This is a genomic window from Flavobacterium chungangensis, from assembly GCF_042654045.1.
GTDB lineage: Bacteria > Bacteroidota > Bacteroidia > Flavobacteriales > Flavobacteriaceae > Flavobacterium > Flavobacterium chungangensis.
The window spans coordinates 1-57,671 of the sequence record NZ_JBHSFY010000010.1 but is presented as its reverse complement, the minus strand read 5'-3'; the positions used below and the strand labels follow the sequence as shown (position 1 = coordinate 57,671).

Here is a 57,671-nt window from a genome sequence, read left to right as displayed (position 1 = left end):
TTTGAATCTAAAGTTATAGAAACAATTGTTCTTCCATTTTCTATTTTCAAATTGGCTACAGTCGAAGTTTGATCTGTCACAGGATTATACCATTGTGGAACTTTCCCAGCTATTCTAAAAGAAGCATCAAATACTCTTTTTTCATTCTTTTGATTCGAAAGGAAATATAAATCTTCACTTTCTGATTTTCGATGCGCCCAAGCCAATGTTTCTGAATCAGCTCGATTTAAATTTGGAAAATAAACATCTTGAGTAATTCCAATAGAAGCAAAATCATTTCCTAAATATGGCAATTTTACAACCGTACCTTTTCCAATTTTCCATGTTGATGAATTGGCATTATTCCAGATTTCATCAATTACATTCTGCCATTTCTTTTGATCGGCTTCTGATTGAATTCCTGGCTGAAGATTCGGTTTTTCATCTACAAAAATCGTTGCTCCATCTTTTATTAATTGGAGGATTTTTTCGGCGGAAGCCAAAGAAAGCATTTTATTTGGTGCCATTTTATGACTTCCCGGAAAGAATAAAGCGCCGTATTCAATTCCACCTTCAAATGTCACTTTTCCTTTTACCACTTTCGCACGGTTAATCAAAACATCGGCATTAAATGAATCATATTGATAACCATTTAACGGATTAATCCACTGTGATAAATCGTTGATATTTTTAGAATAAGTAACTTCTTTTGGCATTTTAGCCGTTGGCTGACCTTCATTTTCTAAACGGATTTTCTCTTTTTCCAATCTTTCATTTCCGAAAACATTCGGAATAAAAGGCACCAAACGATCCGGCACAAAAGAACGGGAAGGAAAATCTTCGCCAATAAAAACCGCCAAGTCAATTACTGGTTTTCCTTTTTGCAACTGAAACTGTACTCTTTGACAATAATCAAACCACGCTTTTCCGGGTTTCCACCAAGTTTGGTCTCGTTGGAAAAAAGTTCCAATATCGTCTAAAGTCATTCCCGGTTTTCTGTCCGTCCACGGATTATGTACAAAAACGTGATAGAATAAACGGTTGATTCCTAAAGCGTAATTGCGATCTGCCGTTGTTTTTAAGTTTCCGGGATGCTCGTCCCAATCCATTCGTAAAGCGGTGAAAGATTCTGCTTGAATAATATCTTTTCCGTAAATATGACCGCCCGAAATGGCATCGACCATATCAAAAGGTTTGTCGTGTGTTGGGCTTTTCAGCCAAAATTCACCACCTGGATAATCGACATATTTATAATGCAGCAAAGCATCACTCATCATGGTTGGCGCGACATTTTCTGAACTTAACTTAACGTTATATTCTTTTGCAATTTGAGCGACAGTTCCGTAGAAATTATCGGCTACTAAATCGGCAATTGTTTTTCGAACATCGTATAAAACTTTCTCTGAAAAATCGGCATTTTCTATCGGAATTCCAGCCATTACAGGCAGATATTCTACAATATCATAACCACGTCTCTTTTTAAACTCAGCCTGAAAAACCGAAGACCAGTTTTGGCTTCCACATTCCCAGCTGTCAAAATGAAGAATCTCCAGAACTTTTGAAGCCAATTCTGGCCCAGCCGAACGAACAGCTTCTCCAAACCAATGATCCAACTGAAAACGAATTAATTCTGGATTAAATTTGTCTACTTCCAGTCCTTTTCCTGCTCCGCCTGTTGCATTTTCATGTCCTGTAGAAGTGTGCCCCATTCGGATAATTTTCCATTTCCCTTTTGGCGCTTTCCACTTTAAGTTTCCATCGGCATCAACAAAATTAGAGATATTGATAATTTCGGATTTTTTGAATGTATCAGAGTTTGGAATTTCTTTGTCGGTAGTCTGCGGAGTCAAACGCCAAATTGCGCCTGATTTTCCCTCGTAATTATTAATTAAGGACTGATTTGAAAGTGTAATTTTACTCACTTTTAGATTCTGTTTCCATTTGGCAAAATCCAAATCTTCAGCTCCGGGTTCTGTTCCTTTTGGATCATACACAAATCTGAAATATTTTGCCATAACGGGCGTAATGGTGTGTGTATTTGGAAAATCCATATCCTGCCAACCGTGACGTGGTGCGATCATTCTTTCGTGGAGTCTAAAATGAATTCCATCATCACTCACTTCCACAATCAGACGCTGTGCCTGAAAATCTCTTCCTTTGGTTTCTATTACAATAGATTTGCAGGTAAAAGGTTGGGCAAATTCGTATTGAATCCAACCTGCATCGGCAAACTTGAAGTTTTCATCTTTTTTAGGATCAGCCAAAAACGATGCATCGGTGTTGTTTGATGTAGTTACTATTGGCAGTTGTATCTGCGAAGTAATTTGATATTCTTTTATCGGAATCGCAAAAGTGGCAATGTCTCTATAATAATCTTTATAGTGTTCTGGAATTGGCAATTTCGACGCAACTTTTTTTCCACCTAAAATTTCAGTCGTTGACCAGACTACTTTCTGCATCGACATTTCTGGGGTAATCCACGGCCCGCCTGCAACGGCAAATCCGTCTGCTCCATGAAAAGCCAATTTCAAATCTAAACGATCTGCTTCTTTAAAAGCCCAATGAATCATATCCCAAAATTCAGGAGTCAACTGTAAAACCGGTGGATCTAGCAACGGCGGATTTGCTGGTCCTTTTATCGTCATTAAATAAGCTCCCGCAATTCCGGCTTGTTTCATGGCTTCTAAATCGGCTGTGATTCCGACTTTAGAATACGCCGATTTCATCCAATACCAATATACCCAAGGTCTTGAGGATTCCAATGTTGGCTGAAAAGATTCTTTTTTATGGACTTCTTGTGCAGACACGAAGCTCGCCAAAAGAAGGACAAAAAAGAGGTGTTTTTTTGGAAACATTATTCTTTGTTTTTTGATGATCTGCTTTATCTGCAAAATCTGCGGGAAAAATTTACTCTCGCAGATTTAGCTGATTTGGCAGATTTTTTATTTTTTTTAATCTCACATATTTTTGTCATTTCGACTGAAAGGAGAAATCACATTAGAAATTCCACAACGTATTTTTCCAATCTTTGTCGACATACGCATGTGATTTCTCCCTTCAGTCGAAATGACAAACTGTACTTAAAATATACTTCATCTATAATACAAAATACCTAACAGGTTTTGGAAACCTGTTAGGATAAATCGTAATCTAATATTTAAACTTCTTTAAACTACTTTCCAACTGATTTTTTGAACCGCTGAAAGGAGTCAAATAAAAACTGTACTCATAATCTCCAGATCTAATTTGATACTGTTCTAAAGGCTGCGCAACAATCGTCCAACTATCATTTCCTCCTACTCCCATTTGGATTAAATCGATGTTTACAGTCAAGAATCCAGGATCTTTTAAATCGTATGTATGACCAGATGAACTCAAGTTTTCCTGTGTATACGGCCATGCGCTCATGCTTAAAACTTTGGTATCGTTTACCACTAAAAATCCATTGTTTTTCTGTGGAGTGCTTAATGCCATCCATCTTACATCGCATCGGTTTCCGTTTTCTTGTGGTTTTGGATAATGTTCGATAAAATCATTAATTGGAAGTGAATATTTCCCAACGAACGAACCAAAACTTCTGTCGCTATAATTTTCTAACTCTCCTTTTCCATACCATGAAATCTGGTCGAATTTTCTTTGAACACCCATCTGCATTCCGATTTTTGGAATGTTCGGTAATTTATTTGATGCTTTTAAACTGTAATCTACTTTTATTAATCCGTTTGGTAAAATATTATAGATTACTTTTACGCTCGCACTATCTTTTATAACTTCATAATCACTTGTTATTTTAATTTCCGAAGCCGATTTGTCAATTGAAATGTTAACCAATTTTGGTTTTGCTTTGTACCATTGTTTCAACAGCTTTTGCGATTTCCAACCACGTTTATCATTGTCTGTAAGCGGTCTTACAAAGTTTGGAAGCAATGGTGCAAAAACTTGTTCTTCTCCGTTAAAAACATACGAACTCAAAGCTCCGTTTGTTTTTCCAATTGTAATATCAAAAGTTTTTCCTTTGATTTTGAAATCTGAGTCAGACTCAGAAACGTTCAGCGTTTCTTTTTTAGATTCTAGCGAAACCGCTTCTTTCTTTTTCAATATAAACTGATCTTCCGCTACAGCGTAACCTTTTGATGCCCAAAGTTCCTCTTTTGAAAGTTGGAATTCTATATTCAAAATATATTCCGCATCAGCTTTCATTTTTGGAAGATAAGAACTGATATCTAAAGTTGTTGATTGTCCTGCTTCTACTTTTAATGGTTTTAAAATCTGAGTTTTAATCACGTTTCCGTTTTCCAACACTTTTAAAACCGGAATATAACTTTCTAAAGATTTAACGGCCTGACGATTTTTGATTTCCAATTGATTTCCGTTTAAAGTTGAAATCGCTGGCTGATATACCCATTTATTCTCAAAAATCGATCCTTTTGGTTTTCCATTAGAATCTACAATTCCTTTTGTATTGAAGTTTCCGTCGTGGTATTTCTCGCCAAAATCTCCTCCGTGCGCAAAATAATTCTGACCTGATCTTGAATCAAATTTCACGATTCCCTGATCTTTAAATTCCCAGATACAGCCTCCGATAACTCTTGGAAGCGAACGGAATTCATCCCATAATTCTTTTAAATTTCCAACTGAGTTCCCCATCGCATGAGAGTATTCAACGAAAATAATCGGACGTGTATCTTTCTTTTGATCTACTAAAAACTTAGGTGTAAAAACGCCTGGATAAAAACGGCTCACCATATCGACATACGAATCATCCTGCGGATTTTCGAATCGATAAGCGTGATCGATTGTTTTTGGATATCCTGGATCAAGCGGATCGATATATCCGTCTAATTTGGCATTTCCTTGCGCTGGTTCATAATGAACTGGACGTGTAATATCGAAATCGTGAACCCAACCCGACATTGCCGAATGATTTGGCCCTTTTCCGCCTTCGTTTCCTAAACTCCACATCACGACCGATGGATGGTTTTTATCTCTTTCGACCATTCGGATTATTCTTTCCATATAAGCGTTTGTCCAAAGCGGATCGTTGCTTAATTTTCCGCCAATTCCGTGCGTTTCCTGATTGGCTTCGTCCATCACCATAATTCCGTATTGATCGCATAATTCGTAGAAATAAGGATCGTTTGGATAATGGCTTGTACGTATAAAGTTGAAATTGAACTTTTTAATCGTGGTAATATCTTGCTTGATGTCTTCTCTCGTAACCGCTTTTCCTCTTGTTGCATGATGATCGTGACGGTTTACGCCATAAACATAAGTTTCTTTTCCGTTGATGAGCATTTTTCCATTTTCTTTTGAGAATTCAATCGAACGGAAACCCACTTTACAGCTTTTGGCTTCGGTAACATTTCCGTTTTTATCTTTTATCGAAATGACCATCGTATACAAATTCGGTTCTTCTGAACTCCATTTCTTAGGATTTTTGATAGTTTCTTGGAAGAATCCGAAGCGAACATTATCCAAACGCGGATAACTTTCGTTAATCAAATCGATTACAGGTCTTTGAAGCGGTTCTTTGAACATTGCCGTATTATTGGCATCGTACAACTGAACATTCATTGTATAATCTTTAATTTTTACTCCTGTCAAATTCTCTACTTTTGGACGTAATTTGAAAATCGCATCTGTATATTGTTTGTCTAATTTGGTTTGAACAAAGAAATCCTGAATACGCAATTTCGGCTCGGCCATAATAAAAACTTCACGCTGGATTCCGCTCATGCGCCAGTGATCCTGATCTTCTAAATAAGAACCATCTGTCCAACGAATTACACGAACAGAAACTACATTTTCTCCCGCTTTTAAATAAGGTGTAATATCAAATTCTGATGGCAGAAAACTGTCTTCGCCATAACCTAAAAATTCCCCGTTTAGCCAAACTTCAAAACCTGAACTTACGGCTCCGAAATGTAAAGTCACGGTCATGTCTTTCCAATTTTCAGGAACGGTAAAACTGCGTTGGTAAGAACCAACTCCATTATAATCTTTAGGAATATAAGGCGGATTTATTGGTCGAAACGGATAAACGGCACTTTTGTAAATTGGATTGTCATATCCTTTCATTTCCCAATTTGATGGTACTTCGATTTTATCCCAGCCTGAAACGGTATTTTTATAAAAATCTTTCGAAGCTTCTTTCTGATTTACAGCATATTTAAAATCCCAATCGCCATTTAGCATTTGGATTCGGCTTTTGGTTCTGTCGCCTTTTAAAGCGTCTTCAACACTTGCATATGAATAAGCAGTTGCTCTTGACGGTTGTCTGTTGATGCTTGTTATTGTTGGATCTTCCCACGGAGCAAATTCGTATTTTTTATGCAACTCGGGGATTCCTGCTGGCTCTCCTGTAACGGATTGGGCTTGCGTGTAAGTTGTAAATAGTAAAATGTAAAATGTGAATACTGATTTTAGTATCGAAAATCGAAACCTTGAAAAGTTATTATTTTGAATTGGTTGAAACATTCTTTTATTTTTAGTTTTTTTTGTCATTTCGAGGAACGAGAAATTCCGCAATTATGATCGACAATCTTTGTGGTTACGAGTGTGATTTCTCCTTTCAGTCGAAATGACAAACTAGGTCTTAATACTTAATTCTCTATACTTAATTCTTCTTTGTCTTTTTCTCAGGCGGTGCTACAAAATTCAATTTGCTTTTTCCTAAATCTTTAGAAGTTGCAATGGCGATTCCTCTTTGTTCTGCTTTGTTTACGGCACAATAAAAGTGATAAACTACTCCGTCATGTTTTACCACAAATGATTTATGCGCAAACATATCATCGTAAGGTTCAGATGATTTAACTAAATCGTCACCTTTCCAGTCCGTCCAGTTTACTAAATCATTCGAAACTGCAAAACGGTTAAATGCACCTTGATTCCAACCCGTCCAAAAAGCTCCAAAATAGAACATCACCCAATTATCATTGATACGTTGAATATAAGCATCTCCTGAAATTCCTTTATGATGGTTGATTAAAGGTTTATCGCCATAACGCTTCCATGTTTTCATGTCGTTAGATACTGCCATTGCAATACGTTCAGCACCTTTTGCAGGATTGATACTATCACCACGGGCATTGTAATACATGATAAAATTGTGTCCTGTAACTTTATCTTTATCACGAATTACACTGTTTTTGTACATCGTGCTATTATCCCACCATCTGGCATCTTTGTCTTTTGGAGTCAAAACCGGATTTTCTAATCTTTGGAATTCATGTGGTTTTGTAGGTGCTTCTTTGGTATATGCCATTCCGATTGACAAAACGCCTGCTTCGTAACCTTTGCTGTCTCCACCAAAATAACTCATCCAGTATTTGTCATCGTATTTTTCCCATTCGTAACTTCCTCCCCAAGTTAGATCCTGTAACGAAATATATCCTGCTTTTTGGTTGACGTCCCAATGTTTTTCATTTTCTGAAAAAGACATTACTTTTCCTAGATGTTTCCAATCTAAAAGATTGTCGCTTTCCGCAAGCCAGGTTTCGTAACCTCTTCCATCGTAAATTAAATACGTCATATACCATTTTCCGTCTTTCCTAAATACACTAGGACAATCCATTTTATATGAGTTGTCAGTTGGAACCATCACCAAACCGTATTTATAAGGCGTTTTGATTTCTTCGTAAATCTCCTGCATTACGCTGTCGGTAATTTCTCTTTTCTTGTATTTTGTTGCACAGCTGGTTATGGCAAGTGCTGAAATGGTTAGGATTAGATATTTAATTTTCATTTTTATGTTTTTTTTGCCTTTTAGGCGCTATCCCGATAGCTATCGGGACTAAGTTTTTTTTGTTTTCGAAAGATTTAATCTCGCAAAGTCGCAGAGTCGCAAAGTTCTATTTTCTATACTCTATTTTCTATTTTCTATTTTCTAAAATCTTGCTTCTTGCATCTTTCTTCTTCCCCACTCTCTTCTATTTCTTCAACTCTTTTAATTTAGATTCCATTACGTCTTTATTCAGTTTTACTTTTACCATCCCTGTTGGATGAAATCTTCTTTTCAAATCGATTGCATTATACACTATTGTGTAAACGTCATTTCCTTCTGGGATTAAACACAAAGGCGTTCTCATAATGTCCCACCATTTCTCAACTTTGGTTTCGATTGGTAAATAATGTGCTTCTGCCCAATTAACGCCGTCAGCCGATAATGAATAGGCAATCATATTTGGTAAATGATGCCCCCAGCCGTCTGGGCCTCCATCAAAAATAGCGATGTACATTCCGTTTGGTAATTGACTAACAATCGGATTTTCTACAAACTGCGGATGCATTGTTTTAATCGGTTCCAAACCTTTGTTCATTCTCAACCAAGGACCTTCTAAACTTTTGGATTCGGCTAAAGCCACAAACCAGCCTTTTCCTGATTTTTTCGGATAATCTGCCCATGAATTGAACGGATATGCACCGCTGTAAAATCCGAAATATTTGTCGCCAACCTGATACGGAAAAAACGAAGCAACACCCTGACGTCCTTCCCAAGGTTGAGAATCTAGTCCAGGTTCCATAATGATTCCCATATCTTTATAAGGTCCGCCAATTCCGTTGATTCCGTCTACTGTCGATTCGCAACGCCATATTCTTCCGAATGAATGATTTGGTTCTATTTCTTTACTAACAGTATACGCCAAATAATAGCCATACCATTTGTTTGCTTTTTCGTTGAAAATTGGCATATACGACCAAATAGCTGCACGACGATCATTCATCGGATTATCGTCTTCTGTAACGGCGTAAGTTCCACTTGCTTGGTAAATTGTAGATTCTCTTTTCCAATGAATCGCATCTTTACTCGTCCAATGTCCGATTTTGGTTTTAACACGATCATAATAGTAATCAACGCCTTTTTCTCCAGCTCTTTCTGTTGGAAACATGTGATACGTATCGCCGACTTTTACTACTCGCCCGCCTTCAAAACCGCCTTGAATACCTTCTGTTCCAGACATTCCCTCATCTATAACGGGTTTATTTTCTCCTCCAATAACTTCGAAAAGCGGTTTTTCATCTGAAAATCCTTCAACAATAAAAGTTGGATTCCAAAGTTTTCCATCTGGAAAATTGGCATTTCTTGGCTCTAGTTTTTCAGAAACTTTTATAACACCTAAAATGGTAAATAATCCTTTTCCAAAATTTAAGGTTTGTGTTCCTTTTGAGAAAGAAACCGCATAAACATTTACTGAAGGCAATCCCGTTACAGTAACTCCATTTTCTAAAACTAATTTGGCATTTTGAAGTTTATCAGCTTGAAGATAATCTGAATTATTTTCTTGAAAAACTCCAATCAAAACCTGAACTTGTTCTTTAAATTTTAATTGTAATGGAGCATTATTTCCATTTTTATATTTATCTGAAGGAAGTTCAATTCCTGTCAAGCCTTGCAATTCTGGAACTAAACGAACAATATTGTGTTTGCTTCCTGAAAACACATGTGCGTATTGAATAGTTTTGAAAGTTTTGTAATTGGATTTTACAATTTCAAATGTCGCTGGTTTCCATGCGGTGGTTTGTGCTGTAGCTTGGATGCAGACAGCCAATAGCATTAAGAAAACGGTTTTTAATTTGAAATGGTATTTTTTACTTTTTGAAAACATTGGTTTTTTGTTTTTTTGCTTTATTCTTCTGATACATTTCTTCACTCTTGTCATTTCGACGTAAGGAGAAATCTTCGCGAGAAACTCTACAAAGATTGGCGACATTCGGTGCGGAGCTACTTGCGAAGATTTCTCCTTACGTCGAAATGACAAACTGTACGTGATAATCTTTGTGGTTACGAGTGTGATTTGCTTCGCCTATTCGCTATCACTCGAGTCTCGTTCCTCGGAATGACAAACTCGACGCTATAAACTATTCACTATTCACTAATTACTCACAAAGCCTTATAACTCACTTTATACTCTACATTCGGTTTTACAATCAATTGATATTTATTTTTTGCTAATTCTGTAATGGTTCCAGAGTTTGTTTTAGGTCTGCTCACACTTTCAAAAATCAATTTTCCTTCTCCTTCGCCTGCTTTTACTTTGATTTCTTTGGTACTGCAATACACGGCAACTTCTCCGTTTGGTGTTGGCACTTTTCCTTCCATCCATTTTAAACCTCCTAAACTTGGTTTGATTTCATATTCAGAATATCCCGGAGCAGTTGGTTTTACACCTAGATAATATTTCCCTAATAAATAAATCGGACTTGCACCCCAAGCGTGACAAAGGCTTTTTCCGTAAGGACGACCGTACATCGTTAAATGCTCCGTTCCTTTTTTGTTCGGATTGTATTCTTCCCAGAAAGATGTTGCGCCTTCATTCAGCATTCCGCCCCAATAGTCTTTCATTTCTTTTAAAACATAATTCTGTTCGCCCATTGCGCATAAAGCTTCCAACTCATAAAAACGCATATACGGTGTTGTAATTTGAAGAACATTTTTATTGAGCAACACTTTATTTTTCACACTTTGTTTTTGTTCTTCAGTAAAATAATTGAAGAAAATACCGAACATATTAGCGTATCTCGTTACAATATCCTGCATTTTACCATCGATACGCTGGTGTTTCATTACGTTTTCTTTTTTATCCCAAAACACATCAAATAATTTCGTTTTTAAATCATCTCCTAATTTTTGATATTGTTTTTGATCTTCAGTTTTCCCAGCAATTTCGGCACTAACCACCATTGCTTCAAGACTTCTTGCTAAAAGCATTTGTTCAAAACTAACTTCGCCAGTTTTTGGAAGTCCGTCTGCCCAGTCGATGAAAACCCAGTCGCCTTCTAATGGTTCCAGGAATCCATTTTTGTTTCTTCTTTCTAAACAGAAATCCATAAGCGATTTCATTCTTGGATAAAAAGTTTTGATGAATTTCGTATCGCCCGTGTGTAAGTAGTAATCGTAAACACCTACAAACCAATACAGCGAATAATCCATTATGATATTTACGTGAGCCGTTACAGGATCTTTTCCGCGAAGCGCTAACAATGTTCTTTCTACCGAAGCCGAATCAAAGAATAAATAATAATTCATTAAATAACTTTGATAAGCGTCTCCAGACCAAACCCAGCGGTCACGTTTGATTCCATCTATAAAAAATTCGCGAGAAGTTAAATGCATGGTGTAAGCCGACACATCCCAAATTTTATTCAATTGTTCATCCGAAGACTTGAATGCGCCACGATAGTCTAATGGCAGATATTCATAAAGCATCGAAATAGAATCGTATTTTACCCCTGCATCTGCTTGTACCTGAACATAACGAAAGGCTTTTGAACCATCATGTGTGTAAGTTTCAGATTGTTTTCCATCAAAAGATAAATGATCTAAGGTTTCGCATTTGGCAGAATCCAAAGCTTCTTCACGAGATTCACCATAATAAAGTGCTAGTTTACCTTTTCCTTTTAAACCGTGAATTTTAATGTAACCAAAAGTTTCTTTTCCAAAATCTACCAACTGACCAGCTCCAATTTTTTCTGTTTTTTTTGCGCTTAAAGGTTTAGTTGTTAATTTAAATTCAGAAGGTTTATTTTCTGACGAATTAAAATTCCAAGAACCAACAGGAACCCAAGGCGTACCAGATTGCTGTGCTTTTCCGGTTTCATCAATCCAAAGTTTATCTTCGTTGGTTACTTTCCAAGAAGCATCAGATTTAATGTATTTTCCATTAATATAAATAGCCGGTAATACTTCCTGATTGTAAACTTTAAAAGAAATTTTGTGTTTTCCAGAAGGAATTTTTATTGATTTTGGCTGTCCGTAAATTTGAACACCATCTAAAAGTAATTGAAAAGGTCCTTCTGAGAAGATTTTCACTTCATCTGACTTTGGAATATCTACTTCTGTTTGAAAAGTGACCAAAGCATACGGACTATAATATTGCCAAAGTGGCGGAAACACAGCTTCGCGTTCTGTACGTCTAACCTGCATTTTATTGCTTAACCAAACTTCAAAATCACCTGGATACCAGATCCATGTCGCTTCTTTTGGTTTTTCTTGAGCAAATGACAGCGAACACGAAAAAAGGGCAACAAAAAGAAGTAAAGTCTTAAAAATAGGAAAGCGGTTTAGCATAGTTAGTGTATTTTGGGACTAAAGATAAGTGTTATCTTTACATTTCACAACCTGCACTATCCTGTTATTTCATAAAAAACAGTACTTTTTGATAATTTTTTAAGGGAAAAATTACGTCTTATAACTTTTTTAGTACTAAAAAAAATGATGTTACAATTTTATGGAACACTGATGAGACGGATTCGCTATCGCGAAGACGCGGATGAAAACGGATTTTATTTTTTAAACACATAGAAACATAGAATTACTTTGTCTATAAAAGGCGTTTCACTTGCATAAACACACATAGCTATGTGTTAATGACTAGTCATTTTTGATTCTCTATTTCGCTAAGTAAAAAAAATCTATGTTTCTATGTGTTTAAAAAATCCGTGTAAATCCGCGTCTTTACGAAGTAAATCCGTTTAATCAGCGTTCAATTTACATTCAAAACCTAAGCAATCATTCTATCGTTCTCATTTTCATCTTCTAAAATATAGTTAGAAGGCGTTTTGCCCAAATGCTTTTTAAACATATAAATAAAAGCACTTGTAGTTTCGTAACCCAAGTTGAAAGCAATTTCCTTGATGGATTGTTTTTCGCCCAAACGTTTTATCGCTTCTAATAATTTTAATCGAGTACGCCAATCGCTGAAATTCATTCCCAATTCTTTAATAAATAATCGGGATAAAGTTCTCGTACTCATAAAAGAAAGCTCAGCGTAATATTCTATTGTGTTTTTACTTGAAACGTCATTCATTAAAAGCTCAACCACTTTTTGAAGTCTTTCGTGATTGGTTGTTGGCAAGAAAGTCGCACTTGGCGCAATTAAAGCCAATTCGTCCAAGAAAACAGAAATGATTCTTTTTTGTGGTGGAGTCAGATTTCCTTCGATTCCAAAAGAAATGATTTTAAAAACCAACTGCTTTAAAAACATCGGAATATCAAACGAAAAACTATTTGTTGGCAATCCCTCCATTGCAGACGGATCGATAAAAACGCTGTAGTAATTCACGTCTTTCTGAAAAGTAACCTGATGTTCTACTCCGCCTGGAAGCCACAAGCCCTGCAACGGATTTACAACCCAAATATGATTGCCCACAACAACGTTCATCACGCCACGGGTTGCATAGATCAACTGACCTCTTGGATGCGAATGCGAAATACACATTTCATTGGTTACCATTTCGGTATAGCCAATAACAGGAATCGATGGATCAAGTCTGTATCCATGTTCCTGTGCCATTCGATATGTCCGAATCTGGTTATTCATTGTCCAAATATAGCAATTCTGACATTAGTATTCTTTTAATCTTTGCAAAAAATAATACAGCTGTTGTTTTTTAATCTAATTTAAAAATCAAAAAATATCTCATGGACACTATTAAAGCAAATCCTGACATAGTTAAAAAAACCACTTATTCGATCTTATTCATCATAAGTTTTTCTCATTTAATTAATGATCTTTTACAGGCTGTTGTTCCTTCCATTTATCCGCTTTTAAAGGAAAATTTTAGTTTAAGTTTTACTCAAATTGGTATTATAACGCTAACGTATCAAATGGTAGCGTCTATTTTACAGCCGTTTGTGGGAATGTATACCGATAAAAACTCAAAACCATACTCGCTGATTGTTGGAATGTGTTTTACAATGGTTGGACTTTTCTTTGTTTCGATCGCTTCGAGTTTTATCAACTTATTATTATCAGTAAGTTTAATCGGAATCGGATCTTCGATTTTCCATCCTGAATCTTCACGTGTGGCGCATTTGGCTTCGGGCGGAAAAAGAGGTTTGGCGCAGTCTATTTTTCAATTGGGAGGAAATGCAGGAAGTGCCATCGGACCTTTATTAGCTGCTTTTATCGTTATTCCGCACGGACAATCTTATATCGCTTGGTTTTGTATTATTGCGTTAGTTGGTGTTTTTGCTTTGTATAAAATTGCAATTTGGTACACTGCACATTTATCTGAAAGAAATGCTAATAAAGCTTCTCACCAAATCGAAACGCATCATTTATCTAAAAACCGAGTAATTGCTTCGTTGATTATTTTATTGGTTCTGATTTTCTCTAAGTATTTCTATATGAGCAGTATTACGAGTTATTATACTTTTTTCCTTATAGATAAATTCCACATTACGATTCAGCAGTCACAAGTATATTTATTCTTGTTCTCTGGCGCTGTTGCTGCAGGAACTTTAATTGGAGGACCAATTGGAGATCGATATGGCAGAAAATATGTAATCTGGGTTTCAATTCTTGGAGTTGCTCCTTTTACTTTAATGTTACCTTACGTTTCTTTATTCTGGGTTGGAACTTTATCTGTAATTATCGGATTAATTCTTTCTTCGGCATTCTCAGCAATTCTGGTTTACGCGACTGAATTAATGCCTGGAAAAGTCGGACTTGTAGCGGGTCTTTTCTTCGGATTTGCTTTCGGAATGGGTGGTTTAGGTTCTGCTATTTTAGGAAAAATTGCCGATGCTACAAGTATAGAATATGTATTTAAAATTTGTGCATTCCTGCCTTTAATTGGGGTTATTACTGGGTTCCTGCCTAATTTGGAGAAGAAAAAGAAAACTCAGGAATAATTTTTAAACACATAGAGACATAGATATTGGATTGTCTTTAAAAGGCATATCATTTAATAATAAAACACATAGTTTTCTCGATTGAAAGCTATGTGTTTTTTATTTCGTTTCAATTTCATTATTAGTTGTAATAATGATTTTATTTTGCTGATGTTCAATCGTTACGAAATTCCCGTAATTAAAACCGATTTTCTGAAGCCATTTTCCGCAAAGACGTATTTCTGGAAATATAACGTATCGATGATCTGATCTTGCAATATGTTTTGGCTGGATTTTTAATCGCCTTTTTACTGATTGTTGAGTTATATTTTCTTGCTTCATAGTTATTGATAATTTACACAAAAATACTATAAACAAACATAAAAAGAAAATAAATTTACACAAAATGTAAATTTTAATTTATTAAACTTTGATTTTCAAGTCTTTAAAATTTTGCGATATTTGCAGGAGAATTCATAAACTAGCAATGTGTCAAAAATAAATTTGAATAGAATAAAATCTGTTTTGGCAGAAAAAAATAGAAATGGTAAAGATTTAGCAAGTCATTTAGGAAAAACAGAAACCACTGTTTCTCGCTGGTGTACAAATGAAATTCAGCCTTCTATTGAAACACTTTATGAGATTTCTAAATATTTAAAGGTTGATATTCGGGAGTTGTTGGTTTCGACTGCTGGTAAATTATAAAAAATATTAGATTTATTTTTAACTTATTCTTCCTGATACAGCTAACAAACATATTTTTTCTTTAATTAATTTAATCATTTGAGCTGTATTTGTTAATGCATCTATTTCAGCTCTAGTAATTACAATTATTCTCCTTTTTTGAGCGAGATGGAATGCAATAGTATTATGTGCAGCAGTTAAATCTGCAGCGTTTCCAGTAATACCATTATTTGCAATTAGAATCCCGAAATCTAATCCTTTCGATGCAAGTTTTTGACAAAACCAATTTACTTCAATACTTGAAACAGGAGTACTCCAATTTTTGCATTCAATAAGAATAACATTTGGTAGGAAATTCAAACCATTTTTATGATTATCATTCCATATAGCAACGTCAATTTCCTCATTATGATAAGCATTCATTTGATTTCTCATTGCAATTGAAACTCCAGGTATAGTTTCAAAAAGGTAACAAGCTAAATCTTCAAATGCTTTACCTTTTATTTGATTTGTCACTCCATGATCACAACCTTGAAAATGACCTGCTAATGTTCGTACTGAATAGTTGGCCATATTTTAGTAATGATTATGAACTATTTCGTTTCTAATCTTGCGGATAGATTCATTAAAATCGTTTGAAATTAATTTTTCAATAAAATCAGATATTTGTATAAAGTAATAATTTAGAGTATTTGGTAATTCTTTTTTCTCAATTCCCTTTAAATTATCATAGAATATTAGGCAACATTCAGCAAAGTTATTTTTAATGAGATTATTAACATTAGATTCTATTTCTCCAATATTTTTTTTATTAATTTCTTTTTTTATTTCAATAAGAATAGGGTTTCCAAGTACGTTACTAAGTTCATCACTCCAGATACAAAAATCTGTATAAAAATTTGATTTAGAATCAAACTTATTTTGTATGACATTTAATGAATATTTCTCAAAAATGTCTTTAAAAAATATTTCATACTCCCTTTCATTATTAGTATTTAGATTATTGTAGTTGTAAAAGATATCATTATAATAATTTAGAGAATCACCTTTATAATATTTATGCTGTATTATTTTTTTCTCTCTTTTTTTGGGCTTTATTTTATCCAAAAATATTTTCAGATTAAAACTTATTTTTTCAATTTCAGTTGGCAACGCACGAACATATGGCGAATCAAAAAGAAAAACAGGATCTTCTTTATATTCCGAAATTATAGAAAAAATAGGTTTATTTAAGCTAAAAGCTATCCCCGCTTCAAACGCAATATGTGGATTCTCAAGGCTGTAAACTAATATAACAAAATCACATTCAGAAATTGCTCTTTTAATTGATTTTTGTATTGAGCTACCATAATCTATGTCCGACAATGAATCATAAACCTCAATTTTATTTTCATTAAGAAGTTTAACAATTTCCGAAATATTATCAGTAAATCGATAGGAGATAAATGCTTTCATGATTTTTAAAAATTGCAGATATTTTTCATAATTGATTATGCTTCATTTTTTACAATGTAAAATTATCTTATTGGAACAAACGTACTATTTATTTAACTTAATGCGTAGAAATTTAAATATATTTTTTTTATTTACTACTAAAAATTATTCACATAAAGATCTTTTCTAATTCCCATTAAAAACCAAATACAAAACCAAAATCGTCAATCCCAACAAACCAAATAAAAGCTTCACCTTTTTACTAGTTTTAGGAATATCCGTTTCATCTGAAACATTAACTTCAGGATTTTTATCGGTTAAAGAAATAATAACGGCTGCAATTAAAAGTGTAGCAAAAATGTAAAAGGAAATCAATAAAAAGTGAGGCCAAACTGGATATTTATCAGCAGGGAAAATCCATAGATATAAAACCCCAACAAACAAACTAAAGGCAGAACCCCAAGAAAGTGTTGCATTTACGGCTTTTTTAGTCGTGCGTTTCCAGAAAACACTCAAAAGGAAAACAACAGATAACGAAGGCGCCAGGAAACCTAAAACCGCCTGAAAAATGTTGAATAAATTCTGTCCTTTGATATTATCAATAGCAACCGCAATCAGAATCGCAAATACACATCCAGCAGCAATTGTTAAACGACCAATTTTAATTTGATCCTGAATCGTCGCCGTCGGGTTGATTTTCTTTACATAAATATCATTTGTAAAAACAGTACTCAAAGCATTTAACGAAGAACCAATTGTTCCCACCAAAACCGCAATCATCACGCAGATTACCAAACCGTTCATGCCGCTTGGAAAAAGGTTTGTGACCATTGTCATATAAGCTAAATCAGAATTGCTTCCTAATTCGGGATATAACGCATAACATAAAATTCCGGGAAGAATAAACAACGGCAAAGCCATAACTTTTAACCATCCGATAAAGTTTACTCCCAATTGTCCCTGCTCCAGATTTTTAGCTCCTAAAACACTCTGTACCATCGATTGATCGGTACAGAAAAAAGCAACTGCAGCAACAGGATATCCTAACAAAATAGCAGGCCAAGGATAATGTGCATCATCAGAAGGACGAATTAAATTCCAAAAGTTCGATGGTGTTTTAGCAATTAAAACATCAATTCCGCCTAACTTTTGTAAACCTAAAAAGGAAAGGGTAAGCGAAACTACAATCAGCAAAATCATCTGAAAAACATTCACTTTTGCAATCGCTTTCAATCCTCCAGCAAACGTGAAAATTCCAGAAAAAATCACTAAAACCGTAACGCTCTGCCACATCGGAATTCCCAAAATCTGACGTACTAAAACGCCTCCGCTAAATAATCCCAAAGACAGCCAGCTTACTAATATTTTCACCAAAGCGTACCAAGCCAAAATATTCTGTGTACTGTCACCGTAGCGTTTTCCCATATATTCGGGCATTGTACTTACTTTGCTCGCAATATATCTTGGCGCAAAAACCATTGCCAAAAGCAGTAAAAACACAAAAGCGTACCATTCGAAATTTCCCGCTACAATTCCCGTAGCGTAACCAATACTCGCAAAAGCCAATAATGACGAAGGCCCAACATTAGTTCCCCACATATTAAACCCAATGCTGTACCAGTTTAAGGAGTTTCCAGCCAGAAAAAGCGTTTCGTTTTTCTTTCTCTGTTTCATACTTACCACATATCCAATGACTAATAAAGCCACTAAATAACCCGCAACAATTACAAAATCGAGCGTGGTTAATCTATCGTAGATACTGTTCATAGTCCATATTCGTTAAGAATATCGGCAATTTTAACCGGCATTCCAGTTTGCAAAGATTTATCCATTGCCTGTAATAAAGCCACAGTTCCAATTCCTTCTTCCATGTTTGGATACGCTTCAAAACCTTGCTCAATACTGTCTACAAAATATTCTAAATAATTCTGATATTCCCCGCCATGATGACTTTGTCCTTCAAAACGGAAATAATATTTTATCGTGCTGTCACCCCAAGTAATTACTTTTTCTTCACCCGTTTTATCTGTAATGGCATAACGCAATTCGTGATAATCAGCTTGGCTTGCTCCTTCTGTAGCTCGCAGAATTGTGCTCATGCCACTGTCGCGCTGGGCTGGCTGAGTCGGCGAAGTATACACACCGCTTACACGAGCAATTCTTCCATCGGTTGCTTTGAAAATAAAATGCATGGTATCTTCATTCTTTAATCCTGTATTTTGTCCGTTACTGCTGATCATTCCGTAACCCATAACTTCTTGAATATTTGGCAAATACCATCTTATGAAATCTACAGGATGACTCAAACCTCCGTACAGCCATTTAAACGATTGCAAAAGCGACCATTCTTTCTTTAAAAACCATCTGTGATCGGCATGATATTGTGCTTCAATGGTAATTAAATCTCCAATTAAACCTGCTTCATAATCGGCTCTTTGTCTTTTAGCTGGTTCGAAGAAACGCGAACTTTGGCCGATAAAAACTTTCTTTCCTTTCGATTTGCTTAATTCTAACAATTCTTTGGCATCCGAAAGATCATCGATAAACGGTTTTGTACAAACGACATGTTTTCCATGCAATAAAGCTTGTTTTACGTGTTGAGCGTGTAAATGATCTGGTGTATAAATCGCGATAATATCAATTGACGAATCATTTAACAAATCGTCGTAATTGGTAGTGTAAGAATGAAAATCGAATTCTTTTGCTCGTTGTATACACAATTCTTCGTTTCGGTCGCATATTTTAATGAGTTCTAGTTTTGAACTTTCGATTGCAGCCGACATTGTGCTTCGTCCTTCTCCAAGTCCTAGAATGGCTATTTTTAACATGGGTTTTGTTTTTAGATTTTTGATAGTATGATTATCCTAACAGGTTTCCAAAACCTGTTAGGTATGTTTTTTAAGCCACAGATTGAAAGGATTAACACAGATAAAAAATCATTTTAATTCTTTTAATCTGTGGCTATTATTTCTTTGAACTTATAGAATACCTAACAGGTTTTGGAAACCTGTTAGGATACTAAATACTATTTCTCTTCTACTTTGTTTAAGAAAATCCAAGTTTCGTCTGGTTTTGTGCCTTCAATTCCCGATTGGTATTTTTTCATTAAAGCATTCCAATCGTCTACACGCGGATTATTTTGAGTTGTTTTTGGATTTAATTTATCCAAACTTTCCCCTTTCGGAATACTGATTACCAAGATCAATTGTCTGTCTTTTTTGAAAACCTGCAATTGCTGAAAATCGGCATTACAGAAACCTTTCGCTACTTCTGGCCATTTTTCGAATTGCGTTTTGTGATACTCCACATATTCTTTTTGTAGTTTTTCATCAACAGGAAGATTCGCTGTTAACACAATATTTTCCCAATCTGATGCTGGTTTTGAATCTTTACATCTTTCGAAGTTTTGGAAATCGTAAACTAGATCTTCATAGATTTTAATCTCTAAAGAAGGAAAAGCGCCCGCCAATTTTCGTTTCGTTCTTTCTGGTTGATTCATTTTTCCGTAAATAACCAAATGATTTTTCCATTGGTACAATTCCTGACCCACAATTCTAAAACCAACCAAAGTTGATTTAATTTTTTCGATATCAAAATCAGAACCTATCAATTCGATCGCATATGGTTTTGGCATTTCCTGCAATCCCCATTTTTCATCGATGACTACTTCTTTTTCTAAATCTTTGTAAGGAGCTCTGATTCCCGCTGCATCTTTTATTTTAGTGCTTACATATGGATCATTGTGTTCCCAAATATTTCCTTTTGGACCGTTATGGTTTTTAAGGATTTTCTTTTCGGCAATCCAGTTGTTTTTAATTGTAAAACCTTCACTTCCTTCATCGGTATACAAATACAGCCATAAAAACGGATCGTGCGCGTATGGACTGTTGTAAACCTTGTCGATATAATTCTCTTCAATTCTGCTTCCTGGCTGAGCCGAAAGCGTGTAAATTCCAGCAACATCATGTAAATGTTTCGCATAATGATGAATTTTATTTCCCAGAATTTTATTGTTCTGCATTACGTTTGGCGTATGTGTCCAACCCCAGCCCATCGCCATACCAGAATAAGAGACATCCGAAATTTCGTTGTGTTCAATCGTAATATTTCGAACAAAACCAGCGCTGATTCCCAGAGTTCCCCAATCTTCATTGGTTACATTAGTAATTAAATTATCCGAAATCACTTCATCCGAACACATTTCTCTTTCATCTTTTATGATTAAAGGCAAATGCGCTTCAAAAGCTTCTTCAGAGAAAACTCCAACGTTAATGGCACTTCCGCCAATATCTTTAAATAAATTTCCTTTTACGGTATTGTGATTTGTTCCTTTATTTAAATCTAAACCCGTTGAAGCCAAATGCTCAAAACGGCAAGATTCAAACTGAATATTATTAGCATAATTTACTTCAACGGCAGCACGAGGTCTTCCTACCCAAGCTTGATTTTCTAAATTCGCCTGATTTGGCGTTCCAGGAACTTTCAATTTATAAGCGTCTAACAAATACAAACCAGATTGCAATGGAACGTGACCTTGCTGTGAAGGACGAAGCCAGTTACTGTATTGAAACGAAATTCCTTTAAACTGAAAATGATGAACAGGAGAATCGATTGTTCCTTTTACTTCAACCAGATTTTCTAAAACAGGCGCAGTTACAATTGCCGAATTAATTTCTTCTCCATCTCTCGGAACATAATAGATCTTAGCATTTTTCTTGTCTAAATACCATTCTCCCGGTTCATTTAAAAGCGAAAAAGCGTTGTTTAAGAAATAAGCTGAATTTCCATTATTTTTAGAAATCCATGGCGCTGGCCACGGGTGTTCGCTTTGAATACGACTTTCTGGTTCTTCAAACGAAAGTTTGGCACTGTCTTTTTGAACTTCAATATTTTTGATTCGAAGATTCGCATTCGACCACCATTGCACAATAAACATTTCCATTCCCGGTTCGAACTTTACCGATTTATCTTTAAACGGAATCCAACAAGTTTGTTCCTGATGATTCCACGATAAAATGCGTTCCATTGTAGTTCCCGCAGTATTTTTAGCTCTTACAGCTTTTTTTCCGTTTACCCATAATTGTCTGTAATCAATCAGACTTCCAGCTTTTTTAGGTGCATCAGCCACCCAAACTGATCCTTTTTTTAATCCGTTGATTGCGGTAGTCGATTTCGTCCAGTTTTTAATTTCGATTCCACCGCTTATAATTGGTCTTGCATTTACATCGGCTTCAATTGTTGTTGGACTATCGGCAGTTCCAGAATCTTCTGGTCGTACAAATAATGGTTCGTTTAAATAATACGTTCCGTTCATTACTATGATTCTGATTCCGTCTTTTACAGATGGATCTTTTAAACGGCGAAGTTCTCTGGCTTTTCGCATTGCCATATGAACCGTTGCCAGCGGACTTGATTTTGTTCCGATATTCGAATCTTTTCCTGATGGTGAAACCCAGATTTCAGCACCACTTGCCGAAATTGTGAATATCAGTAAAAAAACGACTAGTAATTTGTTGAAAGGAATTAAACGCATTATTTATAGTATTGATTTTTTTCTTGAGCTAAAATTACGAGGCATTTATTTAAAGCGCTATAATTTTTACAAATAATTGTATTTTTAACACTTTTACCAAATAACTGGGACAATTTAAAAGAATATAAAATTACGAGCATCCTGTACCCTCCTGTAATATTGACTTCGAGACATTCACTTTAAAAATTCAGCTTTTAATTATCTTCTGATTTCCCAATTAAAAAAAGTTAAATTCATAAAAAATCTGTGATAAACCTCCAAAAACTGTTATTTCATAATATTTTTTTAATAGATTTGTGTAATCGATTACATTAAATATTTCAAATTAAAAACGAATAATCTTAGTCATTGAATAAAAATTTACAGCATAAAAAATTGAATTACCAGTAAATTGAAAAAAAGTTCCTACGACACTAAATTACTAAGATGCTATGTTTCTCACTTTAATCTTAGCATCTTAGCCACTTAGAACCTCAGAACCTTAAAATACTAACTATAATATAATACGAATGAAAACTAACCGAAAAACCCTATTATGTATAGCTCTCGCCAGTTTTGCTTTGAGTTTTAATACAGTTTGTGCTCAGAAATCTCCTGATACTTATAAAAATATTGAGTTTAAAATGGCTGAAGTCCAAGAACCTGTAATTCCAAATTACAGTGTGAATTTAAAAGACTTTGGAGCAGTAAATGGCGGTTATGTTTTAAATACTAAGGCTTTCGCCGATGCTATTGATGCGCTTTCAAAAAAAGGCGGTGGAAAACTGATTATTCCACCAGGAATTTGGCTCACGGGACCAATCATTCTAAAAAGTAATATTGAACTTCACGCTCAAACTGGCGCTTTAATCAAATTCTCGACAGACAAATCTTTATATCCAATTATCGAAACCAGTTTTGAAGGTATAAACACTTGGCGATGCATCTCTCCTATTTATGGAAAAAACTTAGAGAACATAGCTTTTACAGGAAATGGTGTTTGGGACGGTTCTGGTGAAGCTTGGAGACAAGTTAAAAAGAGTAAACTAACAGACGAGCAATGGAAGAAATTTGTTGCTTCAGGCGGAGTTTTAAATGAAAAGAAAGACAGCTGGTATCCTTCTGAACAATATTTAAAAGGTGCCAAAGGCGCGGATCAAAATATTCGTCATGACCTGAAAAACAAAGAAGATTTTGAAGCGATTCATGATTTTTTGCGTCCGGTATTAGTCAGCATTCAAAACAGTAAACGTGTAATGTTTGACGGACCAGTTTTCCAAAATTCTCCCGCGTGGAATATTCACCCACTATTAATTGAAGATTTAATTGTTCGAAATATTACCGTTCGCAACCCGTGGTTTTCTCAAAACGGTGACGGACTTGACGTTGAATCTTGTAAAAATGTAGTTATCGAAAACTCAAGTTTTGATGTGGGTGACGATGCCATCTGTATTAAATCAGGAAAAGATAAAGACGGACGTGACAGAGGTGTTCCTTGCGAAAATATCATTGTAAAAAATAATATCGTGTATCACGGTCATGGCGGTGTTACGGTCGGAAGTGAAATGTCTGGAGGTGTCAAAAACCTGCACGTTTCTAACTGTACTTTTATGGGAACTGATGTTGGACTTCGTTTCAAAAGTACTCGCGGACGTGGCGGTGTTGTAGAAAACATTTATATCTCAGACGTTTTTATGACTGATATTCCGTCACAAGCTATTTCGTTCGATTTGTATTATGGAGGAAAATCTATTGCTGAAACTTTAGCTGAAGGCGGCAATACGGTAAGCACAAAAGCAATTCCAGTAAACGAAGAAACGCCTCAGTTTAAAAATATCGTGATCAAAAATATTACGATTAAAGGTGCTCAACAAGCCGTATTTTTACAAGGTCTTCCTGAAATGAATTTAGAAAATATTGAAATCTCAAACCTAATTGCTAAAGCCCAAAAAGGATTTTCTATAATTGATGCCAACGGAATTAAAATCAGCAACGCACAATTGGATATTGAAGCTAAAAATGCGTTCGAAATTTACAATACTAAAAACCTTTCGCTGAAAAACATCGAATTTAATCCTTCTTCTTCAAATGCCATTACGATCAATGGTGAAGCGAGCAAGAATATTGATTTGAGTGGTTCTTCGGCTAATTTTTCGAAGACTACAACTATTGACAAAAATGTACCTAAGAAAGCGGTTAAATTCTAGAACCTATTTTCAAATATAGCACGTGGTTTCAACCACAGGGACGCAATATTGTAACGTCTAGCATTGTGTTCCAGTGGTTGAAACCAATGGTTATATTTTTTTATTATTCTAATAATAGGCCAAAGGCCTCAAAGCATCACCATAGGGCAAAGCCCTATGAATTGATATAGACCAGCATAATAAAGCCCTGAAAGGGCGTAAGCAATTACATGACGATTATGCTTACGCCCTTTCAGGGCTTTGTTGCATATCTTCTCTATTACTCTCACTGGGCGTTGCCCAGTGTTCGTGGTATAAACCTTTCAGGCTCTTATAATCTATGAGCTAACTTATAACTCATAACCCATAAAACTCATTCGCATTCTCAAACCAAATCTTATTCTGATCTTCAACAGAAAACTTTGAAATATAATCTTCTAAAGTTTTTACCACCTCATTGTAATCTGAAGCTACATTAAGAACTGGCCAGTCTGAGCCATACATCAATTTATCAACTGAAAAGTTTTCGAAAATCACATCTAAATACGGTTTTAAATCTTCTGGTTTCCAGTTTTTCCAGTCAGCTTCTGTGACCATTCCTGAGATTTTACACCAAACATTATCGTATTTTGCAATTTCTTCAATTCCCTTTTTCCAAGAATCAATACTTCTTGATTTAATATCTGGTTTCGCGATATGATCAATTACAAATTTTTGGTTTGGAAAATCTTTTACCAAACTTATTGCAGCTGGTAATTGACGTTCAAAAATCAGTATATCGTAAGTATAATTGAATGGCTTTAAAGCTGCGATTCCTCTTCTAAATTCCTTTCCAAACATAAAATCATCTGCTTCGCCTTGAACTACGTGCCTAAAACCTTTCAGCTTTTTTTGATCTGAAAAGAATTGCAAACGTTCTTCAATGTTTTCATTTCGCAAATCGATCCAGCCTACAACTCCTTTTATGAAATCTTTTTTAGAAGCCAAATCCAATAAAAAATGAGTTTCCTCTTCGGACTGACTTGCTTGAACTGCAACACAACCTTCAAACTGATTTTCTTTTAATAATGGCTGTAAATCTTCAGGAAGAAAATCTCTTTGGATATTCTGCATCGTTTCGTCAATCCAGCTGTCTCGAACGGGATCAAACTTCCAAAAATGCTGATGGGAATCTATTCTTTTACTCATAACTTTTTAATTAACATCGCTGATTAATGCGCGATCTAAATGTACGTAACCTCCATCCACAAAAACAAATTGTCCTGTAGTATGTGATGATTTTTCAGAAATGATGAAAAGCGCTGTATCTGCAATCTCTTCTGTTTTGGTCATACGACTTTCTAACGGAATACTTTTATTGATTTTCTTCAAAACCGTTTCGCCGTCTGGCAATGTTTTAATCCAATCTTCGTAGGCTGGCGTGTAACTTTCTGCAATAATAATCGCGTTTGAACGAATTCCGTACTGAATCAAATCTACTGCCCATTCTCTAGTTAAGCCTAAAACTCCACCTTTAGCAGCAGCGTAACCCGAAGTTCCGCCCTGCCCTGTTAAAGCTACTTTTGAACCGATATTTAAGATATTTCCTTTTGATTCTTTTAGATATGGAAGTGCATATTTAGCCAATAAAAAGTAACTTACTACATTCAATTTCAAAGAGTTCATAAAATCTTCGTAGCTTGAATCTAATCCTGCACCGTCATTAACGCCGACATTATTTATGATGGCATCGATTCTTCCGTACTTAGCTCCAATTACTTTTACAGCGTTTTCTATTGCAACAGGATCAGTTACATCAGTCTGCACAAATAAAGAATTAACGCCTCTTTTTTGAAGTCTTTCTACGTATTCGAAACCCCTTGCATTTCTGTCAACTAAAACCGGGATTGCGCCTTCATCAGCCAATCTGTTAATAATCGTTTCTCCAATGCTGCCTTCTTTTCCAGCCGAACCAGAAACGACAATTATTTTATTTTTTAAGTTTAAATCCATTTTTGTGGGTATATAAGATTTATTTTTAAACACATAGAAACATAGTTTTTAAAACCGCTCAAAGGCGTTTCACTTGCATTAACACACATAACTATGTGTTAAGAAACTAGTTTCTTTTTTATTCTCTATTACAAATAATAAAAATCTATGTTTCTATGTGTTCAATATTTTTGCAGCATTTTTGTCATTTCGACGAAGGAGAAATCTCCGCAAGAAGCTCCATCTAGAAATTAGCTAATCTTTGTCGAGTTTCTTACGGAGATTCCTCGTTCCTCGGAATGACAAACTGTGCGTTAAAAGCTCGACTATAATTCCTAATCTATTTCAATTAACGCTTTGATCACATTATTCTTTGGATCAATCAACTTACCAAAATCAGTAATCATATCAGAAAAACTCGTTCTGTGCGTAATATACTTTTTAGGGTCTATTTTTCCTTCTTTCAGGCATTTCATTACATATTCAAAGTCTTCGATTGTAGCATTTCTACTGCTCATTAAAGTCGATTCTCTTTTGTGGAAATCAGGATGACTAAAACTTAATTCGCCCTTCTGAAGTCCAACCAAAACAAATCTTCCGCCATGCGAAATATAATTAAAAGCGCTATTCATTACTTTCTGGTTTCCTGTAGCGTCAATAACCACATTTGCCATATCACCGTTTGTCAATTCAGCTAATTTTTGCGCAACATCATCATTTAACGGATTAATGGTTTCATCTGCATTTAATTCTGTTTTACAGAAATTTAATCTATAATCATTGATGTCCATTACGATTACTTTTGCACCCGCAATTTTAGCAAACTGAATCAAGCCAATTCCAATTGGTCCTGCTCCCATTACCAAAACGGTATCAGTTGGTTTTACAGCCGCTCTTCTAACTCCGTGCGCTGCAATTGCCAAAGGTTCAACCAAAGCCAATTCATCATAATCTAAACCTTGACCCTGCAATAAATATTGTTCTGGAATCGACACATATTCAGCCATTCCGCCGTCAATATGAACGCCGAAAACTTTAATATTTACACAGCAGTTTGTCAATCCGTTTCTACAAGCCACACATTTTCCGCAGTTGAAATACGGAATAAAAGTTACTTTATCTCCAGGTTTAAAACCTGCTGCATTTCCTTTTACATATTCTGCAGCCAATTCGTGGCCTAAAATTCTTGGATATTCAAAATACGGCTGAGTTCCACCAAAAGCGTGAATATCAGTTCCACAGATTCCGATTCTTTTAATTTTCAATAAAACTTCCCCCTCTTTTGGTTCTGGAATACTGGTTTCTTTTAATAAAAATTCCTGCGGTTTTTCGCAAACTATATATTTCATTTTTTGTTTCGTTTAAATTTCTTATCAGACGCGGATTATACAGATTCGCTATCGCGAAGACACGGATTAAGCGGATTTTTCATTAATTTTTTTTAAATTTAAAATCCGTTTAATCTGCGTTTTTACGAAGTAAATCCGTTTTATCCGTGTCACTATTCGTTAGTACAATAACAGATTGTTATATTACTTTTTATAAGCTACAGCCTTTTGTTTACTCGTTCCTAAACCTTCAATTCCCAATTCAACAACATCGCCTGCTTTAATGTAAATTGGATCTGGTTTGATTCCTAAACCAACACCCGGAGGCGTTCCCGTACTGATAATATCACCCGGAAGCAAAGTCATAAACTGACTTAAATAATGTACCAAATAAGGAATTTTGAAAACTAAATTTAAGGTATTGCTATCTTGGTATTTTTTACCGTTTACCGTTAGCCACATCTTTAAATTGTCTACATCTGCGATTTCATCTTTTGTAGCCAAAAATGGTCCAAGAGGCGCAAAAGTGTCACTTCCTTTTCCTTTTGCCCATTGTCCGCCGCGCTCTAGTTGAAAAGCTCTTTCGCTGTAATCATTCAATAAAGCGTAACCGGCCACATAATCTAAAGCTTCTGCTTCTTCAACATAACTTGCTTTTTTGCCCACGATAAAAGCCAATTCAACTTCCCAATCTGTTTTTTCACTATTTGTCGGAATAATCAAATCATCATCTGGACCGCACAAAGAAGTTGTCGATTTAAAGAAAATAATTGGTTCTGTCGGAATCGGTGCATTGGTTTCTTTACAGTGATCGATATAATTTAATCCAATACAGATAATTTTGGAAGGACGAGCCACTGGCGAACCCAAACGCACTGAAGCATCAACTTCTGGCAAAGTAGGATTGCTTTCTAATGCTTTTTGTAATTTCTCTAATCCGTTTTCTTCAAAGAAACTTTCGTTAAAATCGGTTACAATCGAAGAAACATCATATCTCTTTTCTCCAATCAAAACTCCAGGTTTCTCTTTTCCGATTTCTCCAAAACGTATTAATTTCATAATCGTATATTTTTAATTGTTAGTTTATATCTCATGGTAATTCTTCATTTATAAATTAAAAATTCGTCAAAAAGAACAAAGTAAAATTAATAAATGTAAAAAATACAATTACAAAAATACTTTTTAAAAATTAATATCCGAGATATATTTTATTTTCCGTTAATGAAAATGACTAAACTTTAAATTTTTATAACAATTTTTAAACGCTTTGTAAAAATTATATCACTAATTATCCTTTTATGCAAAAAGATTCTTTAATAAATAAAGGATTTCTTGTTCATTTAAATCTTATTTCTACTTTTGTAATTGTATTTTTTACATTTATTATTTCAAACGATTTCACTACTCAAAAATTCCTATATAAAATGATAAAATTAAAAGGCATAACTTGGAATCATACAAGAGGTTTACTTCCAATGGTTGCCACATCGCAGCGTTTTACTGAACTACATCCTGATGTTGAAATTTCTTGGGAAAAGAGAAGTTTACAAGAATTTGCCGATGCTTCTATTGAAGACCTAGCCAAAAGATTTGATTTATTGGTAATCGATCATCCTTGGACAGGTTTTGGAGCGCAGACCAAAGCGATTCTACCGTTATCTGATTATTTATCAAACGAATATATTAAAGACCAAGAAATTAATACGGTTGGAAAATCATACGGAAGTTATGTTTTTCATGATAAATTATGGGCGTTGCCAATTGATGCTGCAACTCCTGTTGCTTCTGCCCGACTGGATCTTTTAGAAAAAAATAATTTAGAAGTTCCTAAAACTTATGAAGATTTATTGGCTTTAGCGAAAAAAGGCTTAGTCGCTTTCGCTGGAATTCCTGTAGATGTTTTAATGAGTTTTTATATGTTCTGCTGCAGTTTGGGTGAAGCGCCTTTTCTTTCAGAAGAAAAAGTGATTTCTGAAACTACAGGAATCAAAGCGCTTCAAATGTTTAGAGAACTGGCGCAATTGATTGATCCAGCAAACTTTAATCGTAATCCAATTCAAGTTTACGAAGCAATGGTCAATTCAGACGAAATTGCTTATTGCCCTTTTGCTTACGGTTATTCTAATTATTCTCGCATTGGCTACAGCCGAAACCTTTTACATTTTTATGATTTAGTAAAATTGAATGATAATCCAATGATTTCTTCTTTGGGAGGAACTGGATTAGCGGTTTCTTCATTCAGCGAACATATTGAAACAGCCATAAAATATGCTGAATTTACGTGTTCATCACAGGTTCAGCAGAATATTTATACTGATAATGGCGGTCAGCCAGGACATTTACAAGCTTGGAAAAGCGAAAGAATTAATGGCGTGACGCACGATTATTTTAAAAATACACTTCCTGCTTTAGAGCGCGCTTTCCTTCGTCCGAGATATTACGGACACATGTATTTCCAAGATCATGCTGGAGATGTCGTTCGCAATTATTTGATGAATGGCGGAGACGAACTAAAAGTATTGGAAGAAATGAATTCGCTTTACGCGGAATCTCTAAAAATCCAGACCGTATGAGACCTTTAGAAGGATTAATTGTTCTGGAATTCTGCCAGTTTTTAGCAGGACCTTCAGCTGGATTAAAACTAGCCGATTTGGGCGCACGCGTTATCAAAATCGAACGTCCTGTAAAAGGGGAAGCTTGCAGACAATTGAGCATCAAAGATTTATTTGTAGACGATAGCAGTTTGCTTTTTCATACCATAAACCGAAATAAAGAATCTTTTGCAGCCGATTTAAAAAATCCTGACGATTTGGTTTTAATCAAAAAACTAATCGAAAAGGCGGATATTATGACGCATAATTTCAGACCTGGAGTGATGGAAAAAATCGGTTTAGATTTTGAAAATACGCTTTCTATTAATCCGCAACTTATTTACGGAACTATTACAGGTTACGGAAATGAAGGTCCATGGGCAAAAAAACCGGGACAAGATTTGTTGTTACAATCACTTTCTGGTTTGAGCTGGCTGAGCGGACGCAAAAGTCAAGGTCCAGTTCCTTTTGGTTTGGCTGTAGCCGATTTAATGTGCGGGAATCATTTTGTGCAGGGAATTCTAGCAGCACTTTTAAAAAGAGCTAAAACCAAAAAAGGAGTTTTGGTTGAAGTGAGTTTACTGGAATCTATTTTGGATGTACAATTTGAAGCGATTACTTCTTTCCTAAATGATGGCGGTCAATTGCCTGAACGTGGCGATATTAAAGGAAGTGCACATGCTTTTTTGAGTGCTCCTTATGGAGTTTATCAAACGCAAGACGGCTTTTTATCTCTTGCAATGGGCGATTTACTTTTCATTGGAAAAACGTTAGGTTTGGATTTAAACGCTTTCGCTGACAAACATCTTTGGTTTGAAAAACGCGATGAAATCAGAACAATTTTAAGCGAAAGAATTCAAACCCAAACTTCTGATTATTGGATCGAAATTTTGCAGAAAGAAGGTATCTGGTGCGGAAAAGTTTTCAATTACGAAGAATTAGATAGTCAATCTTTTGTAAATGAATTACAATTGAAACAAACCGTAAAAAATAACGATGGCGAAACTTTGGTAACCACCAGAAGTCCGATCCAATTGGATGGAGAAATTCTGTTAAGTGAAAAAGCAGCTCCAAAAGTAGGTCAAGATAATTTAAGCATACACAAAGAGTTTATTTAAGTTAAATGATACGCAACAGCTTAAATTAAAATCTGTGCAAATCTGCTTTAATCTGCACAAATCTGCGTGAAAAAATCTATGCGCTAAATGTATTTCACGCAGATTTAAAAAGATTTTAGCAGATCAAATTAGATTTTAATTGTTGAATGAAAACGATTAAACAAATAAACGATTCAACGAATAAACAAAAAAAATGAAACCATTAGAAGATTATTTAATTGTAGATTTCAGTCAGTTTCTTTCGGGGCCGTCGGCGAGTTTGCGTCTGGCCGATTTGGGAGCGCGTGTGATAAAAATTGAAAAACCGGGAACAGGAGATATCTGCCGTACTTTATATACTTCTGATTTGATTATGAACGGCGAATCGTCTGTTTTTCATACCATCAACAGAAACAAAGAATCTTTTGCGATTGATTTTAAACAACCAGAAGAGCTTCAAAAACTAAAAAAATTATTAGCGAAAGCTGATGTTGTCATGCATAATTTCAGACCTGGAGTTATGGAACGCATTGGTTTAAGTTACGAAGATGTAAAAAGCATTAATCCAAATGTGATTTACGGATCTATTTCAGGTTTTGGAGAACATCCCGATTTGAAAGATTTACCGGGACAAGATTTGCTTTTACAATCTTTAACGGCGCTGACTTGGCTGAGCGGCAATCAGGAAGATGGACCAGTTCCTATGGGATTGTCGATTGTGGATATGCTTGCGGGAGCGCATTTAGCACAGGGAATTTTAGCCGCTTTATATAGAAAAGCAACTCATAATATCGGCGCGAAAATTCAAGTCAGTATGCTGGAATCAGCATTTGATTTTCAGTTTGAAACTATTACGACCTTCTTTAATGATGGAGGCGAGTTGCCAGTTCGAACTAAAACCAATAACGCACACGCTTATTTGGGCGCGCCATACGGAATTTACAAAACCAAAAACGGTTATTTAGCTTTAGCGATGGGGTCAATTCCTGTTTTGGCTTCTCTACTAAAATGTGATGCTTTATTGGCTTTTCCTGAAAATAAATTTACGCTTAGAGACGACATAAAAAATATCCTTGCCGATCATTTGCAAACGCAGGAAACACAGTTTTGGTTGAATATTTTAGAACCAGCCGACATTTGGTGCGCAGGAGTTTTAAACTATCAGCAGTTATTTGCTGAAGATGGATTTAAGGTTTTGAATTTTACGCAGCAAGTCGAAATGCTTGACGGATATACGTATAAAACAACACGCTGTCCGATAAAAATTGACGGCGAATATCTGACTTCAGAAAAAGGTTCGCCAAAACTAGGTCAGGACAACGAGAAAATTATTAAAGAATTTATTGACTGTTAATGGAAAAAATTAGAATCGCCGTTCGTAAATTCGATCCTTTCGAAAGTACACTTCGAAAATTATGGGAAGCATTTTCACTTCAAAACAATATAAAAATTGAAGCCGAAATGGTTGCATTGGAACTTCATGATTTATATGAAACCACCATTTCAGATAAAGGCTTAAAAGAAGGGAAATGGGATATTGCTCATATCAATACTGATTGGATTTTTGATGCTGCAAACGAAAATGCGGTTCTTAATTTGTTTTCTTTAATTGGAGAAAATCCGCCCGAAAATTATCCTTTTGGATGGCATAAATCGCTTTTGCATTTGCAGAAACTAAGTAATGGCATTTTCGGACTTCCTTTTCATGACGGTCCAGAATGTTTGATATACCGAAAAGATTTATTTGAAAACCAGACAGAAAAAGATAATTTTAAAGAACAGTTTGGTTACGAACTTTCTACTCCAAAAACGTGGCAGGAATTTTCAGAGATAGCAACATTTTTTAATCGCCCCGAACAAAATTTATACGGTGCTGTTTTTGCCAATTATCCCGACGGACACAATATGGTTTTTGACTTTTGTCTGCAGTTATGGACACGCGGCGGTTCGTTATTAAACAAAAAAAATCAGATTGACATTCATAATGAAGCAGCAATAAAAGCATTGGATTTTTATCGAAAAATGGCCAATGACAAAAATGCCGTTCACCCAAAATCGAAAGAATTTGGTTCGGTTGAAGCCGGTTTGGCTTTCGCCGAAGGACAAGCCGCAATGGCAATCAACTGGTTCGGATTTGCTTCTATGGCAGAAGTAATTGAGGAATCGAAAGTAAAAGGAAAAATTGATATCACTTCTCTCCCATCTGATCCTGGGTATAAAACGGCTTCTTTAAATGTATATTGGTTGTATACCATTGGTTCTGGAAGCAAACACAAAAAACTGGCTTACGATTTTTTACGTTTTGCCACTACACCCGAAAGTGACAAATTATTGACCACAGAAGGCGGAATCGGATGCAGAAAATCGACTTGGAAAGATGCAGAAATCAATACTTTAATTCCGTTTTATCATAAACTGGAAATGCTTCATGAAAATGCATTGACACTGCCTCAAACGCCAATCTGGCCAAAAGTCGCAGAACTAATTGATGGTGTGGTTTTAAAAGCCATTGAAACGGATATTTCTTCTGAAATACTTTTAGAGGAAACTCAAAAGAAAATAAGAGAATTAAGTCAAGGAACAACATTACACGGCTCTGTCAAAAATTAAAATTGGCAGGCTTAATTTCAAAATATAGAACAAATGAATATTCCCTATAAACCTTTACTTCCCCAAACAGAACAGCCCATTGTGATTATTGGAGCGAGCGGTATTGTAAAAGATGCTCATCTTCCTGCGTACGAAATGGCTGGTTTTAAAGTTTTTGGTATTACCAATAGAACCATTTCCAAAGCATACGATTTACAGAAACAATTCAAAATTGATCATGTTTTTGAAAGCGTTGCAGATGCAGTTAAAAATGCACCTTCAAACGCTGTTTACGATATTACCGTTTTACCTGATCAATACATCGAAATCTTAGAACAATTGCCAGACGGAGCTGCGGTTTTGATTCAGAAACCAATGGGAAATGATTTGGCTCAGGCACGCGAGATTGTAGCAGTTTGCGAAAGAAAAAATCTGGTTGCTGCCATCAACTTTCAATTGCGTTTTGCTTCTTTTGTAAGCGCTGCAAGATATTTAATTGATCAGGGAATTATTGGCGAATTATACGATTTAGAATTCAAAGTTACCGTAAATACGCCTTGGGAATTATTCCCTTTAATAAAAGAACACCCAAGATTGGAGATTCTTTTCCATAGCGTGCATTACATTGACTGTATTCGATCTTTTCTGGGAAATCCGAAAAGCGTAATGGCAAAAACAGCAAAACATCCGCTTAAGAAATTATCATCGAGCCGATCTACTATTATTTTAGATTATGGCGAAGATAAACATGTTGTCATCAATACGAATCACGATCATCATTTTGGTCCAAAACACGAAGAAAGCTACATAAAATGGGAAGGAACAAAGGGCGCGGTTAAAGCAAAAATGGGCTTGTTGATGAATTATCCTGACGGTTTACCAGACGTTTTTGAATACGCGCTACCAAAAAAAGATAACGAAAAGGAATACGAATGGACAGAAGTTAAACTGGAAGGTTCTTGGTTTCCGGAAGCTTTTATTGGCGCAATGTCTAATCTGATGCGTTACAAAGAAGGTTCTGACTCAACATTATCTGCCAGCGTTCAGGATGTTTTAGGCACAATGAAGGTTGTGGAAGCTTGTTATGTGAGCAGTAAAAATGGCGGAATTTCTTTTGATGAAGTGTAATTAAAACACTATATTTCAAAACCAAAAAAAATAAATTTAAGCCTACTTTAAAATGAACGCAATTTTGACATTTATTTTAAGTAAGGCCGATAAAAAATATCAAGATTATGTATTTTAAATCGACTTTCTTCGAAGATTATAAAATCGACGATAAACGAATAACATTAGGCAGAACAATAACAGAAACTGACTTCGTAGTTCATGCCGGACACACGGGAGATTTCTTCCCGCACCACATGGACGAAGAATGGTGTAAAACACAACCTTTCGGACAAAGAATCGCACACGGAACTATGGTTTTTGCCATCGGAATCGGATTAACTGCTTCAGAAATAAATCCAGAAGCTTTTTCTAGAGGTTACGACAAAATGCGTTTTGTAAAACCGGTTCATATTGGCGACACCATTCATTCTGAAATTACGATTTCTGAAAAAGGAGAAGCCAAAAATCCAGAAATGGGAACTGTAACAGAACACGTAGAAATCATTAACCAGCGCGGTGAAATCGTTTTGGTATGTGATCACTTACTTTTAGTAAAGAAAAAATGATTTTTCTTCAAGTGACAAAGATACAAAGTTGCAAAGGGACAGAAGTTTCTAAACTTTGAACCTATGAATCTTTTGCCACTTCGAATTCGATAAAAACAAAGAAGATTGTGACAAATCGACAAAATTTTAAAAAACTTTGAACCTTTGTCTCTTTGTCACTTTGAACCTAAAAAATAACAAAAAACTATCTAAACAATGCAAATTACAAACCAAGCCGGTGATCAACACGAAGTGCCGACAGAAGGCGGAAAAGGAAATCAGTACCTTTTGCCTTTTATTCTCGTTACATGCCTATTTTTTCTGTGGGGAATGGCACACAATTTAGATTCTGTTTTGATTCCGCACTTAAAGAAAGCCTGCGAATTAAACAATCGTCAATCTACTCTAATTGATACTTCTGTATTCTTTGCTTACTTTATTATGGCTATTCCAGCTGGAATGCTGATTAAAAGATTTGGCTATAAAAACAGTATTATCACAGGATTGTTAGTTTTTGCTGTTGGAGCGTTTTTATTTGTTCCAGCTGCCAATACCAGAACTTACGAGTTATTCTTATTTGCGTTGTTCGTAATTGGATGTGGTTTGACAATTTTAGAAACAAGTGCGAATCCGTATGCGGCGATTTTAGGGCCAGCAGAATCTTCTTCAAAAAGACTGAATTTAGCAGCTTCTTTCAACGGATTAGCTGCCATGGTTGCGCCTATTGTAGGTTCTTTATTTATTCTTTCAGGAACCAATCATACACCAGAGCAAATGGCAGCAATGCCTGAGGCAGAAAAAGCAGCTTATTTATTGGGCGAAGCAGCTTCTGTAAAAATGCCATACATCGTTTTGGGAAGCATTTTGGTTTTGGTTGCTATTATATTTTACTTCGTACAACTGCCTTCAATGAAAGCAACTCATACTGAAGCGGAAATTAAACCAGGTTTTTTCTCTGTTTTAAAATTCAGACATTTAAGCTGGGGAGTTGTGGCGCAATTTTTCTATGTTGGAGCTCAGGTTTGCATCACAAGTTTCTTTATCAGAATTGCACAGCAAGGAGCCGGTTTAGACGAAAAAACGGCTGGATATTACTTAGGAATTTATGGTTTCCTTTTTATGGCGGGTCGTTTTATTGGAACCTTCTTTTTACGTTTTGTAAAAGATTACGTTTTATTGTCAATCTACTGCGTCATGAGCGTTTTACTATGTTTAGTAGCTATTTACGGTTCTGGAATTGTAGTGATTTACGCTCTTGGAGGAATCGGGTTCTTTATGTCAATTATGTTTCCAACGATTTTCTCTTTAGGAATTAAAGGCTTAAAATCGAATACTGAAACGGGTTCTTCTTGGTTGGTAATGTCAATTGTTGGAGGAGCAATTATTCCATACGGAATGGGAACTTTAATCGATATGAATCATGATGATATTCAGTCGGGATATATTATTCCGTTAGTTTGCTTTTTGATTATTCTTTCTTTTGGAGCTTTTGGACATAAGGTGAAAGCTGTTTCTGAATAGTTTTTAGCCACAACCCGAGCGATAGCGAACGGGCGAAGCAAATTGCACGAATTAACACGAATTTCTTTTTAATAAAATATTTAAATATCAATTGCCTCCAGCTTTAGCTGGAGGTTTTTTGTTTATTGCAAATAAAAAGGCTTTAGCCAAACTTTTGCGCTTAGTTTGGCTAAAGCCAATAAATATAGAATCTAGTAACCTCCAGCTAAAGCTGGAGGCAATTCATTTTAGCCATGAATTAGCAAATAAAATACAAAAGCTCCAGAGGAGCGAAATATTTATAGCAAAAATTCCCAGCGCAAGAAAAAAGCTCCGGAGGAGCTACATATTTATAGCACCTGAGGAGCGACATAATATCATCACAATACGTTTCCCGTGGTTGAAACCACGGGCTATGTTTGAAATATATAATCAATATATATTTTCCTTAGATAATATAATTTCATCAATGACATAAAATCAAAAACGCCTCCCATTGGAGGCGTTTTCTTTTAGTCATGTTTATTAATGGTGTTTGCCATTACCGTGATCGTGGTTCTTGTCTGACTTATTTCCTTTGTTTTTTCCTTTATTATCTTTATCATTTCCGTAATGATTCCCGTTGTTGCCTTTTGGTTTTTCTCCTCTATTTTTTTGAGGTTTTCCGTGGTAACCTTTCGGATATTCCGCTCTATGTTTTGTGTGATAGTAATAAGGAGAATCTCCTCTGTAATCAGTCAAAACTACTTTATAACCAGAATACAAATCATAATTTCTATATCTTGACGGAAGTCTTTTTTCACGCATCCATTTTCCGCTATTGTCGTAAATAAACACGCTTTGATTTACATCATAATACACATCGATGTCTGGCAAATAATAATATCTGCTGTTATCGTAACCTTGTGGTCCCCAATTTGGAGGAGTACCAATATTTACATTTACTGATACCTGAGCTTGAGCAAAAAATGCACTCATAAAAAGCATTGAGGCGAATACTAACTTTTTCATGTCTTTAGAATTTAAATGTTAATCTTAATAGATAATAATCGAAAGTAATGCCAAAAATTTGCGTGTTAAGCATTCATTATACAAAATTACTAAACTAATCGACGAATAGTACTTTTTAAACGATGTACTTTTCAAAAAAAAACCGTCTCAGATTTTGAGACGGTTTTTTATCATTATAAACAATTATTTCCAACCACCACCCAACGCTCTGTACAAATTAATAACAGCTTGCAATTTTTGAAGATTATCATTAACTCCGCTTAATTGCGCCGCTAAAAGATTTTGCTGTGATGTTAATACATCTGTATAGTTAGTTGCAGAACTGTATTCTAAAAGTTCTTGCGTAAAGTCTACTGCTTTCTCTAAAGCTGCAATTTGTTTAGCTCTAGAATCTTCTTTTTCAACAGCCATTTGATACGCATACAAGGCATTTGAAACTTCCTGACCTGCTACTAAAAGACTTTGCTGGAAATTATTGTATGCTTGTAATTGTTGTGACTGCGCCGTAGTCAATCTCATTTTATTTAAGCCATTATTGAATAAAGGCTGTGTTAATCCTCCAATAATCGAATAAAAAATAGAATGGCTGAAGAAATCATTCAATTCTAAATTTGAAAATCCTGTGCTTGCGGTAAGCGTCAGACTTGGATAAAAATACGTTTTAGCCAAATTAGTCGACTCAAAAGCGACTCTGAAATTAAATTCCGCTTGACGGACATCTGGACGATTATTCAATAACTGAGCAGGCATTCCGATTGCGATTTTTTCAGGAATAATCTGTGTTCCTAAAACGCCTCTATCAATTGGCCCAGGCCCTTGTCCAAGTAAAATATTTAAAGCGTTTTCGGTTTCACGAATGCTTTGTTTCAAATCTGGAATTAAAACTTCTGCCGCGTGCTGATTGGCTTCACTCTGAACAACCGCTGCACCTGTAACAATTGCTCCTTCTTTTAAAGCTTTAATCGTTTCAACGTTTTCGATACGAGTTTTTAAAGTTTCTTCCGTAATTCTTAGCGATTCATCATACGATAATAACAAGAAGTAATTATTGGCAATATCGGCAATCAACTGCGTTTGCACTGCTTGTTTTGCAGCATCGGAAGCTAAATAGGTTGCCAAAGCGGCTCTTTTAGAACTGCTTAATTTTCCCCAGACATCAATTTCCCATGAACTGCTAACGCCTAATTTGTAAGTTGTAGTTAAGGTATTAATATTGATTCCGGCTGGAAAGTTTAATCCTGCCTGAGATTGCTTGTTGTGCGTTACATTGGCATCCAATTGCAATGATGGGTAATAAGCCAATTTACTCTGGCGTAAAGAAGCTCTTGCCTGAACAATATTCTCAATTGCATTTTTCAGATTCAGGTTCTGTTCTAAACCTTTTTGAATTAATGCATTTAATTTTTCATCTTTAAAAACGGTATTCCAAGGCATATCTGCAATTGTAGTCGAATCGGTTGTAGACTGATCGCGATACAATTGATCTGTTTTTAAAGTAGTGGGGCGTTCGTATTTCTTGGTAACAGAGCACGCACTAATCAGTGCGGCTGTTATTACCAGTAGAATATATTTATTAGAACTATTCGTCATTTTTCTTGTAATTAAATTTTACTCTTTGTGAGCTTCTATTAAATGAATTTCGTCTTCATCGTCATCGTCGTCATCATAACCATCTTTCGCTGGACCGCTTATTTTTTCTTGTAAATTTTGAAAAATAATAAACAGAACCGGAATAACAAATACTCCTAAAATAGTTCCAATTAACATACCTCCAACGGCTCCAGTACCAATCGATTTATTACCAACAGCTCCAGCTCCTGAAGCAAACATTAAGGGAACCAATCCTAAAATAAAGGCAAATGATGTCATCAAAATTGGACGTAAACGCGCTACAGCTCCTTCAATTGCAGATTGTACAACTGGCAATCCTTTACGCCTTCTGTCCAAAGCAAATTCGACAATCAAAATACCGTTCTTCGCCAGAAGTCCGATCAGCATGATTAAGGAAATCTGCAGGTAAATATTACTATTTAATTTGAAAATAATCGAGAATAAATAAGCCCCCGCCAGTCCAAACGGAATTGATAATAATACGGCAAATGGCAGAATGTAACTTTCGTACTGTGCACTCAACAAGAAATAAACGAAAACCAAACATAAAACAAAGATGAAAATCGTCTCACTTCCTGATGCTAATTCCTCACGCGTTAAACCTGAGAATTCGTAACCATAACCTGCAGGAAGATTTTCTGCTGCTACTTCCTGAATTGCTTTAATCGCATCTCCAGAACTGTAACCTGGTTTTGGTGCTCCTGTAATCGAAATTGACGTAAATAAGTTAAATCTCGAAATAGATTCTGGTCCAAATACTCTTGTCATTTTTACAAACTCGGTAATTGGCGCCATATTTCCTGCACTATTTCTAACGAAAATCTTATTCAATCCTTCCGTATTAGCTCTAAATTCTGGAGCTGCCTGAACCATTACACGATATTGTTTTCCGAATTTGTTGAAATTCGAAGCGTACAATCCACCATAATAACCTTGCATAGTTGACAGAATCGTATTTATAGAAACTCCCGCATCTTTCGCTTTCGCTAAATTAATATCCATCATATACTGAGGGAAACCAGGGTTAAATGGCGTTGTCGCATATTGAATTTCTGGACGCTCAGATAATTTTGCTAAGAACTCATTATTCACTTTATAGAATTCTGATGTTGTATGTCCTCCTTTATCCTGCAATTGAAATTCAAATCCACCACTTTGTCCAAAACCTTGAATCGTTGGAGGCGAAATGAAGAAAATACTGGCCTCACGAATTCCGCTTGTTTTAGCAAAAAGCTGACCAATAACATCATCAACGCTAAGATCACGCTGATCCCACGGATATAATTTCACAATAACCATACTGTACGCACTACCAGCTCCAGCTGTAAAGTTCTGTCCAACAATACGAAGTGTATTTTTAACTCCTGGAATTGTTTTCGCAATACTATCTACTCTTTTTGCTATAATATCTGAACGCTCCATCGAAGCTGATGGCGGCAAACTAATATTAGCAAAAACAGTTCCCTGATCCTCTGAAGGAACGAAAGCTGAAGGCGTAGTTTTCATCATATAAACTAATGCCGCACCAGCAACTATAATAGAACCCAAGGCAATCCATTTTTTTACAGAAAGGAAACTTACTGAACGTTTGTATCTAGCGGTAACGTTATCAAACGCAACGTTAAATGAAGTATAAAAACGCTGTAAATAACTTTTATGTTTATGATCGTCAGCATGCGGTTTCAATAAAAGTGCACACAAAGCCGGACTCAAAGTCAAGGCATTTACTGCCGAAAGAATAATCGCAACGGCCAGTGTAATACCAAACTGTTTGTAGAAAACCCCTGTAGATCCTCCAATAAAAGTTACCGGAATAAATACCGCAGCCATTACCAATGTAATCGAAATAATTGCTCCGGAGATTTCGTCCATCGCATGGATTGTCGCTTTTTTAGCCGATTTATATCCGTGATCGAGCTTGGCGTGAACGGCCTCGACGACGACAATCGCATCATCGACCACAATACCAATGGCAAGCACCATTGCAAAAAGCGTCAATAAGTTAATCGTAAATCCGAATAAATTCAGGAAGAAAAATGTTCCTACAATCGCAACCGGAACTGCAATTGCCGGAATTAATGTAGATCTAAAATCTTGAAGGAAAATAAATACTACGATGAAAACCAATATAAAGGCTTCGACCAAAGTATGAATTACTTTTTCGATAGAAGCATCCAAGTTTTCGTTAACGTCCACCATAATAGTGTACTTCATTCCTTTTGGAAAACTTTTTGCCGCTTCTTCAATCAGTTTTTTAGAATTGATAATTACATCACGAGCATTAGATCCAGGCGTCTGGCTAATTGCCATCGCAGCCGATTCTACACCGTTTGTTTTAATGGTTGACGAATAACTTAAAGATCCTAATTCTACTTTAGCCACATCTTTAAGTCTCAGCATCTGCCCGTTTCCAACAGATTTTATAACAATGTCCCCAAATTCCTCAGCACTTGTTAAACGTCCTTTATATTTGATTACATATTGAAATGCCTGATTTCCGTTTTCACCAAATTTACCTGGTGCCGCTTCGATATTTTGCTCGGCTAAAGCTGCCGAAATATCACTTGGAATCAGTTTATATTGTTGCATTACATCTGGTTTCAGCCAGATTCTCATCGAGTAATCTTTTGCACCAAAAACGGTTACATCTCCTACCCCAACAACACGCTGAATTTGCGGTACAAGGTTAATCTTTGCATAGTTTTGAAGAAACGTCTGATCGTAAGCTTTATCATCACTGTATAAAGAGAAAATCAATAAGTTACTACTCTGACTTTTGGTTACTGTAACACCAGCCTGAGTTACCTCTACGGGCAATAAACTTGTTGCTCTAGAAACCCTGTTCTGAACGTTTACCGCTGCTAAATCAGGATTGGTACCTACTTTAAAGAAAACTTTGATAGAAGCATTACCATCATTGGTTGCTGTAGAAGTCATGTAAGTCATGTTTTCTACACCATTAATTTGCTCTTCCAACGGAATAACGATACTTTTCAGTACTACGTCAGCATTGGCACCAGTATAGCTAGCTGCGACGTTTACGGTTGGAGGCGCAATATCTGGATATTGCGATATCGGTAACTCAATTAGGCCTAAAACACCTAAGATGACGATAATAACAGATATTACCGTCGAGAGTACGGGTCTTTGTATAAACTTTTTAAACATTTTTTTTATTTTAAATCGGCGTAAACTGCTTCTTGGCTTTGATTATTAGGTTTAATTTCAGTTCCTTCTTTCAACGAAGCTACTCCTTCTAATACAATTTCATCTCCAGGATTTAATCCGCTTGAAACTACATAATAATTACCTGCTGAATTGTCAAGTACTGTGATATTTGCATTTCTTGTTTTCTTGTCTTTACCTACAACTACTGCAAACATTTTATCTTGTAGTTCAAAAGTGGCACTTTGAGGAATAATCAAAGCTTCTTTTACATCAGTCGGAATACGAACTGTTGTACTACTTCCGCTTCTAATAATTCCTTTTGGATTTGCGAAACGTGCTCTAACGTTTACCGTACCAGTTTCGGTATTGATTAATCCGTTTACCGTTTCGATATTTCCTTTTTGATCGTATAATGAACCATCCGAAAGCAATAAAGAAACTGCTGGCATACTTTTAATTTTTTGATTTAATGAACCTCCTCCATCTTTGGTAAAATTTAGCAGTGCTTTTTCATTCATTGCAAAATAAGCGTACACGTTACCAATACTTGAAACTGTCGTTAAAGGTTCTGCATTATTAGAACTAACCAAACTTCCTAAACGGAAAGGAATTGAACCTACTACTCCATTTACTGGACTTGTAACTGTTGTATATCCTAGGTTAACTTTAGCATTTACTAAAGCAGCATTTGCCTGTGCTAAAGATGCCATAGCAGACTCGTAAGTATATTGAGCCGATTCTAAATCGTATTTGCTGATAATTCCTTTTTCAACCAATGGTTTTACTTTATTCACAGCCAATTTTGCTGAACTTACCTCTGCTTGAGCACTTTTAATACTTGCCGTTGCAGTACGAACTTGCTGCTCATATTCTGGAGCGCTGATTTTAAACAATGGCTGGCCAGCTTTTACCACTGCTCCTTCATCAACATAAATCTTATCGATATATCCTTCAACTCTTGGGCGGATTTCTATATTTTGCTGTCCTTGAATACTAGCCGGAAAATCACTGTTTAACGTAGCTGATTCTGGCTGTAATGTAACAGTCTTATATTCTTTAATCTGCGGAGCTCCTCCGGCCTGTGCCGATTTATCATTTTTACCGCAAGAAGCGATAATAAGGGATGCTGCAAGAATGCTTAAAAATGATTGCTTATTCATCTTGAAAAATGTGTAATTTATCTATTATATGACAACAAAAGAACTAAAATATAACATGCGAAAATTTTCAAATAGACGAAGAGCCCGATATAATCGATAAAGGTAAGATGACAACCGATGGATTTTTTTCAAATATTAAACAAGTGTTTAATTTTTATCCCGTCGGCTCTAAAATGCTTTTTAGAGACTCTAAATCGAGGTTTAGCGATTGCCTAATTTTCATATTCAAATAAAATGTAATATTGCCTTAAAATCACAAATTATAATGGCACCGAACTTTTTTAGACCTTATCTATTTACTGGACTACACATTCTTGGCTGGTCGCTATTAGGGTATCTTATGCTGTTTTATATTCCACTGACTTGGAATGTTGTGCTTCCGCAAGCATTCTGGCTTTGGCAGAGTATTATATTGTTTTTATTAATGATTCTTTTTTATTCTACGGCAAAAAAAATAGTTCCAAAAACCATCATTAAAGACAATACTTCGGCATTTTTAATTTGGGCATTTGCAGCAATCATTGCCATGCAATTAATCGCTTATTTTTATACCTCACAAACCGACCTTCATACTCAAATCAGTAAAGCTATTGGCTTTAAAAAATATAAAAATCCGTATTTTGATAATTACGTCTTTACTTTGACATTATTGGTTTTAGGAATAAGCACCAGTTGGGCAATGCTAACGCATTGGCAAAAAGCAGCACAGCATAAACAGAAACTGGAACAAGACAAAACAATGGCAGAATTGGCCATGCTGAAAGCGCAAATTAATCCGCATTTTTTCTTTAATTCTTTGAATAGCATTTATTCTTTGACTTATACTGATATTGAAGATTCTAGAAATGCGCTTCATACTTTAAGCCGAATGATGCGTTACTTGCTTTACAGTACCGAAGGCGAACGAACGACATTACTTAAAGAGGTAGAATTCTTAAAAGATTTTATCGCTTTGATGAAACTACGTGCCAATAGCAAATTGACTATCAACACAGAAATACCCGAAAAACTGCACGATTATCCAATTGTTCCGATGTTATTACTACCTTTAGTAGAAAATGCGTTTAAGCATGGCGTTCATGCAACCGATAAAAGTGAAATACACATTAAACTTTCGCAAAACAATACACATCTAGAATTTGAAATAGAAAATACTTTTTTCGAAAAAACATCGGTTTCAGATGAAGGCGGAATTGGTTTAACCAACACCAAACGCAGATTGCAATTGATTTATCCAAATCAGCATTATATTTCTTTTGGAGTTACCGATCATGGAACATATAACATTAAACTCAAAATAACTTTAGAGCAATGACCGTATTAAAATGTATAGCAGTAGATGATGAACCATTGGCTTTAAAACTGGTAGAAACGTTTATACAGCAGACTCCTTTTTTAGAATTAATAACAACTTGCGATAATGCTGTAGACGCAATGGGCATCATTAGAGAAACAAAACCCGATTTGGTTTTCTTAGACATTAATATGCCTAATTTAACTGGAATGGAATTGGCAAGACTTCTTCAAGATCAAGCTGGACCATTGCCTAAAATCGTTTTTACAACAGCTTACAATCATTATGCAATTGAAGGTTATCGTGTTAACGCTGTAGATTATCTTTTAAAACCTTTCAGCTATGAAGAATTTCTGCGAGCTTCAAGCAAAGTTTTGCAATTAACCGAAGAAGCCAATAATACCTTTACCACGATTGCTGCAGATGACGAATTTATCTTTCTGAAAGTCGAATACCAATGGGTTAGAATTTCTCTAAAAGACATCACTTATATCGAAAGTTTAAAAGATTACGTAAAAGTACATCTTGAAGATTCTCAAAAAGCTTTAATGTCTCTTATTTCGCTTAAAGCATTAGAAGAAAAACTGCCTTCGTCAAAATTTATGCGCGTTCATCGTTCGTTTATTGTTTCGCTTGACAAAATAAGTGCTATTAGCAAAAACTCCATTTTTATAGATAAAATAGAAATCACAGTCGGCGAACAATACAAAGAAGCTTTTAAAACATTGGTCGAAAAGTGGCTTAAATAAAATTAGAATTACAAAAATCATGGAAAAAAGATCAAACAAATATTATCTTACTTTAAGTCTTAAGGAATATTCAAATGGTGAAACCGAACCAGCAAAAGAACTCGGAATCGAATTTGATAATCACGATGAAATCTTCGGAATTATTGAAAGAATAAAATCTAAGAACATTTTCGCAAACGAATCTGAAGCAGTTCAATTTGCTTTAGGATTAAAATTATTTAGCGAAATCAAATTAAAAAACCGCAAAAATCCTCTTTTTGAAGAATTAAATGAAGTTTTTCCGGTCTTCATGAAAAAATTAAAAAGTCTTTAAAATTCTCTTTAAAAATAAGACTTCAGCCCTGTTTTTACTGAATTCTTGAATGTTAAATTTCTGCTAAGAAAAAAACAATACAATTCTTACTGGCAATATTTTGTCACAATTTTCCGTTCCAATTAGGCATGTCCCACTAAATGCTTTTTCCAAAAGAAGTTTAATTTCTGTTTTTGAAATTCTTCTGCTTCATATAAAATGGCATAAGCATTTAGGCATTCTTAATTGAAAAAACAGAGCATTCATTTGAAACTAACCATTTCAACTTTATTGAATCTCTACTTATAATCTTCACTTTCGAAATGTTCGATAATGCAAAAATTATTTTTTAACCATTAAAATGAAAGCATTATGATGATAATTCAAAAAAGTATTTTTCTTCTGTCCACCATTCTTGTTTTGGGAAGCTGTTCGAATAATGACAATACTGATCCAGACACCGATCCAGGACCAACTGGCCCACCTGTAGAAACTGGTACAGCCAACACCACTTATCAGCCCGCATTTTCTGGACAAACACGAGCAGGAAGCATTCAAACTACCACAGAATATGAAGCTAAAATAATCACCAGCGGTTTAAGCGCTCCTTGGGGAGTTGCATATCTTCCTGACGGACGTCTTTTGGTAACTGAAAAATCGGGTAAAATTAGAATTGTGACTCAAGCTGGAGTTATAGGTGAGGCATTAACAGGCGTTCCTGCTGTAAATCCTGCAGATCAAGGCGGATTATTAGGTATTTGTCTAGATCCTGCATATGCTACTAACCGAATGATTTATTGGGTATTTTCTGAAATCGTAGCTGGCGGAAATATTACTGCTGTCGCGAAAGGAAGAATATCTGATAATGAAACTGCGGTAGAAAATCCAACAGTTATTTATCGTTCGAATACTCCAAATGCAAGCACGCTACATTATGGTGGCCGAGTATTGTTTGATAAAACTGGAAATTTATTTGTAAGTATTGGAGAAAGATCTGTTTTACAAACTCGTCCGTTGGCGCAAGCTGTAACGAGCAGTTTGGGTAAAATTGTACGCATTACAACAAGCGGACAAGCAGCACCAGGAAATCCATCTTTTACACAAACGGGGGCTTTGCCAGAACTTTATACTATTGGTCATAGAAATCCGCAGGGCTTGGCTGTTCATCCAACAACGGGTGACTTATGGCAAAGTGAACACGGCCCAAGAGGTGGTGATGAAATTAACCGAATTACAGCTGGAGCAAATTACGGCTGGCCAACAATTACTTACGGAATTGAATATAGTGGTACGAAAATTGGAGAAGGTATTACACAGCAAACTGGAATGGAGCAACCAGTCTATTATTGGGACCCTGTAGTGTCACCAAGTGGTATGACTTTCTACGCTGGAAACCGTATTCCAGAATGGCAAAATAACCTTTTTATTGGCTCATTGAGCGGCATGCACATTATACGTTTAGCTTTTAAAGACAATAAAGTAGCGGGTGAAGAAAGAATATTAGCAGGACAAGGTCAAAGATTTAGAGATATTACGCAAGGAAAAGATGAAGCATTATACGCCGTTACCGATCAAGGAAGACTTTACAAAATTGATAAAAAATAGAAAGTAAACTTGTTCACCATACATGCCAAAAACGCCCCAAATATGGGGCGTTTTTATTTATGTTTTTTTTGTTTCAAGTTTCAGGTTTCAGGTTTCAGGTTAAACGCAACGGAATAAAACCTGAAACTTGAAACTTGAAACAAAAATTAAGCTTTTGCTTTTCTTTTTACTGTACAGCCAATTTCTTTAGTTTGTGTAATTGCTGGTTTTTGACCACTTTTTAATGACGCAATTACATCTTCTGCATATTTTATTTTCTGTGGATTATTCCCTTCTGGATCATTGTCGATTGCTCCCACATATTCTACTACATTTCCTTTTGACGTTTTAGAAACGATAAAGATGTGAGGGGTACGTTTTGCACCATATTCATCAGTGATTTTTTGTCCTGGATCAAATAAATATGGGAAAGAATATTTTTTCTCTTTTGCCAAATCCTGCATTTTTGCAAATGTATCTGCATTAGAAGCTTCAGGATCGTTTGGATTGATTGCAATTACAGGATATCCTTGTGATTTGAATTTTTTATCTAAATCGATAATTCTCTGCTCATATCCAATTGCATATGGACAAGTGTTACACGTAAAAACAACAATATATCCTTTTGCATCTTTAAAAGTTCCAAAAGAAACGTCTTTGTTATCCACATTTTTCAGTTTGAAATCTGGAGCTGCATCGCCCGCTTTAAGTGTTACAGCATTTTGTGCATGAGATAGAAAAGCAGAAAATGCTAATGCTAGTAATAAGACTATTTTCTTCATAATGGTTTACAGTTTTTTATATTCAGTTAATAATTGTTCGTAGGTAAATTCGCTTTCTACAAATTTTCGTTTATCATTTTTAATAAAAAGCGTTGCCGGAATGCTTCCCGACCAGCTCGGATCAATTCGATCAATAAACTCTTGTGGATTACTTTCGTTTAAAAGAAAAACTTCATTCTTTAAATTTTTCCTTTTCACAAACGGAATTACATTTGATTGCAATTTGGACTTAAAATCTAAGCTTACCAATAAAACAGCTACTTTCTCTGATTTATGTTCTGCTCCCAATTTCTCAAAATGTGGCAATTCTTTTATACAGGGCGCGCACCAAGTTGCCCAAAAATTGACTACATAAGTGCTGTCTTTTCCGTTTTTAATTCTTTCGTTGAGCTGATTTATATTTAAAAGCTTTACGTTCTGATTGTATCCTTTTACAGAAAAAAGCAGAAACAGAAGAAAAGAAATTTTTAAAAGTTTATTTTTCATAGACCTTTTGATCTTAAATTTAATTTGTTTCCTACAAATATAAACTAATGCTTAATTAGATTTTGTTAATGAAAATTTAATGTACTTTTTAAGATACTAAGATGCTGAGATACTAAGGCGCTAAGTTTAAAGGTATTGTTTTAGAATTTTGTTCAGTTCTATTACATCTTCCTGATAACGCGGGTATGCTGTCAAATTCCTCACGCTATGATTTTCATTATTAGCCAAACCAATTTCTTCTATTTCTACAAATGGAGATTGCATTAGTAATCCGTTTAGGAGGCAATCTGCAATGTAATTGGAATGTGCATCAAATTTCGGAATTGTGTTCAAATGCTTTACAATAATGGGTTTTAAAATCGCTTTTTGATCTTCATAAATTCCAGTCATTGTTAGAAAAAGAAGAAATAGATTGGAATATTTTTTGAAAGACAGCAATTCTTCCAATGTAAAAAACCAAGCTTCAAAATGTCCTCCTAAATTTCCTATGTAAATATCATTCAGAAAAAAATTGATTTCATATTCGGCAAACTCAACTGCAAAATTTAAATTATCATTTATTCTGCCTGCTAGATATCGTGGATTTTCTTCTAAATCATCATAATTAAAAAATATCCTTTCCCATTCATAAGCTTCTGTTTCATTAATTTCTACAACTTCTAGAGCTTCATCAATATTTATTTCTTCTCTCTCATCAAAACCTCGTGACCAGCAGAAATAATATTTCCAGAAAAAGGTATTATGGCTGAGTTCTTCGATTTGTATTATTGCATTCATAATTACAGATTATCTTGAGGTGTCCACATTCTAAAAAATTTAAACATTTTAGAGTATTCTTCCCGTGGTACAAATGCCATACAAACTTCTCGGTTATCTAGTGCTGACTCGGTCAAAATAATATGATCCGGTTCTTTTCCTGCATTTATAAATTCTGTTTCAGAAACCACGCAGACCACTTTTTTAAATATTCCGTTTACCCATTTCTGCATATTTTCATTTTGCTCAAATTTTCTAAAACAAGCCAAAGATGCGTGGGCAGTTATTACCGGAACCAATTTGTCTGGAACGTCCTGTTTTACTAAAATGTACATTTTCATATTAAATCTTATTTCCTTTTTGGGTATTATATCTATACTACAAATATTTCTAACTACTTTTTCGTTTGATCTCAGGTTATAAACTACTTAAATTATTTAGAACAACTTTTCAAATAGTATTTTTTGTTCGTCTGATAATTGTCTGGCAATTTTAGCAAAATCTTTACTTTGCCCAAAAATCGTATACATAATACTTTCCCAACAATAATCTGCCATTTCCTGAGGATTATCTCCACTATTTGAATATTCATTTAAATCTTCTTCAGTAAAATAATACGAAATGAAATTCTCCTTGCTATTCAACAATAATTTTAAGCTATTCTCATTTGTAAAATAAGAAATGAAAACCTTATTATGCGGATGTTCCTGCATGGATAAAACAGCATTGATAAAGACTTTTATAGATTTTTCGGTTATGCCGAACTTCTCCAAAAATACAGGCGTAAATTTGGCATGAACAGACTGATGTTCGCCATCAACTGTTTTATAATACTCTATTAGCGTATCAAAATATTTTTGGTCTTGTAATCCTAAAGCAAAAACAGCAAAAGTCGACGGCATTGCACAATTCTCGTCTTCAAGATTGTTGTACCATTCGTATTCTTTTTTAGCCAGATTAATATATTCTAAAATATCTTTGTGAAGATTTGGATATTTTACCGCTCCAGCAAATAGATAGTTCTGTCCGCATTTTGGAAGTCCTTTTATTGGAAGCAACTCTTTGTTTTTGGAGGAAAATGCGATTTCATAGCTTTTAGGAAAATCAGTCTTCAGCAGATTATTTACAAAGTGTAATGCTTTTCTATAACTTTCTTCTGTTTCTGTAATCAGTTTTATATTGATTGTTGCAAAAACATCATTGGCTTTAGCTGTTAAATCACTGTCTTTGTGTGCACTCAATTCTTTTGGAAGTTTTCCTGTTCCGTTTTTCTTTAATTGAGTTACTTCGTCAGACCCCAATTCTGTTACAACATCAAAATACTCATTTGCAGTAACTGTGGCATAACTTGGGCCGTATTTAATATGAGAAACAGCAATATAGCATGTAAAACTTAAAAGCTCTTTTTGCTCTTCCGTCAATATGCGTTCTGGAATCTCTTCTGCTGTTTTGGGTATAAAAATCTTGTATTTGCCTTTTTTTACTCTTTCAAAACTATTAAAAACCAATTCGTCTGCTTGTAATCCTAATGTATAACGGTAGCTATCAAATCCAGTAAGTTTTCTAAGTTTTTCGACAAATGAAATATAAAATTCTTTTGAGAAAGGTCTGGTCTTAAAAAAATATTCGATTATGGATGATAATAGAAATTTTTCGCCCGAATCTAATACATACGGATTTGGATACGATTTATCAATTGTAATTGTATTATTATCAATCGCTTCTATGAATTTTTCTAAAAGTGCTTCGTTGTTTTCTATTTTGACTAAATAGTTTAATTCTCTCATTATATTTTATTCGTTTTTCTTATAATTTCTTTAAATCCGTCTCGATTCGTTTTTTCGAAAGCAGAAAAGTTTTTAAATCCATTTTCCCCTTTGCTTTATTGTCTTCTAGTTCCTTTAATTCAAGGCGGAGTTCTCTGTATCGAATCTCATTTTCTGATAGTTCTTTTTGAGGATAAAGCACATCCAGCTCATCTTCTACATTTGTGGTTTTACTCAAGACTTCTTCTAGCGAGTTTCCTAAAAACACCCAACAGTCATCATCATATCCAATATTTCCAGCAGGAATGAGAATTATCGGGAAACCCTCGTTTTCTCTGAGATCATAAGCATAAAACTTCCCTCCACCATTAAAAGCTATTGGAAGAAATGCCGGCGCCCAAATTGGAAATCCGTAATTTATATACATCTGGCGAATTTCTTCTAACGAAAAAAAGCCAAATTCACGTTCTCCATTTATAATTCCACCACCGTTTGAATACTGCAAAAGTTCGATATATTCTTTCGGAAGCCTTAGCTGTTTAGGAATAGGGAAATATTTTGGATCTCTACCATTTGGATACAAACTCTCCATATCAGGAAAATTGTCAAACTCATCTTTTGAAAATAATTTAGTAAAGAAATCTTCTGAAACCGATTCTGTTAAAGCTGATTGTTTATCGAAAAAAGTAAACTTACTGAACCACATATTTATTCGGTTTCATCATCTTCATAAGCATCCTCATCATCATACGAAAGATATTACCAATCGATATCTATATTATCGAGAATGGCATCAAATCGTTCCTGATTGCTTGATCCAATAAAAGCTCCCGTACAATTGTTTTCTTGATCGAATGACAAACTGATTACAAAATAAAAATCATCTGTATATACCTTTTGGTTTTCTCTACTGATTTCAGGAACAAGTGTATAATTTTCTTCAACCAACTTTACAATTTCTGAATCGATTTCTCCAAAATGATTTCCATTAAATTGAAGTCCACCCAATGTTCCGCTGAAAACTGCCATAAATAGAAAAAAGTTCTCCGTTGTTTGAGTTTCGATTTCCCAATCCGATTTTTCAATTGTATCGTAATTGCCGTAAACTGGAGGATTTTTCTTTGATAAATCTTCCTTTTTAATTCCCCAAAAAGCAACATTTTGATTTTCTTCGTAAAAAACCAGAAAATTATCATCTGAAAATCCAATTTCATTTTCAGGTTTCAAAAGTCTGTTAAAACTGTAATTAAGGTTTTCTTCTTTTCCTAATTCCAAATAGTATTCTTTGAGTTTTAAAGGAAGTTTAATCTCTAATTTTTTCTCAAGATCAAGGATTTGATTTTCTGAAAATCCGTAGTTTTCGTTTTCAGACAAATTGTAGAGGCGTTTAATTTTTTGAATGTAATTCATTTTGGCTGTAGCTTTAATCAAATGTGAAAATACACAAAAACGGTGTAAGATTGCAACTACTTAATACTAGAAGTTTATTTTTTTTTTGAGAAGAATATACAATTCGTAAAAATTGTTTTTTTTCTAGTCACTTTTTTTTGACTAATTGACTTGTGATGATATTCGGCTGAACTTTGCCATAAATTCAAAAACTCGGGAGTACATTTTAAAAATTTCTATGAAAATACTGTCGCTACTATTAATCTTGATTTGCAGTTCAAGCTGCCAATCGCAAACAAATTTAAAAATGAGTGAAGACAAAACAAATCCGCTAATGTGTGATCCTGTTAGCGGAATGTGCGAGATGCCTGTTGGCGAAAAATCAAATGAAAAAACAGCTATTCCAACTGAAAATAAACCTGTAAAAATTATTTACTATACTGATCCTATTTGTTCTTCTTGCTGGGGAATTGAACCTCAGCTTAGAAAATTAAAACTTGAATATGGCGATTATTTTGAAATTGATTACCGAATGGGCGGCTTATTACCCGATTGGAGTTATAACAGCGGCGGAATAAGCAAACCTTCTGACGTTGCACATCATTGGGATGAAGCGAGTTTGTATTACGAAATGCCCATTGACGGAAATGTTTGGATTGAAGATCCGTTAGATTCTTCTTATCCTTCTTGCATTGCCATGAAAGCGGCTCAAATGCAGAGTAAAGAAAAAGCTGTAAAATTTATGCGTATTCTTCGCGAAAAGCTTTATCTCGATAAAAAGAACATCGCCAAATGGGAAAACATAGCAGAAGCAGCAAAAATTGCCGGTTTGGATGTTCAAAAACTAAAAGCAGATTATGAAGGAGATGCCAAAAAGCTTTTTCAAGAAGATTTAAATTTAGCCAAAACGCTTGGAGTACGAGGTTTCCCAACCTTATTTTTAGCCGATGCTGATAATAACCAATTAACGGTTTACGGTTCTAAACCTTATGCTGCTTATGAAAATGCTTTATTAGCATTATTTCCCGATGCAAAAAAGAAAACCATTAAAAATGAAACTCCACTAGATTTATTTCAAATTTTCCCAACATTAGCTCCAAAAGAGTATGCTGTGATTTTAAATAAATCGATTTCTGAAGCTACTTTTATTTTAGAAAAATTACATCAGCAAAATTTATTGGATAAAAAAGCAATAAAGAATGGTTCGTTTTATATTAAAAAATAAATAAAATAATATTGAAATCATGTTCCATCGGAACATTTGGTTGGTAGAAAAAAAATAAATGGATGGTTTGTTTCGTCCCGTAGGAACGTTTGATTGATTATCATTTTAAATTAATCTCAATTTATCAAACGTTCCTACGGAACGTAAAAAATGAATGAATGAATTTCTACCGACGAAATGTTCCGATGGAACATATGGAATATATAAAAATATGTACGTTTTGGATCGTCTCATCGGAACATCCGTTTACGTTATAAAATTGGTTCTTTAAAAATGTATTGATTATCAAATTCTACTTCAAAAGCTATCAGCTGTTTCTGGTATTCTTCTAAAAATGTTTCTTTTTTATGATGCTGTTCTTGATTTTGAATGTACCGAATGACATTCGGCACATGGCTTCTTGAATATGAAAAAGCGCCATAACCTTCTTGCCATGAAAAATCAGCAGCCAATTTTTCATCTTTAATCCATTTGCTAGTTTCTGTTTTTATATTTTGGACTAGCATAGAAATAGATTGTGTAGGACGCATCCCAATAAAAATATGAATATGATCTGGCATACTATTAATACATAACATTTTATGATTATTGGCTTGAATTATACCAGTAATATATTGATGTAATTTGTCTTTCCAGTCTGTTGCAATCAATGCTTTTCTATATTTTACCGCAAATACAAATTGTATATGCAATTGTGTGTATGTATTTGCCATAACCAACCAAACGTTCCTACGGAACGAAAAAATAATCCATCATTAAAAGTTCTACCGATGAGATGTTCCTAGCGGAACATTTTTTCTCTTAGTGATGTAAATTTTAAACATTCTATTTTTTCGGATAGCTACTAAAAGTCATATGAGTATTAGTTTAAGACAAAAAAATGTTCCGTAAGGAACATTCTTCGAATCTTATTAATCAAGACATTTTAAAAATTTCAATCCATTAGCGTAAAAAAAATGTTCCGCTAGGAACATCTCATCGGTAGAAAAAAAAATGTTTGCGTGATTGTCGTCCCGTAGGGACGTTTGATTGGTTTATTAAATTTCTCTCAAAATCAAATCGGCTACAACATCTATTGCCTGATTAATAATCTCTTCTGGATTTCCTTTAAACTCAAAACGTTTGGCAATTTGTATTTCGCCAAAGATGATATGGATAAAAATAGTTCCAACAGGTTTAGACTCACTTTCGCTTCCGCCAGGTGTAGTTAATCCCGTTAAACCCACACATATATCAGAATTAATATAACGGTAAAAGTTCTGTGCCATTAACTTGGTCACTTCTGCAGATTCGGCACTGTATTGCTCAATTGTTCCCCACGGAATATGAAGCAAATCTTCTTTCATAGACGAATGATAACAAACCATTCCTCCTATAAGGATTCTTCCGGAATTAAAAACTGTGGAAAATTCATAACACATTTTTCCTGCCGAAGCGCTTTCAGCAAATGCTATAGTTAAATTCTTTTCTATTAAAGCCTTACAACATGCCGTTACCTTATCTGATGCCATACCGATTTAAATTTAATTGCACATTAATTTCATCTCAAATGTAGATTGTTTAAACACAATTGCCTTACATAATTTCTTACAACATTTATAATATAAATAACTGTTAATTATGCAACTATAATGTTTTTTCATATAAGGTTTCTGATCTATTTACAGGGTAATTTTGTAAATACAGCTTTTCTTAGTGACTTTATAAAAGTACAAGCCAGAAAAAATTAAAAGCCGAAAATAGGTCATTTAAAGAAAAGCTAAGGACACGGATTACAGGAAAACTGTAAAAATTAAGGAAGGTCTTCATCATGAAGATTCAAAATTGGAAATAAATAACAAATCAAAAAAACACTATTATGGAAAAGCAACATAACCATGATTATGGTCAATTTGATCCTGATTATATCGAACAAAACACACTTGTAGATGGTTCTTATTCTAATGAAGACGAATTTAAACAAGTTTTGAAAAAAAATGATAACAGAGAATTTGGCGAAAGCGATCCCGATCATTACGAACAAAATACGCTAGTTGATAATGACAATTATGCACGAGATGAAGATCCGTATCAATATCAGGAAGAGTTTATTGAAGATCCTACTCATCTAAAAGGCGATTTTGAACCCAATACTACTATTCGTTCAGAAAACATTCCGAATCAGGAAAGAATCATCAATGAAGATGATGCCATTACAAACGACGGCACAGAAGATGACTTAAACGATGATTATGATCCGGATCTAGATTACGAAAAAGATCGTGAGAAAGAGGAAGATTTGGATAAGGATGAAGAATTGGATGATTTTGACGCAGAACATTATCCTGAAAACCATCCTAGAGAATAGCAAAAATTATCGTAAATTGTAAAGCATTAATTTATGTCTATAGCAGTTCAAATTGTCTGGCTTTTTGTATTAGCAATTCCGATTGCCTGCATCAGCTGGACTGTCACACATGAAGAGATTTTTAGAGAACCGCATGAATGGTGTGTCAAACATTCTAAAAATGACAAATTTATACTGTCAAGAAAATTTTTCTATCTCCTTACCTGTGAATATTGCTTTAGTCATTATGTTACAATTGCCTTTCTGATTATCTGCGATTATAAACTTTTGTTAAATGATTGGAGAGGATATATTTTGGCAGGGTTTTCTCTAGTTTTTATGGCAAATGTTTATATGAGTCTTTTTGCTCTATTGCGCCAAGCTATAAAAAAGGAAAAGGTCGAAATTGAAAAAATTGAAAGTGAAACTGACACTGAAAACAGTAAAAATTAAAAAATAACAAATAAGTATAATTAAAATTAATTGGCATTATGGAGAATTTAAATTTTATAGACCCATTATTACACGGAATTGAACCTCAAAAGCAACCGTTAAATCTGTCAGTAAAACAAATGGTTTGTGCTGGTGTCGGTGCTCTTGTTGCAGCGGCAGTTTTAAAACAAACGGGGCATAAAAAAGTAGGTGCTGTTGTAGGCGGTCTTGCATTACCAATTTTAGCATCGGCTTGTTATAAAAAATACAGTCAAGTATCTAAAGAAAAAATTGATGCGCAGGCAAGCAGCGGTATCGAATACAATCATTAAACGTTTAAATAAAATATCATAAAAAAGAGCGCTTATTACTTTAGACTGCACCCAAAAGTTTAGACAAATTAATAATTAAGTTTTATAATAATGAGCTCGATATTGTATCGGGCTCATTCCTTTTAGATTAAGTTTAATTCTGTCATTGTTATAATAATTTATATACTC

Annotated in this window: 49 protein-coding genes (1 of these 49 running past the window's edge); 19 read left to right on the top strand and 30 right to left on the bottom strand. The window is 34.9% G+C overall.

Annotation, left to right across the window (positions count from 1 at the left end; translation table 11 throughout):
* From ACFO3N_RS16075 to ACFO3N_RS16050, 6 genes are all read right to left on the bottom strand, one after another.
* A protein-coding gene (locus ACFO3N_RS16075; RefSeq protein ID WP_379799321.1) for a glycosyl hydrolase crosses the window boundary here: on the bottom strand, positions 1-2,834 show its 5' portion. Its footprint begins 553 nt before the window's first position; only the first 2,834 of its 3,387 coding nucleotides appear in the window; it begins with the start codon at positions 2,832-2,834; its stop codon lies beyond the left edge, outside the window.
* A gap of 295 nt (positions 2,835-3,129) precedes the next feature.
* Complete coding sequence (locus tag ACFO3N_RS16070; RefSeq protein WP_379799318.1) at positions 3,130-6,456, bottom strand: glycoside hydrolase family 2 TIM barrel-domain containing protein; 3,327 nt, start codon at positions 6,454-6,456, stop codon at positions 3,130-3,132.
* A gap of 139 nt (positions 6,457-6,595) precedes the next feature.
* Positions 6,596-7,723 (bottom strand): glycoside hydrolase family protein, encoded by a 1,128-nt coding sequence (locus tag ACFO3N_RS16065; protein WP_379799316.1) that lies wholly within the window; start codon positions 7,721-7,723, stop codon positions 6,596-6,598.
* A gap of 184 nt (positions 7,724-7,907) precedes the next feature.
* A complete protein-coding gene (locus ACFO3N_RS16060) occupies positions 7,908-9,584 on the bottom strand; it encodes a hypothetical protein (RefSeq protein WP_379799314.1) in 1,677 nt (558 codons plus the stop codon).
* A 275-nt stretch (positions 9,585-9,859) separates the two neighbouring features.
* Positions 9,860-12,046 carry an alpha-L-rhamnosidase-related protein gene (locus ACFO3N_RS16055; RefSeq protein WP_379799311.1) on the bottom strand — a complete coding sequence of 729 codons (2,187 nt, stop codon included), beginning with the start codon at positions 12,044-12,046 and terminating at the stop codon, positions 9,860-9,862.
* Between the two features lie 433 nt (positions 12,047-12,479).
* A complete protein-coding gene (locus ACFO3N_RS16050; protein WP_379799309.1) occupies positions 12,480-13,271 on the bottom strand; it encodes an AraC family transcriptional regulator in 792 nt (263 codons plus the stop codon).
* 128 nt (positions 13,272-13,399) lie between these two features.
* Here ACFO3N_RS16050 and ACFO3N_RS16045 point away from each other — a divergent pair, with 128 nt between their 5' ends.
* Positions 13,400-14,614: an MFS transporter gene (locus tag ACFO3N_RS16045; protein ID WP_379799306.1), complete on the top strand. Its 1,215-nt coding sequence runs from the start codon at positions 13,400-13,402 to the stop codon at positions 14,612-14,614.
* Positions 14,615-14,713: 99 nt separating this feature from the next.
* Here the strand turns inward: ACFO3N_RS16045 and ACFO3N_RS16040 are convergent, their stop codons facing one another.
* A complete protein-coding gene (locus ACFO3N_RS16040; RefSeq protein ID WP_379799304.1) occupies positions 14,714-14,935 on the bottom strand; it encodes a SymE family type I addiction module toxin in 222 nt (73 codons plus the stop codon).
* Positions 14,936-15,082: 147 nt separating this feature from the next.
* Between ACFO3N_RS16040 and ACFO3N_RS16035 the strand changes: the two genes are divergently transcribed.
* Positions 15,083-15,298, top strand: coding sequence for a helix-turn-helix transcriptional regulator (locus ACFO3N_RS16035; protein ID WP_379799302.1), 216 nt, complete (start codon positions 15,083-15,085; stop codon positions 15,296-15,298).
* 18 nt (positions 15,299-15,316) lie between these two features.
* Here ACFO3N_RS16035 and ACFO3N_RS16030 read toward each other — a convergent pair whose 3' ends face one another.
* The 5 genes from ACFO3N_RS16030 to ACFO3N_RS16010 all read right to left on the bottom strand — a co-directional run bounded on the left by ACFO3N_RS16030 (position 15,317) and on the right by ACFO3N_RS16010 (position 22,244).
* On the bottom strand, positions 15,317-15,850 hold the full coding sequence (locus ACFO3N_RS16030) for a restriction endonuclease (protein ID WP_379799300.1): 534 nt from the start codon (positions 15,848-15,850) through the stop codon (positions 15,317-15,319).
* 3 nt (positions 15,851-15,853) lie between these two features.
* Positions 15,854-16,732 carry a toll/interleukin-1 receptor domain-containing protein gene (locus ACFO3N_RS16025; protein WP_379799298.1) on the bottom strand — a complete coding sequence of 293 codons (879 nt, stop codon included), beginning with the start codon at positions 16,730-16,732 and terminating at the stop codon, positions 15,854-15,856.
* Positions 16,733-16,897: 165 nt separating this feature from the next.
* On the bottom strand, positions 16,898-18,478 hold the full coding sequence (locus tag ACFO3N_RS16020) for a sodium:solute symporter (RefSeq protein WP_379799296.1): 1,581 nt from the start codon (positions 18,476-18,478) through the stop codon (positions 16,898-16,900).
* A complete protein-coding gene (locus ACFO3N_RS16015; RefSeq protein ID WP_379799294.1) occupies positions 18,475-19,539 on the bottom strand; it encodes a Gfo/Idh/MocA family protein in 1,065 nt (354 codons plus the stop codon). The genes ACFO3N_RS16020 and ACFO3N_RS16015 overlap by 4 nt, the downstream gene beginning before the upstream one ends.
* 197 nt (positions 19,540-19,736) lie before the next feature.
* Complete coding sequence (locus tag ACFO3N_RS16010; protein WP_379799292.1) at positions 19,737-22,244, bottom strand: right-handed parallel beta-helix repeat-containing protein; 2,508 nt, start codon at positions 22,242-22,244, stop codon at positions 19,737-19,739.
* Positions 22,245-22,753: 509 nt separating this feature from the next.
* On the opposite strand from ACFO3N_RS16010, the gene ACFO3N_RS16005 reads away from it, so the two are divergent.
* Positions 22,754-24,430, top strand: a complete 1,677-nt coding sequence (locus tag ACFO3N_RS16005; RefSeq protein ID WP_379799290.1) for a glycoside hydrolase family 28 protein — start codon at positions 22,754-22,756, stop codon at positions 24,428-24,430.
* Between the two features lie 336 nt (positions 24,431-24,766).
* Here the strand turns inward: ACFO3N_RS16005 and ACFO3N_RS16000 are convergent, their stop codons facing one another.
* The 4 genes from ACFO3N_RS16000 to ACFO3N_RS15985 all read right to left on the bottom strand — a co-directional run bounded on the left by ACFO3N_RS16000 (position 24,767) and on the right by ACFO3N_RS15985 (position 28,767).
* Complete coding sequence (locus tag ACFO3N_RS16000) at positions 24,767-25,597, bottom strand: amidohydrolase family protein (RefSeq protein ID WP_379799288.1); 831 nt, start codon at positions 25,595-25,597, stop codon at positions 24,767-24,769.
* Positions 25,598-25,603: 6 nt separating this feature from the next.
* Positions 25,604-26,401 (bottom strand): SDR family oxidoreductase, encoded by a 798-nt coding sequence (locus tag ACFO3N_RS15995; RefSeq protein WP_379799286.1) that lies wholly within the window; start codon positions 26,399-26,401, stop codon positions 25,604-25,606.
* Between the two features lie 314 nt (positions 26,402-26,715).
* Positions 26,716-27,729 (bottom strand): zinc-binding alcohol dehydrogenase family protein, encoded by a 1,014-nt coding sequence (locus ACFO3N_RS15990; protein WP_379799284.1) that lies wholly within the window; start codon positions 27,727-27,729, stop codon positions 26,716-26,718.
* Between the two features lie 183 nt (positions 27,730-27,912).
* A complete protein-coding gene (locus ACFO3N_RS15985) occupies positions 27,913-28,767 on the bottom strand; it encodes a fumarylacetoacetate hydrolase family protein (protein WP_379799282.1) in 855 nt (284 codons plus the stop codon).
* 365 nt (positions 28,768-29,132) lie between these two features.
* Between ACFO3N_RS15985 and ACFO3N_RS15980 the strand changes: the two genes are divergently transcribed.
* The 8 genes from ACFO3N_RS15980 to ACFO3N_RS15945 all read left to right on the top strand — a co-directional run bounded on the left by ACFO3N_RS15980 (position 29,133) and on the right by ACFO3N_RS15945 (position 37,618).
* Positions 29,133-30,281 (top strand): ABC transporter substrate-binding protein, encoded by a 1,149-nt coding sequence (locus ACFO3N_RS15980; RefSeq protein WP_379799280.1) that lies wholly within the window; start codon positions 29,133-29,135, stop codon positions 30,279-30,281.
* The gene (locus tag ACFO3N_RS15975) at positions 30,278-31,417 is read left to right on the top strand and encodes a CaiB/BaiF CoA transferase family protein (protein WP_379799278.1); all 1,140 of its coding nucleotides are present in this window, start codon (positions 30,278-30,280) and stop codon (positions 31,415-31,417) included. The genes ACFO3N_RS15980 and ACFO3N_RS15975 overlap by 4 nt, the downstream gene beginning before the upstream one ends.
* Before the next feature lie 193 nt (positions 31,418-31,610).
* Positions 31,611-32,750 carry a CaiB/BaiF CoA transferase family protein gene (locus ACFO3N_RS15970; RefSeq protein WP_379799276.1) on the top strand — a complete coding sequence of 380 codons (1,140 nt, stop codon included), beginning with the start codon at positions 31,611-31,613 and terminating at the stop codon, positions 32,748-32,750.
* The gene (locus ACFO3N_RS15965) at positions 32,750-34,006 is read left to right on the top strand and encodes an extracellular solute-binding protein (RefSeq protein ID WP_379799274.1); all 1,257 of its coding nucleotides are present in this window, start codon (positions 32,750-32,752) and stop codon (positions 34,004-34,006) included. Before ACFO3N_RS15970 ends, ACFO3N_RS15965 begins: the two co-directional genes overlap by 1 nt.
* A gap of 33 nt (positions 34,007-34,039) precedes the next feature.
* Positions 34,040-35,113 (top strand): Gfo/Idh/MocA family protein, encoded by a 1,074-nt coding sequence (locus tag ACFO3N_RS15960; RefSeq protein WP_379799272.1) that lies wholly within the window; start codon positions 34,040-34,042, stop codon positions 35,111-35,113.
* A 107-nt stretch (positions 35,114-35,220) separates the two neighbouring features.
* Complete coding sequence (locus ACFO3N_RS15955) at positions 35,221-35,661, top strand: MaoC/PaaZ C-terminal domain-containing protein (protein WP_379799270.1); 441 nt, start codon at positions 35,221-35,223, stop codon at positions 35,659-35,661.
* A gap of 195 nt (positions 35,662-35,856) precedes the next feature.
* On the top strand, positions 35,857-37,161 hold the full coding sequence (fucP, locus tag ACFO3N_RS15950) for an L-fucose:H+ symporter permease (protein ID WP_379799268.1): 1,305 nt from the start codon (positions 35,857-35,859) through the stop codon (positions 37,159-37,161).
* Between the two features lie 91 nt (positions 37,162-37,252).
* Complete coding sequence (locus ACFO3N_RS15945) at positions 37,253-37,618, top strand: hypothetical protein (protein ID WP_379799266.1); 366 nt, start codon at positions 37,253-37,255, stop codon at positions 37,616-37,618.
* 47 nt (positions 37,619-37,665) lie between these two features.
* Here the strand turns inward: ACFO3N_RS15945 and ACFO3N_RS15940 are convergent, their stop codons facing one another.
* The 4 genes from ACFO3N_RS15940 to ACFO3N_RS15925 form a co-directional block, all read right to left on the bottom strand.
* On the bottom strand, positions 37,666-38,151 hold the full coding sequence (locus tag ACFO3N_RS15940) for a hypothetical protein (protein WP_379799264.1): 486 nt from the start codon (positions 38,149-38,151) through the stop codon (positions 37,666-37,668).
* 183 nt (positions 38,152-38,334) lie between these two features.
* Positions 38,335-39,741 carry an efflux transporter outer membrane subunit gene (locus tag ACFO3N_RS15935; protein ID WP_250836378.1) on the bottom strand — a complete coding sequence of 469 codons (1,407 nt, stop codon included), beginning with the start codon at positions 39,739-39,741 and terminating at the stop codon, positions 38,335-38,337.
* Between the two features lie 18 nt (positions 39,742-39,759).
* Entirely contained in the window at positions 39,760-42,930 is a 3,171-nt protein-coding gene (locus ACFO3N_RS15930; protein ID WP_379799262.1) for an efflux RND transporter permease subunit, read from the bottom strand.
* Positions 42,931-42,935: 5 nt separating this feature from the next.
* Positions 42,936-44,090, bottom strand: a complete 1,155-nt coding sequence (locus ACFO3N_RS15925; RefSeq protein ID WP_379799260.1) for an efflux RND transporter periplasmic adaptor subunit — start codon at positions 44,088-44,090, stop codon at positions 42,936-42,938.
* Positions 44,091-44,355: 265 nt separating this feature from the next.
* Between ACFO3N_RS15925 and ACFO3N_RS15920 the strand changes: the two genes are divergently transcribed.
* From ACFO3N_RS15920 to ACFO3N_RS15905, 4 genes are all read left to right on the top strand, one after another.
* Positions 44,356-45,405, top strand: a complete 1,050-nt coding sequence (locus tag ACFO3N_RS15920) for a sensor histidine kinase (RefSeq protein WP_379799257.1) — start codon at positions 44,356-44,358, stop codon at positions 45,403-45,405.
* Positions 45,402-46,133, top strand: a complete 732-nt coding sequence (locus ACFO3N_RS15915; protein WP_095930718.1) for a LytR/AlgR family response regulator transcription factor — start codon at positions 45,402-45,404, stop codon at positions 46,131-46,133. The genes ACFO3N_RS15920 and ACFO3N_RS15915 overlap by 4 nt, the downstream gene beginning before the upstream one ends.
* Before the next feature lie 19 nt (positions 46,134-46,152).
* On the top strand, positions 46,153-46,446 hold the full coding sequence (locus tag ACFO3N_RS15910) for a DUF3861 domain-containing protein (RefSeq protein ID WP_095930719.1): 294 nt from the start codon (positions 46,153-46,155) through the stop codon (positions 46,444-46,446).
* A 354-nt stretch (positions 46,447-46,800) separates the two neighbouring features.
* On the top strand, positions 46,801-48,030 hold the full coding sequence (locus tag ACFO3N_RS15905; RefSeq protein ID WP_379799549.1) for a PQQ-dependent sugar dehydrogenase: 1,230 nt from the start codon (positions 46,801-46,803) through the stop codon (positions 48,028-48,030).
* A 146-nt stretch (positions 48,031-48,176) separates the two neighbouring features.
* On the opposite strand, the gene ACFO3N_RS15900 is transcribed toward ACFO3N_RS15905, so the two are convergent.
* From ACFO3N_RS15900 to ACFO3N_RS15870, 7 genes are all read right to left on the bottom strand, one after another.
* Complete coding sequence (locus ACFO3N_RS15900; protein WP_379799254.1) at positions 48,177-48,791, bottom strand: thioredoxin family protein; 615 nt, start codon at positions 48,789-48,791, stop codon at positions 48,177-48,179.
* A gap of 6 nt (positions 48,792-48,797) precedes the next feature.
* On the bottom strand, positions 48,798-49,277 hold the full coding sequence (locus ACFO3N_RS15895) for a TlpA disulfide reductase family protein (protein WP_095930722.1): 480 nt from the start codon (positions 49,275-49,277) through the stop codon (positions 48,798-48,800).
* A gap of 126 nt (positions 49,278-49,403) precedes the next feature.
* Positions 49,404-50,054: an Imm19 family immunity protein gene (locus ACFO3N_RS15890; protein WP_379799252.1), complete on the bottom strand. Its 651-nt coding sequence runs from the start codon at positions 50,052-50,054 to the stop codon at positions 49,404-49,406.
* Between the two features lie 2 nt (positions 50,055-50,056).
* Positions 50,057-50,374, bottom strand: coding sequence for an aminoacyl-tRNA hydrolase (locus ACFO3N_RS15885; protein WP_250836385.1), 318 nt, complete (start codon positions 50,372-50,374; stop codon positions 50,057-50,059).
* 96 nt (positions 50,375-50,470) lie between these two features.
* The gene (locus ACFO3N_RS15880) at positions 50,471-51,820 is read right to left on the bottom strand and encodes a DUF6138 family protein (protein WP_379799249.1); all 1,350 of its coding nucleotides are present in this window, start codon (positions 51,818-51,820) and stop codon (positions 50,471-50,473) included.
* A gap of 19 nt (positions 51,821-51,839) precedes the next feature.
* Positions 51,840-52,505: an SMI1/KNR4 family protein gene (locus tag ACFO3N_RS15875; protein ID WP_379799246.1), complete on the bottom strand. Its 666-nt coding sequence runs from the start codon at positions 52,503-52,505 to the stop codon at positions 51,840-51,842.
* A 53-nt stretch (positions 52,506-52,558) separates the two neighbouring features.
* Positions 52,559-53,209 (bottom strand): SMI1/KNR4 family protein, encoded by a 651-nt coding sequence (locus ACFO3N_RS15870; protein ID WP_379799244.1) that lies wholly within the window; start codon positions 53,207-53,209, stop codon positions 52,559-52,561.
* Positions 53,210-53,495: 286 nt separating this feature from the next.
* Here ACFO3N_RS15870 and ACFO3N_RS15865 point away from each other — a divergent pair, with 286 nt between their 5' ends.
* A complete protein-coding gene (locus ACFO3N_RS15865) occupies positions 53,496-54,413 on the top strand; it encodes a DsbA family protein (protein WP_379799242.1) in 918 nt (305 codons plus the stop codon).
* A 251-nt stretch (positions 54,414-54,664) separates the two neighbouring features.
* Here ACFO3N_RS15865 and tnpA read toward each other — a convergent pair whose 3' ends face one another.
* A complete protein-coding gene (gene tnpA / locus ACFO3N_RS15860; RefSeq protein WP_379799240.1) occupies positions 54,665-55,126 on the bottom strand; it encodes an IS200/IS605 family transposase in 462 nt (153 codons plus the stop codon).
* A gap of 324 nt (positions 55,127-55,450) precedes the next feature.
* A complete protein-coding gene (locus tag ACFO3N_RS15855) occupies positions 55,451-55,924 on the bottom strand; it encodes a CinA family protein (RefSeq protein WP_320493777.1) in 474 nt (157 codons plus the stop codon).
* Between the two features lie 347 nt (positions 55,925-56,271).
* On the opposite strand from ACFO3N_RS15855, the gene ACFO3N_RS15850 reads away from it, so the two are divergent.
* From ACFO3N_RS15850 to ACFO3N_RS15840, 3 genes are read left to right on the top strand one after another with little or no spacing between them, the layout of a single operon-like run.
* A complete protein-coding gene (locus tag ACFO3N_RS15850) occupies positions 56,272-56,760 on the top strand; it encodes a hypothetical protein (RefSeq protein ID WP_379799239.1) in 489 nt (162 codons plus the stop codon).
* Between the two features lie 33 nt (positions 56,761-56,793).
* Entirely contained in the window at positions 56,794-57,192 is a 399-nt protein-coding gene (locus tag ACFO3N_RS15845; RefSeq protein WP_250836393.1) for a hypothetical protein, read from the top strand.
* A gap of 38 nt (positions 57,193-57,230) precedes the next feature.
* The gene (locus ACFO3N_RS15840; RefSeq protein ID WP_250836394.1) at positions 57,231-57,503 is read left to right on the top strand and encodes a PrgI family protein; all 273 of its coding nucleotides are present in this window, start codon (positions 57,231-57,233) and stop codon (positions 57,501-57,503) included.
* Positions 57,504-57,578: 75 nt separating this feature from the next.
* Here ACFO3N_RS15840 and ACFO3N_RS15835 read toward each other — a convergent pair whose 3' ends face one another.
* Positions 57,579-57,665: an IS3 family transposase gene (locus tag ACFO3N_RS15835; RefSeq protein ID WP_379798166.1), complete on the bottom strand. Its 87-nt coding sequence runs from the start codon at positions 57,663-57,665 to the stop codon at positions 57,579-57,581.
* Between the last annotated feature and the right edge of the window lie 6 nt (positions 57,666-57,671).

Bases quoted from the DNA above. Each gene is read 5' to 3' on its own strand.
- ACFO3N_RS15930 (WP_379799262.1), bottom strand. From the start codon at position 42,930: ATGTTTAAAAAGTTTATACAAAGACCCGTACTCTCGACGGTAATATCT.
- ACFO3N_RS15890 (WP_379799252.1), bottom strand. From the start codon at position 50,054: ATGAATGCAATAATACAAATCGAAGAACTCAGCCATAATACCTTTTTC.
- ACFO3N_RS16040 (WP_379799304.1), bottom strand. From the start codon at position 14,935: ATGAAGCAAGAAAATATAACTCAACAATCAGTAAAAAGGCGATTAAAA.
- ACFO3N_RS16025 (WP_379799298.1), bottom strand. From the start codon at position 16,732: ATGAAAGCATTTATCTCCTATCGATTTACTGATAATATTTCGGAAATT.
- ACFO3N_RS15900 (WP_379799254.1), bottom strand. From the start codon at position 48,791: ATGAAGAAAATAGTCTTATTACTAGCATTAGCATTTTCTGCTTTTCTA.
- ACFO3N_RS15870 (WP_379799244.1), bottom strand. From the start codon at position 53,209: ATGAATTACATTCAAAAAATTAAACGCCTCTACAATTTGTCTGAAAAC.
- ACFO3N_RS15865 (WP_379799242.1), top strand. From the start codon at position 53,496: ATGAGTGAAGACAAAACAAATCCGCTAATGTGTGATCCTGTTAGCGGA.
- ACFO3N_RS15935 (WP_250836378.1), bottom strand. From the start codon at position 39,741: ATGACGAATAGTTCTAATAAATATATTCTACTGGTAATAACAGCCGCA.
- ACFO3N_RS15990 (WP_379799284.1), bottom strand. From the start codon at position 27,729: ATGAAATATATAGTTTGCGAAAAACCGCAGGAATTTTTATTAAAAGAA.
- ACFO3N_RS15915 (WP_095930718.1), top strand. From the start codon at position 45,402: ATGACCGTATTAAAATGTATAGCAGTAGATGATGAACCATTGGCTTTA.
- ACFO3N_RS15955 (WP_379799270.1), top strand. From the start codon at position 35,221: ATGTATTTTAAATCGACTTTCTTCGAAGATTATAAAATCGACGATAAA.
- tnpA (WP_379799240.1), bottom strand. From the start codon at position 55,126: ATGGCAAATACATACACACAATTGCATATACAATTTGTATTTGCGGTA.
- ACFO3N_RS15850 (WP_379799239.1), top strand. From the start codon at position 56,272: ATGGAAAAGCAACATAACCATGATTATGGTCAATTTGATCCTGATTAT.
- ACFO3N_RS16055 (WP_379799311.1), bottom strand. From the start codon at position 12,046: ATGCTAAACCGCTTTCCTATTTTTAAGACTTTACTTCTTTTTGTTGCC.
- ACFO3N_RS16060 (WP_379799314.1), bottom strand. From the start codon at position 9,584: ATGTTTTCAAAAAGTAAAAAATACCATTTCAAATTAAAAACCGTTTTC.
- ACFO3N_RS15965 (WP_379799274.1), top strand. From the start codon at position 32,750: ATGGAAAAAATTAGAATCGCCGTTCGTAAATTCGATCCTTTCGAAAGT.
- ACFO3N_RS16070 (WP_379799318.1), bottom strand. From the start codon at position 6,456: ATGTTTCAACCAATTCAAAATAATAACTTTTCAAGGTTTCGATTTTCG.
- ACFO3N_RS15960 (WP_379799272.1), top strand. From the start codon at position 34,040: ATGAATATTCCCTATAAACCTTTACTTCCCCAAACAGAACAGCCCATT.
- ACFO3N_RS15920 (WP_379799257.1), top strand. From the start codon at position 44,356: ATGGCACCGAACTTTTTTAGACCTTATCTATTTACTGGACTACACATT.
- ACFO3N_RS15840 (WP_250836394.1), top strand. From the start codon at position 57,231: ATGGAGAATTTAAATTTTATAGACCCATTATTACACGGAATTGAACCT.
- fucP (WP_379799268.1), top strand. From the start codon at position 35,857: ATGCAAATTACAAACCAAGCCGGTGATCAACACGAAGTGCCGACAGAA.
- ACFO3N_RS15880 (WP_379799249.1), bottom strand. From the start codon at position 51,820: ATGAGAGAATTAAACTATTTAGTCAAAATAGAAAACAACGAAGCACTT.
- ACFO3N_RS16065 (WP_379799316.1), bottom strand. From the start codon at position 7,723: ATGAAAATTAAATATCTAATCCTAACCATTTCAGCACTTGCCATAACC.
- ACFO3N_RS15925 (WP_379799260.1), bottom strand. From the start codon at position 44,090: ATGAATAAGCAATCATTTTTAAGCATTCTTGCAGCATCCCTTATTATC.
- ACFO3N_RS16015 (WP_379799294.1), bottom strand. From the start codon at position 19,539: ATGTTAAAAATAGCCATTCTAGGACTTGGAGAAGGACGAAGCACAATG.
- ACFO3N_RS15940 (WP_379799264.1), bottom strand. From the start codon at position 38,151: ATGAAAAAGTTAGTATTCGCCTCAATGCTTTTTATGAGTGCATTTTTT.
- ACFO3N_RS15970 (WP_379799276.1), top strand. From the start codon at position 31,611: ATGAAACCATTAGAAGATTATTTAATTGTAGATTTCAGTCAGTTTCTT.
- ACFO3N_RS15980 (WP_379799280.1), top strand. From the start codon at position 29,133: ATGATAAAATTAAAAGGCATAACTTGGAATCATACAAGAGGTTTACTT.
- ACFO3N_RS16005 (WP_379799290.1), top strand. From the start codon at position 22,754: ATGAAAACTAACCGAAAAACCCTATTATGTATAGCTCTCGCCAGTTTT.
- ACFO3N_RS16030 (WP_379799300.1), bottom strand. From the start codon at position 15,850: ATGGCCAACTATTCAGTACGAACATTAGCAGGTCATTTTCAAGGTTGT.
- ACFO3N_RS16010 (WP_379799292.1), bottom strand. From the start codon at position 22,244: ATGCGTTTAATTCCTTTCAACAAATTACTAGTCGTTTTTTTACTGATA.
- ACFO3N_RS15855 (WP_320493777.1), bottom strand. From the start codon at position 55,924: ATGGCATCAGATAAGGTAACGGCATGTTGTAAGGCTTTAATAGAAAAG.
- ACFO3N_RS15845 (WP_250836393.1), top strand. From the start codon at position 56,794: ATGTCTATAGCAGTTCAAATTGTCTGGCTTTTTGTATTAGCAATTCCG.
- ACFO3N_RS16000 (WP_379799288.1), bottom strand. From the start codon at position 25,597: ATGAGTAAAAGAATAGATTCCCATCAGCATTTTTGGAAGTTTGATCCC.
- ACFO3N_RS15910 (WP_095930719.1), top strand. From the start codon at position 46,153: ATGGAAAAAAGATCAAACAAATATTATCTTACTTTAAGTCTTAAGGAA.
- ACFO3N_RS15985 (WP_379799282.1), bottom strand. From the start codon at position 28,767: ATGAAATTAATACGTTTTGGAGAAATCGGAAAAGAGAAACCTGGAGTT.
- ACFO3N_RS16050 (WP_379799309.1), bottom strand. From the start codon at position 13,271: ATGGCACAGGAACATGGATACAGACTTGATCCATCGATTCCTGTTATT.
- ACFO3N_RS16020 (WP_379799296.1), bottom strand. From the start codon at position 18,478: ATGAACAGTATCTACGATAGATTAACCACGCTCGATTTTGTAATTGTT.
- ACFO3N_RS15895 (WP_095930722.1), bottom strand. From the start codon at position 49,277: ATGAAAAATAAACTTTTAAAAATTTCTTTTCTTCTGTTTCTGCTTTTT.
- ACFO3N_RS15875 (WP_379799246.1), bottom strand. From the start codon at position 52,505: ATGTGGTTCAGTAAGTTTACTTTTTTCGATAAACAATCAGCTTTAACA.
- ACFO3N_RS15975 (WP_379799278.1), top strand. From the start codon at position 30,278: ATGAGACCTTTAGAAGGATTAATTGTTCTGGAATTCTGCCAGTTTTTA.
- ACFO3N_RS15885 (WP_250836385.1), bottom strand. From the start codon at position 50,374: ATGAAAATGTACATTTTAGTAAAACAGGACGTTCCAGACAAATTGGTT.
- ACFO3N_RS15995 (WP_379799286.1), bottom strand. From the start codon at position 26,401: ATGGATTTAAACTTAAAAAATAAAATAATTGTCGTTTCTGGTTCGGCT.
- ACFO3N_RS15905 (WP_379799549.1), top strand. From the start codon at position 46,801: ATGATAATTCAAAAAAGTATTTTTCTTCTGTCCACCATTCTTGTTTTG.
- ACFO3N_RS16045 (WP_379799306.1), top strand. From the start codon at position 13,400: ATGGACACTATTAAAGCAAATCCTGACATAGTTAAAAAAACCACTTAT.